54 protein-coding genes are annotated in these 52,124 nt (G+C 62.4%); 25 read left to right on the forward strand and 29 right to left on the reverse strand.

The window, feature by feature from the left end; translation table 11 throughout:
* Window positions 1-928 (reverse strand): ExeA family protein (locus GCM43_RS24695; protein WP_152248529.1); only part of this gene is annotated, 928 nt, incomplete at its 3' end.
* Window positions 929-980: 52 nt separating this feature from the next.
* Window positions 981-1,460 (reverse strand): hypothetical protein, encoded by a 480-nt coding sequence (locus GCM43_RS24700; RefSeq protein WP_152248530.1) that lies wholly within the window; start codon window positions 1,458-1,460, stop codon window positions 981-983.
* A 261-nt stretch (window positions 1,461-1,721) separates the two neighbouring features.
* Between GCM43_RS24700 and GCM43_RS24705 the strand changes: the two genes are divergently transcribed.
* Entirely contained in the window at window positions 1,722-1,949 is a 228-nt protein-coding gene (locus GCM43_RS24705; protein ID WP_152248531.1) for a hypothetical protein, read from the forward strand.
* A gap of 22 nt (window positions 1,950-1,971) precedes the next feature.
* Here the strand turns inward: GCM43_RS24705 and GCM43_RS24710 are convergent, their stop codons facing one another.
* Window positions 1,972-2,256 (reverse strand): hypothetical protein, encoded by a 285-nt coding sequence (locus GCM43_RS24710; protein ID WP_152248532.1) that lies wholly within the window; start codon window positions 2,254-2,256, stop codon window positions 1,972-1,974.
* Window positions 2,257-2,464: 208 nt separating this feature from the next.
* On the opposite strand from GCM43_RS24710, the gene GCM43_RS24715 reads away from it, so the two are divergent.
* The 4 genes from GCM43_RS24715 (at window position 2,465) to GCM43_RS24730 (ending at window position 6,972) form a co-directional block, all read left to right on the forward strand.
* Window positions 2,465-3,349 carry a glucosamine kinase nucleotide-binding domain-containing protein gene (locus tag GCM43_RS24715; RefSeq protein ID WP_152248533.1) on the forward strand — a complete coding sequence of 295 codons (885 nt, stop codon included), beginning with the start codon at window positions 2,465-2,467 and terminating at the stop codon, window positions 3,347-3,349.
* Entirely contained in the window at window positions 3,346-4,452 is a 1,107-nt protein-coding gene (nagA, locus tag GCM43_RS24720; protein WP_152248534.1) for an N-acetylglucosamine-6-phosphate deacetylase, read from the forward strand. The genes GCM43_RS24715 and nagA overlap by 4 nt, the downstream gene beginning before the upstream one ends.
* The gene (locus GCM43_RS24725; protein WP_193315741.1) at window positions 4,445-5,455 is read left to right on the forward strand and encodes an SIS domain-containing protein; all 1,011 of its coding nucleotides are present in this window, start codon (window positions 4,445-4,447) and stop codon (window positions 5,453-5,455) included. The genes nagA and GCM43_RS24725 overlap by 8 nt, the downstream gene beginning before the upstream one ends.
* A 203-nt stretch (window positions 5,456-5,658) precedes the next feature.
* Window positions 5,659-6,972 carry a tetratricopeptide repeat protein gene (locus GCM43_RS24730; protein WP_152248535.1) on the forward strand — a complete coding sequence of 438 codons (1,314 nt, stop codon included), beginning with the start codon at window positions 5,659-5,661 and terminating at the stop codon, window positions 6,970-6,972.
* Between the two features lie 71 nt (window positions 6,973-7,043).
* Here the strand turns inward: GCM43_RS24730 and GCM43_RS24735 are convergent, their stop codons facing one another.
* From GCM43_RS24735 to rpsP, 9 genes are all read right to left on the reverse strand, one after another.
* Window positions 7,044-8,510, reverse strand: coding sequence for a nitrilase-related carbon-nitrogen hydrolase (locus tag GCM43_RS24735; RefSeq protein ID WP_152248536.1), 1,467 nt, complete (start codon window positions 8,508-8,510; stop codon window positions 7,044-7,046).
* Between the two features lie 2 nt (window positions 8,511-8,512).
* On the reverse strand, window positions 8,513-9,331 hold the full coding sequence (locus tag GCM43_RS24740) for an AraC family transcriptional regulator (RefSeq protein WP_152248537.1): 819 nt from the start codon (window positions 9,329-9,331) through the stop codon (window positions 8,513-8,515).
* A gap of 118 nt (window positions 9,332-9,449) precedes the next feature.
* A complete protein-coding gene (locus GCM43_RS24745; RefSeq protein WP_152248538.1) occupies window positions 9,450-9,785 on the reverse strand; it encodes a DUF3579 domain-containing protein in 336 nt (111 codons plus the stop codon).
* Between the two features lie 188 nt (window positions 9,786-9,973).
* Complete coding sequence (locus tag GCM43_RS24750) at window positions 9,974-10,933, reverse strand: CobD/CbiB family protein (protein ID WP_152248539.1); 960 nt, start codon at window positions 10,931-10,933, stop codon at window positions 9,974-9,976.
* Window positions 10,934-11,082: 149 nt separating this feature from the next.
* Window positions 11,083-11,742 carry a CoA pyrophosphatase gene (locus GCM43_RS24755; RefSeq protein ID WP_152248540.1) on the reverse strand — a complete coding sequence of 220 codons (660 nt, stop codon included), beginning with the start codon at window positions 11,740-11,742 and terminating at the stop codon, window positions 11,083-11,085.
* A gap of 81 nt (window positions 11,743-11,823) precedes the next feature.
* Window positions 11,824-12,207: a 50S ribosomal protein L19 gene (rplS, locus tag GCM43_RS24760; RefSeq protein WP_152248541.1), complete on the reverse strand. Its 384-nt coding sequence runs from the start codon at window positions 12,205-12,207 to the stop codon at window positions 11,824-11,826.
* Between the two features lie 130 nt (window positions 12,208-12,337).
* On the reverse strand, window positions 12,338-13,084 hold the full coding sequence (gene trmD / locus GCM43_RS24765) for a tRNA (guanosine(37)-N1)-methyltransferase TrmD (protein ID WP_152248542.1): 747 nt from the start codon (window positions 13,082-13,084) through the stop codon (window positions 12,338-12,340).
* Window positions 13,085-13,134: 50 nt separating this feature from the next.
* The gene (rimM, locus tag GCM43_RS24770) at window positions 13,135-13,668 is read right to left on the reverse strand and encodes a ribosome maturation factor RimM (protein WP_193315742.1); all 534 of its coding nucleotides are present in this window, start codon (window positions 13,666-13,668) and stop codon (window positions 13,135-13,137) included.
* Window positions 13,669-13,707: 39 nt separating this feature from the next.
* On the reverse strand, window positions 13,708-13,959 hold the full coding sequence (gene rpsP / locus GCM43_RS24775; protein WP_076567307.1) for a 30S ribosomal protein S16: 252 nt from the start codon (window positions 13,957-13,959) through the stop codon (window positions 13,708-13,710).
* Window positions 13,960-14,220: 261 nt separating this feature from the next.
* On the opposite strand from rpsP, the gene GCM43_RS24780 reads away from it, so the two are divergent.
* Both GCM43_RS24780 and GCM43_RS24785 read left to right on the forward strand, forming a co-directional pair.
* On the forward strand, window positions 14,221-14,655 hold the full coding sequence (locus GCM43_RS24780) for an NINE protein (RefSeq protein ID WP_152248543.1): 435 nt from the start codon (window positions 14,221-14,223) through the stop codon (window positions 14,653-14,655).
* Between the two features lie 92 nt (window positions 14,656-14,747).
* On the forward strand, window positions 14,748-15,371 hold the full coding sequence (locus GCM43_RS24785; protein WP_152248544.1) for a glycine zipper 2TM domain-containing protein: 624 nt from the start codon (window positions 14,748-14,750) through the stop codon (window positions 15,369-15,371).
* A 171-nt stretch (window positions 15,372-15,542) separates the two neighbouring features.
* Here the strand turns inward: GCM43_RS24785 and GCM43_RS24790 are convergent, their stop codons facing one another.
* The 6 genes from GCM43_RS24790 to GCM43_RS24815 all read right to left on the reverse strand — a co-directional run bounded on the left by GCM43_RS24790 (window position 15,543) and on the right by GCM43_RS24815 (window position 23,262).
* Entirely contained in the window at window positions 15,543-17,333 is a 1,791-nt protein-coding gene (locus GCM43_RS24790) for an acyl-CoA dehydrogenase (protein ID WP_152248545.1), read from the reverse strand.
* A 91-nt stretch (window positions 17,334-17,424) separates the two neighbouring features.
* Entirely contained in the window at window positions 17,425-18,357 is a 933-nt protein-coding gene (locus tag GCM43_RS24795; RefSeq protein WP_152248546.1) for an electron transfer flavoprotein subunit alpha/FixB family protein, read from the reverse strand.
* 40 nt (window positions 18,358-18,397) lie between these two features.
* Window positions 18,398-19,147 (reverse strand): electron transfer flavoprotein subunit beta/FixA family protein, encoded by a 750-nt coding sequence (locus GCM43_RS24800; RefSeq protein WP_152248547.1) that lies wholly within the window; start codon window positions 19,145-19,147, stop codon window positions 18,398-18,400.
* Window positions 19,148-19,412: 265 nt separating this feature from the next.
* On the reverse strand, window positions 19,413-19,640 hold the full coding sequence (locus GCM43_RS24805; RefSeq protein ID WP_152248575.1) for a sulfurtransferase TusA family protein: 228 nt from the start codon (window positions 19,638-19,640) through the stop codon (window positions 19,413-19,415).
* 233 nt (window positions 19,641-19,873) lie between these two features.
* Window positions 19,874-22,486, reverse strand: a complete 2,613-nt coding sequence (alaS, locus tag GCM43_RS24810; protein ID WP_152248548.1) for an alanine--tRNA ligase — start codon at window positions 22,484-22,486, stop codon at window positions 19,874-19,876.
* Window positions 22,487-22,836: 350 nt separating this feature from the next.
* On the reverse strand, window positions 22,837-23,262 hold the full coding sequence (locus GCM43_RS24815) for a Fur family transcriptional regulator (protein WP_152248549.1): 426 nt from the start codon (window positions 23,260-23,262) through the stop codon (window positions 22,837-22,839).
* Between the two features lie 148 nt (window positions 23,263-23,410).
* Here GCM43_RS24815 and GCM43_RS24820 point away from each other — a divergent pair, with 148 nt between their 5' ends.
* On the forward strand, window positions 23,411-25,498 hold the full coding sequence (locus GCM43_RS24820) for a TonB-dependent receptor domain-containing protein (RefSeq protein WP_226929656.1): 2,088 nt from the start codon (window positions 23,411-23,413) through the stop codon (window positions 25,496-25,498).
* A 157-nt stretch (window positions 25,499-25,655) separates the two neighbouring features.
* Here GCM43_RS24820 and ugpQ read toward each other — a convergent pair whose 3' ends face one another.
* Complete coding sequence (gene ugpQ / locus GCM43_RS24825; RefSeq protein ID WP_152248550.1) at window positions 25,656-26,396, reverse strand: glycerophosphodiester phosphodiesterase; 741 nt, start codon at window positions 26,394-26,396, stop codon at window positions 25,656-25,658.
* 189 nt (window positions 26,397-26,585) lie between these two features.
* Here ugpQ and GCM43_RS24830 point away from each other — a divergent pair, with 189 nt between their 5' ends.
* Window positions 26,586-27,731, forward strand: coding sequence for a sensor histidine kinase (locus tag GCM43_RS24830; protein ID WP_152248551.1), 1,146 nt, complete (start codon window positions 26,586-26,588; stop codon window positions 27,729-27,731).
* 8 nt (window positions 27,732-27,739) lie between these two features.
* On the forward strand, window positions 27,740-28,585 hold the full coding sequence (locus tag GCM43_RS24835; protein ID WP_152248552.1) for a LytR/AlgR family response regulator transcription factor: 846 nt from the start codon (window positions 27,740-27,742) through the stop codon (window positions 28,583-28,585).
* 17 nt (window positions 28,586-28,602) lie between these two features.
* Here GCM43_RS24835 and GCM43_RS24840 read toward each other — a convergent pair whose 3' ends face one another.
* The gene (locus GCM43_RS24840; protein WP_152248553.1) at window positions 28,603-29,841 is read right to left on the reverse strand and encodes an MFS transporter; all 1,239 of its coding nucleotides are present in this window, start codon (window positions 29,839-29,841) and stop codon (window positions 28,603-28,605) included.
* 110 nt (window positions 29,842-29,951) lie between these two features.
* On the opposite strand from GCM43_RS24840, the gene GCM43_RS24845 reads away from it, so the two are divergent.
* Window positions 29,952-30,854: a LysR family transcriptional regulator gene (locus GCM43_RS24845; protein WP_152248554.1), complete on the forward strand. Its 903-nt coding sequence runs from the start codon at window positions 29,952-29,954 to the stop codon at window positions 30,852-30,854.
* A 15-nt stretch (window positions 30,855-30,869) separates the two neighbouring features.
* Here the strand turns inward: GCM43_RS24845 and GCM43_RS24850 are convergent, their stop codons facing one another.
* Window positions 30,870-31,772 carry a LysR family transcriptional regulator gene (locus GCM43_RS24850; RefSeq protein WP_152248555.1) on the reverse strand — a complete coding sequence of 301 codons (903 nt, stop codon included), beginning with the start codon at window positions 31,770-31,772 and terminating at the stop codon, window positions 30,870-30,872.
* A 121-nt stretch (window positions 31,773-31,893) separates the two neighbouring features.
* Between GCM43_RS24850 and GCM43_RS24855 the strand changes: the two genes are divergently transcribed.
* The 4 genes from GCM43_RS24855 (at window position 31,894) to GCM43_RS24870 (ending at window position 35,270) form a co-directional block, all read left to right on the forward strand.
* On the forward strand, window positions 31,894-33,192 hold the full coding sequence (locus GCM43_RS24855; RefSeq protein ID WP_152248556.1) for a CitMHS family transporter: 1,299 nt from the start codon (window positions 31,894-31,896) through the stop codon (window positions 33,190-33,192).
* A gap of 28 nt (window positions 33,193-33,220) precedes the next feature.
* Window positions 33,221-34,558: an acyclic terpene utilization AtuA family protein gene (locus GCM43_RS24860; RefSeq protein WP_152248557.1), complete on the forward strand. Its 1,338-nt coding sequence runs from the start codon at window positions 33,221-33,223 to the stop codon at window positions 34,556-34,558.
* 1 nt (window position 34,559) lies between these two features.
* Window positions 34,560-34,895: an AtuA-related protein gene (locus GCM43_RS24865; protein ID WP_152248558.1), complete on the forward strand. Its 336-nt coding sequence runs from the start codon at window positions 34,560-34,562 to the stop codon at window positions 34,893-34,895.
* Window positions 34,896-34,970: 75 nt separating this feature from the next.
* Window positions 34,971-35,270 carry a YciI family protein gene (locus GCM43_RS24870; RefSeq protein WP_152248559.1) on the forward strand — a complete coding sequence of 100 codons (300 nt, stop codon included), beginning with the start codon at window positions 34,971-34,973 and terminating at the stop codon, window positions 35,268-35,270.
* 14 nt (window positions 35,271-35,284) lie between these two features.
* Here the strand turns inward: GCM43_RS24870 and GCM43_RS24875 are convergent, their stop codons facing one another.
* From GCM43_RS24875 to GCM43_RS24890, 4 genes are all read right to left on the reverse strand, one after another.
* The gene (locus GCM43_RS24875; RefSeq protein ID WP_152248560.1) at window positions 35,285-36,157 is read right to left on the reverse strand and encodes a DUF6178 family protein; all 873 of its coding nucleotides are present in this window, start codon (window positions 36,155-36,157) and stop codon (window positions 35,285-35,287) included.
* A gap of 20 nt (window positions 36,158-36,177) precedes the next feature.
* Window positions 36,178-36,975 carry a hypothetical protein gene (locus GCM43_RS24880; protein ID WP_152248561.1) on the reverse strand — a complete coding sequence of 266 codons (798 nt, stop codon included), beginning with the start codon at window positions 36,973-36,975 and terminating at the stop codon, window positions 36,178-36,180.
* A complete protein-coding gene (locus GCM43_RS24885; RefSeq protein ID WP_152248562.1) occupies window positions 36,965-37,477 on the reverse strand; it encodes a hypothetical protein in 513 nt (170 codons plus the stop codon). Before GCM43_RS24885 ends, GCM43_RS24880 begins: the two co-directional genes overlap by 11 nt.
* A 70-nt stretch (window positions 37,478-37,547) precedes the next feature.
* Entirely contained in the window at window positions 37,548-37,841 is a 294-nt protein-coding gene (locus tag GCM43_RS24890; protein ID WP_094445626.1) for a DnaJ domain-containing protein, read from the reverse strand.
* Between the two features lie 162 nt (window positions 37,842-38,003).
* On the opposite strand from GCM43_RS24890, the gene GCM43_RS24895 reads away from it, so the two are divergent.
* The 3 genes from GCM43_RS24895 to GCM43_RS26335 all read left to right on the forward strand — a co-directional run bounded on the left by GCM43_RS24895 (window position 38,004) and on the right by GCM43_RS26335 (window position 42,827).
* The gene (locus GCM43_RS24895) at window positions 38,004-39,776 is read left to right on the forward strand and encodes a glutamine--tRNA ligase/YqeY domain fusion protein (RefSeq protein WP_152248563.1); all 1,773 of its coding nucleotides are present in this window, start codon (window positions 38,004-38,006) and stop codon (window positions 39,774-39,776) included.
* A gap of 218 nt (window positions 39,777-39,994) precedes the next feature.
* The gene (locus GCM43_RS24900; RefSeq protein WP_152248564.1) at window positions 39,995-41,824 is read left to right on the forward strand and encodes a sensor histidine kinase; all 1,830 of its coding nucleotides are present in this window, start codon (window positions 39,995-39,997) and stop codon (window positions 41,822-41,824) included.
* A gap of 190 nt (window positions 41,825-42,014) precedes the next feature.
* Window positions 42,015-42,827, forward strand: a complete 813-nt coding sequence (locus tag GCM43_RS26335; protein WP_226929657.1) for a glycine-rich domain-containing protein — start codon at window positions 42,015-42,017, stop codon at window positions 42,825-42,827.
* Between the two features lie 100 nt (window positions 42,828-42,927).
* On the opposite strand, the gene GCM43_RS24910 is transcribed toward GCM43_RS26335, so the two are convergent.
* The 3 genes from GCM43_RS24910 to GCM43_RS24920 form a co-directional block, all read right to left on the reverse strand.
* Entirely contained in the window at window positions 42,928-43,167 is a 240-nt protein-coding gene (locus GCM43_RS24910; RefSeq protein ID WP_152248565.1) for a hypothetical protein, read from the reverse strand.
* Between the two features lie 422 nt (window positions 43,168-43,589).
* Window positions 43,590-43,859, reverse strand: a complete 270-nt coding sequence (locus tag GCM43_RS24915) for a hypothetical protein (RefSeq protein WP_193315739.1) — start codon at window positions 43,857-43,859, stop codon at window positions 43,590-43,592.
* A gap of 61 nt (window positions 43,860-43,920) precedes the next feature.
* Window positions 43,921-44,823 carry an NAD-binding protein gene (locus GCM43_RS24920; RefSeq protein WP_152248566.1) on the reverse strand — a complete coding sequence of 301 codons (903 nt, stop codon included), beginning with the start codon at window positions 44,821-44,823 and terminating at the stop codon, window positions 43,921-43,923.
* A 12-nt stretch (window positions 44,824-44,835) separates the two neighbouring features.
* On the opposite strand from GCM43_RS24920, the gene GCM43_RS24925 reads away from it, so the two are divergent.
* The 5 genes from GCM43_RS24925 to GCM43_RS24945 all read left to right on the forward strand — a co-directional run bounded on the left by GCM43_RS24925 (window position 44,836) and on the right by GCM43_RS24945 (window position 49,628).
* The gene (locus GCM43_RS24925; protein ID WP_152248567.1) at window positions 44,836-45,861 is read left to right on the forward strand and encodes a CDP-6-deoxy-delta-3,4-glucoseen reductase; all 1,026 of its coding nucleotides are present in this window, start codon (window positions 44,836-44,838) and stop codon (window positions 45,859-45,861) included.
* 64 nt (window positions 45,862-45,925) lie between these two features.
* Window positions 45,926-47,191: an MFS transporter gene (locus tag GCM43_RS24930; protein ID WP_152248568.1), complete on the forward strand. Its 1,266-nt coding sequence runs from the start codon at window positions 45,926-45,928 to the stop codon at window positions 47,189-47,191.
* Between the two features lie 32 nt (window positions 47,192-47,223).
* Window positions 47,224-47,889 carry a DUF1345 domain-containing protein gene (locus GCM43_RS24935; RefSeq protein WP_152248569.1) on the forward strand — a complete coding sequence of 222 codons (666 nt, stop codon included), beginning with the start codon at window positions 47,224-47,226 and terminating at the stop codon, window positions 47,887-47,889.
* Window positions 47,890-48,060: 171 nt separating this feature from the next.
* Window positions 48,061-48,438 carry an HPF/RaiA family ribosome-associated protein gene (locus GCM43_RS24940; RefSeq protein ID WP_152248570.1) on the forward strand — a complete coding sequence of 126 codons (378 nt, stop codon included), beginning with the start codon at window positions 48,061-48,063 and terminating at the stop codon, window positions 48,436-48,438.
* A 215-nt stretch (window positions 48,439-48,653) separates the two neighbouring features.
* Complete coding sequence (locus GCM43_RS24945) at window positions 48,654-49,628, forward strand: GGDEF domain-containing protein (protein WP_152248571.1); 975 nt, start codon at window positions 48,654-48,656, stop codon at window positions 49,626-49,628.
* Window positions 49,629-49,642: 14 nt separating this feature from the next.
* On the opposite strand, the gene GCM43_RS24950 is transcribed toward GCM43_RS24945, so the two are convergent.
* On the reverse strand, window positions 49,643-50,209 hold the full coding sequence (locus GCM43_RS24950; protein WP_226929658.1) for a DUF5610 domain-containing protein: 567 nt from the start codon (window positions 50,207-50,209) through the stop codon (window positions 49,643-49,645).
* Here GCM43_RS24950 and GCM43_RS26440 point away from each other — a divergent pair.
* Together GCM43_RS26440 and sbcB are read left to right on the forward strand one after the other, a co-directional pair.
* The gene (locus tag GCM43_RS26440) at window positions 50,199-50,321 is read left to right on the forward strand and encodes a hypothetical protein (protein WP_264372680.1); all 123 of its coding nucleotides are present in this window, start codon (window positions 50,199-50,201) and stop codon (window positions 50,319-50,321) included. The genes GCM43_RS24950 and GCM43_RS26440 overlap by 11 nt on opposite strands.
* 73 nt (window positions 50,322-50,394) lie before the next feature.
* Entirely contained in the window at window positions 50,395-51,843 is a 1,449-nt protein-coding gene (gene sbcB / locus GCM43_RS24955) for an exodeoxyribonuclease I (protein ID WP_152248572.1), read from the forward strand.
* Window positions 51,844-52,124 lie beyond the last annotated feature (281 nt).

A 52,124-nucleotide genomic window follows, 5' to 3' on the forward strand; every position in this document is an offset into this window, starting at 1 on the left:
CCGGTGCCAGCGCCGGCAGGAAATGCCAGGCCAGCGCCCCGGTCACGGCCGCGCCGGCCAGCACGCCGCCGGTCACCTGCAGCCAGCGCAGGCGCCCTGGCGTGGCCGCCGGCCCTTCTTCGGCAAAGACTTCGGCGGCAGCCTTGTGCAAAATCTTGCGCGTGACCTGCGGCTGGTTTTCCACATACGCGCCCAGCAGGGCGCGGTCGCACAGCAGGTTGATGCGACGCGGCACGCCATGGCTGAGCTTGTGGATCTGCGCCATCAGGCGCGGCGCAAACGGCGCGCGGGCGGTGCTGCCGGCCACGGCCAGCCGGTGTGCAACATAACTGGCTGTCTCGTCGGCCGAAAGCGAGCCCAGGTGATAGCGGGCAATCACGCGCTGCGCCAGTTGCTCCAGTTCCGGCCTGGCCAGCATGGCGCGCAGTTCCGGCTGGCCGATCAGGATAATCTGCAGCAGCTTGCGTTCGCTCGTTTCCAAGTTGGTCAACAGGCGCAGCTGCTCGAGCACCGCTGCCGACAGGTTTTGCGCCTCGTCGATAATAAGCACATTGTTGCGGCCCTGCGCATGGCTGGCCAGCAAATGGCGGTTGATGGCGTCCACATAGCCCTTGACGCTGGCCACGCCCTGTTCGGGCGCGATATGAAACTCTTCGCAGATCGACTGCAGCAACTCCTCCACCGACAGCTTGGGATTGAAGATATAGCCGAGCTGGCAGTTTTCCGGAATCTGTTCCATGAAGCAGCGGCAGACGGTGGTCTTGCCGGCACCGATCTCGCCTGTCAGCAACACAAAGCCGCCGCCGCTGCCTATCCCATAAAGCAAATGGGCCAGCGCCTCGCGATGGCGTTCGCTCATGAACAGATAGCGGGGATCGGGGGCGATGGAAAAAGGCGACTGCTTGAGCTGGAAGTAATGCGTGTACATGGAGACCCTGCAGATGGGACGATCAAAATGGCCTGCTGCCAGCAAGCAAGCTTCAGCGCGTCTGCGCCGGCGGCAAAGGCTTGAAGCGGGCGCAATAGACTTTCGCCTTGTCGCGGAAGTAGACGATTTTACTGCCAGGCACGGAATTGCGGACAGGAAATGCTGAATTATCGGCTTTGGTATAGCGCAAACCGGCTGCAGCGCGGATGGCCGGCTCCAGTTTTTCCGGCGTGGAGTCGGCCACCACGCCCATGAAGACCAGGTCGGTAGTGTCGTCACTGACGATCACATCGGTAATGGGCGCGCCCCACAGCACGGCATCGGTGCGGAACCAGTAAGCGCCACCCTCATGCTTATAGGCCGGGCCGAACGAAGAGAGCAGATAGGCATAGAAGGACTTGTTTTCTATCTGGTCCAGGCACAGCACGGCGTTGCCCACCACCTGGCCGAAGGTCGACGGCGGCGGCTTTTGCTGCGCCAACGCAAGTGCCGGCGCCAGCGCCAGCCAAGCGACCATCGTGATCTTCTTCATGGACTACTCCTTCAGGAACGCTGCCACGGCCATTATGACACTGCCCTGTAAAAAATCCATGCCAGCCCTCTGCGCCGATATTAGTAGAAAATAATTGATTATAAAAATGCAAATAATTAATATCAAAAATATATTTCTATCCAGCACAACCTATGGTCTAATGCCTGCAGTTTGCAAAATTATATTCCAGTAGCCTCGGGAGCAACTATTCTTTCCCTGCACTCACGGCTAGAGTTTCCATAGAAAATGAAAAACCTGCTTTTGACGAGCGCACTTCTGTCGGTATTGATCACCAGTGATGTCGTTACCGCCCGCACGCAAGCCGCGCCGTCCATCGCTGTGGTGCCGGCGGCACCGGCAGGCGCGTCGGCGCGCGAACCTGAGCCTGGCCTGAATGAGCCAGCGCCGCATGTGCTGCTGGCGGTGGCTGTCGGCCTGCTGTTGCTGCGCGTGGGCAGCGGCCAGCGCAGCGAGAAATTCAACCACTGAAACGCTCGCGCCAGCCGTCAACTCAATGCAGGCACAGACGCCGGCGGGTTTTTTCCAGCAACACCGTATCATACGGATGCAGGTTTTCCATAAACAGCATTTCGGCTTCGGCCTCGTCTTCCAGGCAAATCTCGAGCATGACCGGGCCATCGCTTTCGCGGCCCAAGAAATCTTTCGGCCAGCGATTCTTGCGATTGGTGCGCATCAGTTCCGCGCCCAGCGCCGCCAGCGGCGCCGATACGCCGGCCTCGAGCGCTTCGCGCTGCCACTCGTCCCAATAGGCGCTGTTACCTGTCTTGTCGTTCATCTTGCATGTCCCATCGTGTAAAAGGCGGACTGTACTCCGCTTGACGGCGCTTGCCAAGCTTACTATTAAGCAACACCAACCACCAACTGGTGCTGAAGTTGTTAATACCAATCAAATACCTGTTGACAAGCGTTTCGGCAGCACCCTATAGTCGCTTCACCTTTTCTGCGGCGTTTTCCTTATTTATTTTCCTTATTTATCCTCCCCTATGATCGCATACCATATCGGCGTCGACGGCGGCGGCAGCGGCACGCGCGTGCGCCTGGAACAGGCCGGCGGGCAATTGCTGGCACAGGCACAAGGCGGCCCGTCGGGCCTGGCGCACGGCGTCGGGCCCGCCTGGGACACCATCAACAGCCTGGTGGCGCAAGCCTTCGGCGAGGCCGGCCTGGCGCAGCCGCCACTGGCGCAACTGGCGCTGGGACTGGGACTGGCCGGCGTGCACAATCAGCAGTGGGCCGACAGTTTTGTCAGCCATGATCCCGGTTACGGCGCACTGGCGCTGGCGTCCGACGCCCTGACCACCATGCTGGGCGCGCATGGCGGCAGGCCTGGCGCCATTATTGCCATCGGCACCGGCAGCGTGGGCGAGGTGCTGCAGGCCGACGGGACGCGGCGCGAAGTGGGCGGCTGGGGTTTTCCGTCCGGCGACGAGGCGGGCGGCGCCTGGATGGGCCTGCGCGCCATCGCCCACGCGCAGCAGGTGATGGACGGCCGCCTGGCCGGTGGCGCCTTTGCCACCGCCGTGATCAAAGCCTGCGGCGGCCAGCGCCACGCGGTGCAGGACTGGCTGGCGGCAGCCACCCAGACCACCTACGCCACGCTGGCGCCGCTGGTACTGCAGCATGCCGGCAGCGATGCGGCGGCCCGCGCCATCGCGCAGGAGGCAGGCCGGCAGATTGCACTGATGGCCAGCGCCCTGGACCCGGCCGGCACCCTGTCGCTGGCCCTGTGCGGCGGCCTGGCCGCGCCGCTGTCGCCCTATTTGCCGGCCGAACTGCTGCAGCGCGTGCTGCCGGCGCAAGGCGATTCGGCCAGCGGCGCGCTGCACCTGCTGCGCCAGCAACTGTCCTTACAGAAGGAGAACACATGACACTCCGTGGCAATATCCTCACGCCTGGCGGCTGGCTGCACGGCGCGCTGGCCTGCAATGAGCGCATCACCGCCATCGACGGCGCACCGGTCGATCCGGCCAGCAATGGCGACGACTATATCCTGCCCGGTTTTATCGACCTGCATGTGCACGGCGGCGGCGGCCAGGATGTGATGCAGGGCGGCGACGCGGTGCAAGCAATTGCCGCCATTCACGCGCGCCACGGCACCACCAGCCTGCTGGCCACCACCATGACGGCGCCGCCAGCCGATATCGACACGGCCCTCCTCGCCATCGGCAAGGCAGTGCGCGAACGGCGCCCGCACGCAGCGCGCGTGCTGGGCGCGCACCTGGAAGGTCCGTACATCAACGCCAGCAAGCTTGGCGCCCAGCCCGACTTTGCGCGCGCGGCCAGCCTGGCCGAGATCGAGCGGCTGCAGGCGATCGCGCCGCTGCGCGTGATCACGGTGGCGCCGGAGCTTCCCGGCCACCTGGAACTGGTGCGCGCGCTGGCCGAACGCGGCGTGCGCGTGCAGATCGGCCATACCTCGGGCAGCTACGACGACGGCGTGGCCGCGCTCGAGCACGGCGCGGCCGGCTTCACCCATCTGTTCAACGCCATGAGCGGCCTGCACCATCGCGAACCGGGCATGGCCGGAGCTGCGCTGGCGCACGCGCAGTACGCCGAGCTGATTCCGGACCTGCTGCACGTGCATCCGGGCGCCATCAAGGTGGCGCTGCGCGCCATTCCCCACCTGTACTGCGTGACCGACTCGACCGCCGCCACCGGCATGCCGGACGGCCAGTACATGCTGGGACGCCAGGTGGTGCACAAATGCCTGGGCGGCGTACGCCTGCCCGACGGCACCCTGGCCGGCAGCACCCTGACGCTCGACCAGGCGCTGCGCAACCTGGTCGGCCTGGGACTGGACCTGGCTGACGCCTCGCGGCGCGTCTCGACCAACGCTGCCGACTACCTGGGCCTGCCCGAGCGCGGCCGCCTGGCCGTCGGCGCTTGGGCCGACCTGGTGGTGCTGGACCGCAATCTGCAACTGAAAACCGTTTACATCGAAGGAGAGCGCCTTGACCTCGCTGATGCTTGAAGAAGCCCTGTCTGCCGCCGACTGCGTGGCGCAGCAACTGGCCAACGACGGCGACCGTTACGCCGAACTGGGCCGCAAACTGCGCAGTACAGCGTTTTCCAGCGCACTGACGATCGCGCGCGGCAGCTCCGATCACGCCTGCAACTATGTCGCCTACCTGATCATGGCGCGCCTGGGCCGGGTGGTGGCGTCGCTGCCGATGTCGCTGGTCACGCTCAACAAGTCGCCACTGGCCACGCGCAACACGCTGGCCATCGCCATCTCGCAATCTGGCCAGAGCCCTGATGTGGTCGAGCCGATCCGCTATTTCCGCGACGGCGGCGCCACCACCGTGGCGCTGGTCAATGATATCGATTCACCGCTGGCCCATGCCGCAGAATGGGCCATGCCGCTGCGCGCCGGCCCGGAGCACAGCGTGGCGGCCACCAAGAGCTTTATCGCCAGCCTGGTGGCCGGCGCCCGCATGGTGGCGCAGTGGCAGAACGATCCCGAACTGCAAGGCGCGCTGCAAGATCTGCCGGGGGCACTGTACCAGGCCGGCGCCATCGACTGGTCGCCGGCCATCGAGGTGCTGGCGCCAGCCCGCAATATCATGGTGGTCGGGCGCGGCATCGGCTTTCCGGTGGCGCTGGAGGCGGCCTTGAAGTTCAAGGAGACCTCGGCGCTGCAGGCCGAGGCGTTCAGCGGCGCGGAAATCCGCCATGGCCCGATGGCGCTGATCGAAGAAGGCTATCCGCTGCTGATCTTTGCCACCCGCGGCCCGTCCCAGGCCGGCCTGCTGCAACTGGCCGACGACATGCGCGGGCGCGGCGCGCGCGTGCTGCTGGCCGCCCCGCACGACGTTGCCTCGCGCGACCTGACGCTGCCGGTGGCCGGCACGCCGGATCTGGACCCGATCGTGGCGATCCAGTCCTTTTATGTGATGGCGGCGCAGCTGGCGGCGGCGCGCGGCATGAATCCCGATGCACCGCGCCATTTAAGCAAGGTCACCCGCACCAGTTGAAGCGGCCGGCGCCGCGCACGCCAGACGCCCGCCTGCGCCGGTTTATGTGACAATAGCCGCTTAGCCATTCGGCCCGGCTGTGACTTGCGGGGCTGGAAATGGCAAAATACGCCTTTTGCATGCTCCCGCCCCAGCGACGCCGCGCACGACGCGGCCTGCGCCGATGCGGGAGCGTCCCTTTGTTATTAATTGAAGGATCGACCATGTCCCAATTCCGCCTTGCCCGTCTCAGCGTGCTGATCGCCGCCATCGGCTTCAATATGCTGCCTGCGCTGTCGCACGCCCAGGAAGCTCAGCCAGCCGCCGCCGGCGCGCCAGCCGCTGCACCGGCCGACACCGTGCGCCCGGAGATCTTCAAGCTGCTCGAGCCGGCTGCCGTCAAAGCGTCGATGGACGCCAAGAACTACGCCGACGTGCAAAGCCGCATCGACCAAGCCGCCGCCATCCCTGCCCTGACGCCGTATGAGACCTTCGTTCTCAACCGCCTGCGCGTGGCGCTGGCCTCGACCACCAACAATGCGCCGATGGCCATGACGGCGCTCGAAGCGGTAATCGAGTCGGGCAAGCTGGACAAGAAATCGCAGGGCGACTTTATCCAGGCGCTGGCCAACTACCACTACAACGCCAAGGACTACGCCAACGCCATCAAATGGTTTACCCGCTACCAGACCGAAACCGGCGATATTGCCACTGTGCGTCCTTACATTATCCGCGCCTACTACTTCAATAACGATTTCGCGCGCGCCAAGCAGGAACTGCTGGCCGATCTGGCGGCCAAGCAGCAAGCCGGCCAGACGCCGACCCTTGAAGAACTGCAGTTGCTGGCCAATACCGGCTCGAAGAGCAAGGACCCGACCACCTACCTGACGGCGATGGAAAACCTGGTGCGCTACTACCCGTCAGACGACTACTGGACCGACCTGCTGGGCCGCGTGCAAGGCAAGGCCGGCTATTCGGACCGCTTTGCGCTCGATGTGTTGCGCCTGCAATTCAAGGCCGTCTCGACCATGCCGCCGCAGGACTACAGCGACATGGCGGAAATCGCACTGCAGAACGCCTTCCCGACCGAAGCGAAAAAAGTGCTGGACGCCGGCTTTGCCAAGGGCGTGCTCGGTACCGGCGGCAACGCCGCCAAACACAAGAAGCTGCGTGACCAGGCCAACAAGGCAGCGGCCGACGACGCCAAAAACATCGCCAGCGGCGAAGCGGCCGCCAACAAGAGCAAGGATGGTACCGGCCTGGTCAACCTGGGCTACGCCTTCGTGACGATGGACCAGTTCGACAAAGGTATCGACCTGATCCAGAAAGGCATCGCCAAAGGCGGCCTGAAGCGCCCTGAAGACGCCAAGCTGCGCCTCGGCTACTCGCTGGCCATGGCCGGCAAGAAAGACGAAGCCATCAAGGTGCTGGAATCGGTCAAGGGCGGCGAAGGTGTGAGCGACCTGGCGCGCTACTGGATCTTCTGGCTGAACCGCCCTGCTACTGCAGCGGCAGCGCCGGCAGCAGCTGCACAGTAAGCTGCCCCCGGCAGCCTGAATGAAATGGCCCCGTACAACCGGGGCCATTTTTTTGGCGCGAGGATAAGGCGCTATGGCTGCCGGCGCAACCTGGCATGCAGCAATAGCGCCAGCAGCAACGCGCTGGCTGCCACGCACAGCCAGCCGAACAGCGGCCCTAGCCACCGTGCCCAGGGCGCCGCCGCCGTCCTGCCGGGCATCGGCGCCAGCAGCGTGCTGCCAGGCAGGCTGCTGCTGGCGCGCTCGGCCAGCACGCGGCCATAGGCGTCGCTAACCGTCAGCAGCCCCTTGCGCGAGGCGCGCACCACGCCGTAGCCATTTTCCACGCCGCGTACCAGCGTCATGCGCGCCCCCATCCAGGCGTCGAGACCGAAATCCCAGGCCGGCACCAGCATTGCCTGCGCGCCAGCGGCGCCGTAGGCATGGCCGAAGGCGGCAAAATGCATATCCTTGCAGACGGCCAGGCCCATGGACTGGCCTGCCACCGACTGCAGCTGATAGGCGCTGCCGGCAAGAAAGTCGCGCTCGGGCGGCGCCAGGTGGTGTTTCTGGTAGCTCACGGACGGCGCGCCATCGGGACTGAACAGTAAAGCCAGATTACGCCTGCCCTGCTGGTCCTGCACGGCAATGCCCAGCGCGATCCAGATTCCCAGACGCTGCGCCAGCGCGCCAAACCGCTGTTGCAGCGCTACGGCGGCGTCGGGCGATAGCGTGGCAATCTTTTCCGGCAGCAGCACGACCGTGGCGCCCTGCCCGGCAAGTTGCGCCACCTGCTGTGCATAGCGATCCCATACCGCCTGCGCCAGTGCCGGCGGCATCTGCGGCGCCAAAAAATCATCGATTACAGCCAGGCCGACCAGCGCACCGGGCGCTGCTGCCGGCGTCGCCTGCAGGCGATACGCACCGCCAGCCCACGCCAGGGCCAGCAGCGCCGCCGTGGCGATGGCAGCGGGCGCATGTTGGCGGCCGCCCGCCAGCAGCAGAGCCAGGGCCGATGGCACCAGGCAGACCAGAAACAGCAGGCCGGGCACGCCAGCGAACGCCACAACCTGCAGCAGCGGCAGCTGATCGGCCTGCGAATAAGCAAGACTACCCCAGTTGCCATCTGGCAGCAGGCTGGCCATCAGGGTATCGATGGCCACCCACAGCAGCGGATAGGTCAGCACGCACCAGTTGCTGCGGTAGCGCAACACCACGCGGCGCGTCAACAGCAGCACCAATACCCACAGCAGCGCCTTGAACGCCAGTGCGGCCAGCACAGCCGTCAACGGCATCAGCAGACTCATGTAGGCCAGATTCGACGACAGGCCCACGGCCGCCGCCAGTGCACCGGTCCCGGCTGCATCGCGGCGCGAGGAACGCAGTACCAGCCACAGCACGGGAACCGGTGCGCACCAGACCAGCCAAGGCACCGGTTGCGGCCCAAGCATCAAGTACAGCGGCACGCCAGCGGCAATCGCGGCGACCAGCTGCAGCAGGCGCCGGGAATGCGTGGCAGCGTTGGCAAACAGCGGCGTAACAGGCAGGGTAGCGGACATCGTCAGGCTTTCACGGGCAGCCAGATCTGCACCCCGCCGGCGCCGCTGGCAGGGTCGAAATGCTGGTCATAGCGTTCAAAATCGGGGGCATCGACCACCTGCAGGCCGGACTGCGGCAGCCAGTCATTCCAGATAGTGTGCCAGGTCGCGCGGATGGTGGAAATATGACCGCGGTGCAGGAACACCGCATAGCGCTGCGGCGCCAGTGCCAGCCGTACCCAGCCGGCGGGCAAGGACCGGGCATCGGTCAGTTCCACCGCGCACAGATAATCGAAATGGCCGGCGCCATCATAATGACTGCACACGCCATAGCGCACCGGCCAGTCGATGGCGTCTGGCAAAAAGCGCTGCCACAGGGCCGGGATGCCGGCGCAGCTGCGGCGATGGTAGCGCTGGCGCAAACCTGCCAGCTGCAAGGCGGGCGCCTGCATGAAGCGCGTCGTCTCCAGCGCGATGTCCAGGGTCTTGTCAAAGCGGATGGCGGTGGTCAGCGCCAGCTCGCTGGTGTCGCCCTGCGCGCGCACGGTTTCGGGGGTGATGCTGAACTGGGCGCAGAAGGCGCGCGTAAAAGCCTCGTGCGAACCGTAGCCGGCTTCCAGGGCCACGGCAAGGATGTCGTGTGCCCCATGCGCCAGCGCCTGGGCGGCAATCGACAGGCGGCGTGCGCGCACATAGCGCATCACGGACTGGCCGGTACAGCGGGAAAAAGCGCGCGTAAGGTGATAGGGCGAGGCGCCGCCGGCATGGGCAATCTCGGCAAGCGACAGATTGCGCGCATGGTGCGCTTCAATAAACCACAATGTTTTGGCCAGGTAGCTCATGCGATTTCCAGGACAGGGAATCGCGACTGTAGCATTGACCAGCCAGGCTGGCTTGATCGTTTTTGCGCAATATCAAACTTGCGGTGCGGCCAGCTTGCACAAACAAGACAAACGGGAACTAGCTGCCGTCCTTGGGTGGAACAAAGCAAGCTTCGACGATCTGCAGGTCGTTGTCCTTGGCAAATTCGCGCACGAAGTGATAGGCCATCGGTTCGATTTCACGCAGCTTGACGTTGACCACCACCGATTTGACGCCATTGACGATGGTCGGACGCACGTATGGGGAATACTGCAGGTGCGCATTGCGCCCGCCGCCTTCGGGATTGAAACAGGACATCACTCCGCACAGGCGTTCGGCCCAATCACTGGGGCGAAATTGCTTGCCATTGCTGGTGAGACCAAGAATAAAGAACTCGCTTGAGAGTTCTCCGTTGTTTTGAGATAACTCGGCCATGTGGCTTGTCGGGACTGGATTGCGTGAATGGCCCCGGCGGGTAGGCCGGGCTGGTAGCTCAACTGCGAACTGGTACGACGGTGTACAGGTATTATATCTTATAGAAGAGTTGGCTTCTAGCCTGATGTGTTCTCCGCCCAAGCAAAGGGCCGGAACGTTGCCGTGCCAGCCCTCGCTATCAATCTGTTCTAGCCAAGAAACATGGCGCCCGACATCAGCAACAACAGCAGCATCCACAGCAGCAGGGCGCGCCAGACCAGGCCGACCGTGCTCTGCAGGGCGCGCGTGCCAGGCTCGTCGCCAGGCAGGACATCCCCTTCGCTGTCACTCTCATCGACGGCCATGTCGGGTGTGACGAGCACGCGCGCGGCCGTCTCGGCCGGCGTACCCAGGCGCACACCCATGGCGCCGCCTCCAGCGGTCAGGATAATGCCGATCGCCTCGTCCTGCCAGCGATGGGCAAAGTTGCGCCAGGCATAGATCGCGTCTTCAAAGTTGCCGACCACGGCAAACGCCACTGCCGTCAGGCGCACGGGAATCCAGTCGATCCAGTAAAACGCGCGCGCGGCAAACTGGCCAAAGGCCTCGTTGCGCATATGTTCGGGTTCGTTCCAGGCACGCGCCAGGTATTCGGCCACCCGGTACATCACGGCGCAGGCAGGGCCGAGCGGCATCAGAAACCAGAAAAACACGCCGAAGACATTGCGATGGGTGGTGATCAAGGCCTTTTCAACGGCGATGCGCGAGATTTCCGTCGTCTCCATGCCGACCGTATCGAGCCGGGTCCATTCGGCCAGCAGCACACGCGCCTGCGCCTCGTCGCCGGCGCTCAGGGCCAGCTGGATCGAGGTGAAGTAATGGCTGTAGTGGCGAAAGCCCAGCGTCAGGTAGACGATCAGCACGTTCCAGACAAACACGCCCAGTGTCAGGTTGTAATACCTGAGCACCCAATGCACGCCCGCCGCCGGCACCATCAGCATGCCCATCATCAGGAACCACCCCATGCGGCCGTGGTTGGCGTGGCCGGCGTTGAACCAGGTCTCCATGCGCAGCGCCAGGCTCTTGATCTCGGCGTAGATGGGATTATCCGCGCGCAAGGGTTTGAGCTGCTCGATCAGGAGTGCGCAGAGTATGGAGAGAAATGTCATCGAACGTCCTTTTTGTTTTTTACAGCAATGCCACAATGCCCGCTACGATAACGCAGTGCCGTGCCGGAATCAAACTTATTAGAGCCGAAACCGATATTCGGACGCTGGCCGGCATCGCAGAACGCCCGACAAAACCGTCGCCAGCGGCACTATGCGCGCAGCAAATGGAACAGGTTCCTCAGCATGCCGGCAGTAGCGCCCCAAATGTAAAATCGCTCGTAAGGCATGGCATAAAACGAGCGCCGGCCGCCAGGCAGCTCCACCGACAGGCGCTGATGGTTCAGGCCATCCATCAGAAAAGCCAGCGGCACCTCGAATACTTCGGCCACCTCGCCAGGGTCGGCGCGCAAGGTGAATGGCGGCGTGACCAGCCCGACCACGGGCGTGACGCGGTAACCGGTACCGGTCAGGTAATCAGGCAGGCTGCCCAGCACTTCGATATGACTGCGCGGCAAGCCGACTTCTTCTTCGGTCTCGCGCAGGGCCGTATCGACCGACGACACGTCAAACGCTTCGCTGCGCCCGCCGGGAAAGCTGACCTGCCCGGCATGGCTGCTCAGGTGCGCGGTGCGCAGGGTCAGCAGTATCGTCAGGCCCTCGGGGCGCTGTACCAGCGGGATCAATACCGCGGCTGGTACCGGTTCAAGCCGGTCAGACAGGAAGTCGCGCGTGATTTCAGGCTGCCATTGCGGCGGGTTGGCCAGGCGCTGGCGCAGCCAGGCTGGCGTCAGGCGTTCGGCGTCGAGCGCCGCTTCGCCGGCAATCGCATCGACTGCCAGTTTGGTTGGATCAAAAGCCAGTGTCGCCATGCAAAAAACTCCAGTTTTTTGGCTGCACAAATAGAAAAGGGGCACCGCAAGGCACCCCTTTTTCCAAGGCAGACGCTGGTATTACGCGCTTGCTTTCGCCGCAACGCGACGATTTGGCAGTTTTTCTTTGATACGCGCCGATTTGCCCGAACGCTCACGCAGATAGTACAGTTTGGCACGACGAACGTCACCGCGGCGTTTCACTTCGATCGAAGCGATCAGCGGCGAGTACAGTTGGAACGTACGCTCAACGCCTTCGCCCGACGAGATTTTACGAACGATGAAGTTCGAGTTCAGGCCACGGTTACGACGCGAGATAACGACGCCTTCGTATGCCTGGGCGCGCTTGCGCGTACCTTCGACGACGTTGACGTTGACGATAACGGTATCGCCAGGTGCGAATTCAGGAATCGATTTACCCAGACGGGCGATCTCTTCTTGCTCTAATTGTTGAATCAGGTCCATTTTATCACTCCGAAAACCATCATGCCGGCGCACTTGTGGATAGCGTACTATCCGCCCGGTAGAGGATGGGTACTACATATGGGCAACACGCCCGGTACTACAACCTGCCTGCATGGCGTCTTGCGACGTCTTACAGGCTGGCCAAAAATTGTTCGTCGGCCTTGCTGAGCAAGCCGGCGCTGCGCGCGCTGAGCAACAGCTCGGGGCGCTTTCTGGCAGTGGCCTCCAGCATGCGCTGGCGGCGCCATTTGCCGATCTCGGCGTGGTTGCCACCCATCAACACTGGTGGCACCGGCACGCCTTCATATGTTTCAGGGCGCGTGTAGTGCGGCGAATCGAGCAGGCCGTTGACAAAGCTGTCTTCGATGGCCGACGCCTCGGTATTCAAGGCGCCAGGCAACAGCCGGATCACCGCATCCATCAGCGCCATGGCCGGCAATTCGCCGCCGGACAACACAAAGTCGCCCACGCTGATTTCCTCGTCGACACAACGGTCGAGCAAGCGCTGGTCGACTGCTTCATAGCGGCCGCACAGAATCACCAGGCCGGGTTCGGCCTTCAACTGCGTGACACGCTCATGGGTCAGCGGACGGCCCTGCGGCGACATGAACACCACCCGCGGCGCGGCAAGACCAAGATCCTGCTGGCGCTGCCTGGCAGCATTGATGGTCGCTTCAAGCGGCTTGGCCAGCATCACCATGCCGGGGCCACCGCCATACGGGCGGTCATCCACGGTACGGTGATTGTCGGTGGTGAAATCACGCGGATTCCACAGCGACAAGCCCCATTTTTTCTGTTCGTAGGCACGCCGTGTCACGCCCGACTGGGTCAGCGCGGCAAACATTTCCGGGAACAGGGTTACGACATCAAACTGCATCGCCACTCCCGTTCCAGAACATTGCGCGGCGCCGGTTGCGCGTGCACAGCTTAATAATCAAGGCCCCAATCCACCGTGATCTTGCCGCCAGCCTTGTCCACATTGATGACAAACTGGCCGACAAACGGGATCAGGCGCTCAGGCGCCTTGTCAGCGGATTCATCAGGATTGGCGACAGGAGCGATACGCAATATCGATTGCGGACCATTGCTCATCATGTCGGTCACTTGCCCGAGATTCTCGCCTTGCAAATTCTCTACATTGAGTCCGATCAGGTCGGACCAATAAAATTCATCGGCCGGCAGTGCCGGGAAATGGCTACGCGGAATTTGTACGGACACGCCCTTGAGCGCCTCTGCAGCATCCCGCCCTACCACACCCACCAGCTGGGCCACGACGTCGCCGCCGTGCAGCTTTGCCTGCCTGACGTCAACGTCATGCAGGGTCGGCTTGTCGAACCACCAGGTTTTAACTTTCAACAATGCATCCGCGTCGTCGGAGAAAGGAGTAATCCTGACCCCGCCCGCAATGCCATAGGCGCCGGAGACATAGCCTACCTGAACCAGGTCATCGGGGACTTTCACCCCGGATGCAGTCTTGACCGTCAAACCAGTGTTCAAGAATTAAGCTGCTGCTTTGCCGTTGCTGGCAACCAGACGAGCAACGGTTGGCGACAGTTGTGCGCCAACGCCTTGCCAGTAGGCCAGACGGTCTGCGGTAATACGCAGTGGAACTTCGCCACCTTGCGCCATCGGATTGTAGAAACCGATACGCTCAATGAAGCGACCATCGCGGCGATTGCGCGAATCGGTTGCAACGATGTTGAAGAACGGGCGCTTCTTGGCGCCTCCACGAGCTAAACGAATAACGACCATAATAATTCCAAAAAGTGTGCTGAGGCGGAAAAAGCCGCAAATTATAGCGCGCTTTACCGCCATGCAGCAAGCGTTATGATGACGGGCGTGTAAATTGGGCTAATCAAACATTATGACCAGACATCGCCAAAGACGCAATAGTTACGTGCTTTTCAGCTGGTTTTTCAGGCCATCCTGGCGTGGCAAAACGACAGGAAACGCTTTTATTACAAGCGACAATGGCCGATACTGGCTTCTTTATGATCGAGCAAGGTTGTCGCCATGAATACTGTCGCCCTGAACCCGCCTGCCCACCGCAACAAGGCGTTTGCCACCCTGCTGGCGTTTGTACTGGGCATGCTTGGCGTCCACCGCTTTTATCTGCACGGCGCACGCGACCGCTGGGGCTGGCTGCATCTGGCCGCCCTGCCCGCCAGCGCGCTGCTGCGCCTGGCATGGCCGCAGGCGGACTGGTTTTACCAGCTGCTGCCCTTGATCGTGTCTGCACTGGCAGGTTTTCTGGAAGCGCTGGTGCTGGGCCTGGCGCCGGACGAGAAATGGGACGCACGCCATAACGCTGCATCTGGCCGCCAGTCCGACACCGGCTGGCCGCTGGCGGTGATACTGGTCGCTACCGTCATGATTGGCGCAGGCGTGCTGATCGCCACCATGGCGCGCCTGTTCGACCTGCTCTATACGGGCGGCGCCTACGGCTGAGCACACCTGCGCACGGCTGTGTTGGCAGGCAATCATGCTTTTCACTATACTGGCTTTAACACCAGCGTCGCTGGGAGCTCAAGGAGAAGATCATGATTCGTCGCCCGCTTATTATTGCCGCTGCCATGGCCAGCCTGTTCAGCGCACCGGCTTTTGCCCAGAACCTGTCGCCCAAGGCGCAATACGCCTACGACACCAAACAAGCCAATACGCGCTATGCCGATGACAAACGTCTGTGCGCAGAAGAAACCTCGTCCAAGGCCCGCATGCAGTGCCTGCGCGACGCCAAGAGCGAATTCGATCAAGCCATCATCAACGCCAAGGCCGCGCAAAAGGCCGGCAACTCTTACGCCAGCCAGCCATCGAAACCCCAGGCGCAGATCTGCGCCGACTGCGGCAAGGTAGTCGCTGTCAATGTGACGGAAAAAGCCGGTGAAGGCGGCGCGCTGGGCATGATCGGCGGCGGCGTGGCCGGCGCCCTGCTGGGCCGTCAGGTCGGCAGCGGCCGCGGCAAAGACTTGGCCACGCTGGCCGGCGCCGCCGGCGGCGCGTATGCCGGCAAGCAGGTTGAAGGCCACGTAAAGAACTCGAAAGTGTGGACCGTCACGGTGCAATACGAAACCGGCGCCCGCGCCGACTTCGCGTTCGACCAGGATCCTGGCCTGCAGTCCGGTGATCTGGTGCGCAATTCGGGCAACGGCATCGCACGCCGATAAAGCAAGGGGCGTAGGTCGGATTAGGCCCCGAAGGGGCCGTAATCCGACAATACCGCAGACGTCAACAATGTTGTCGGATTACGGCCTGCGGCCTAATCCGACCTACCCTCGCATCAGGTCAGACGGGGTCGCCGAGACGGGGTCGCCGAGACCCGGTGGGTTCGGGCCGGCTTAAAACTGCTCTTCAGACAGCGCCATCACCCCTGCTGCGCCATCGATAATGGTGGCGCGCAGGCCTGGCGCCTGCGACAGGATATGGTCGGCAAAGAAACGTGCCGTGCTGATCTTGGCTTTGTAGAAGCTGTCATCGCCAGCGCCCTCGCCCAGTTTTTGCTGCGCCACGATGGCCGCGCGCGCCATCTGCCAGCCGCCCAGCACGATGCCGGCCAGCTTCAGGTACGGCACGCTGCCGGCAAACACCGCCTTGATGTCGCTTTTCACATTGGCCAGCACATACTCGACCACCGCTTCGAGCGCTGCACTGCCTTCGGCCAGATGGCGCTGCATGGCCTGGAAATCGGCGCCGGTCAGTTCACCGAGCTGCGCTTCGGTAGCGCGCACCTGGGCGATAATCGATTTTGCCACCGCGCCACCGTCACGCACCGTTTTGCGGCCCACCAGGTCGTTGGCCTGGATGGCGGTGGTGCCTTCATAGATGGTGAGGATCTTGGCGTCGCGGTAGTGCTGGGCGGCGCCGGTTTCTTCGATAAAGCCCATGCCGCCATGCACCTGTACGCCATCGCGCGCCACGTCCTGCGACATTTCGGTGGCCCAGCCCTTGATGATGGGCACCAGGTATTCATAGGTGGCCAGGCTGTCGGCGCGCACCTCGGCGTCGACATGGTGGTGCGCCACGTCGCTGATGGCCGCCCCCACGTAAGCGAGCGCGCGCGCCGCCTCCGTCTGCGAGCGCATCGACATCAGCATGCGGCGCACGTCCGGGTGGTGGATGATCGATACCGGGCCAGCCGAGCCGGCCAGGTCGCGCGACTGCACGCGGTCCTTGGCAAACGCCACGGCCTGCTGATAGGCGCGCTCGGCCAGGCCTATGCCCTGCAGCCCCACGCCAAAGCGCGCCGCATTCATCATGATGAACATGTATTCGAGGCCACGGTTTTCCTCGCCCACCAGCGTACCGATGGCGCCGCCATGGTCGCCGAACTGCAGCACCGCCGTCGGGCTGGCCTTGATACCCAGCTTGTGCTCGATCGACACGCAATGCGCATCGTTGCGCTCGCCCAGGCTGCCATCGGCATTGACCAGGAACTTCGGTACGATAAACAGCGAAATGCCTTTCACGCCGGCCGGTGCATCGGGCGTACGCGCCAGCACCAGGTGCACGATGTTCTCGCTCAGGTCATGTTCGCCATAGGTAATGAAAATCTTGGTGCCGAACACTTTGTAGGTGCCATCGCCCTGCGGCACGGCGCGCGTGCGCACGGCGGCCAGGTCGGAGCCGGCCTGCGGCTCGGTCAGGTTCATGGTGCCGGTCCACTTGCCCGACACCAGGTTTTCCAGATAAGTGGCTTTCTGCGCGTCGCTGCCGGCCGTCAGCAGCGCTTCGATGGCGCCGTCCGACAGCAGTGCGACCAGCGCAAACGAGATACTGGCCGAATTGAGCATTTCAATGCAGGGCGTCGCCAGCAGTTTGGGCAAACCCTGGCCGCCAAATTCGCTCGGGTGCTGCACGCCCTGCCAGCCCGCTTCGCCATAGGCCTTGAAGGCTTCCTTGAAGCCTTTCGAGGTGGTGACCTGGCCGTCATGCCAGTAGCTGGGCTCCTTGTCGCTGGGGCCGTTCAGGGGCGCTACCACCGCGCTGCAGAACTTGGCGTTTTCCTCCAGTACCGCCTCGGCCGTATCGGGCGTGGCGTCCTCGCAGCCGGGCAAGGTATGGATTTCGGCCAGGCCGGCCAGTTCGTTCATGACGAACAACATGTCTTTCAGCGGGGCTTGATAGCTCATCTTATCTCCAAGAAAAAAGCCACGCGCGGCTCGCCGTGGAGGGCGGGCCGGCGTGGCTTTGCAATATACAAAACCGTTTTACGGGATGGACTTAACCGAGTTCTTTGACCAGTGCAGGCACCACTTCGAACAGGTCGCCCACGATGCCGTAGTCAGCCACGGCAAAGATCGGCGCTTCCGGATCCTTGTTGATGGCCACGATGGTCTTCGAGTCCTTCATGCCGGCCAGATGCTGGATCGCGCCCGAAATACCGACGGCAATATACAGCGATGGCGCAACGATCTTGCCGGTCTGGCCCACTTGCCAGTCGTTCGGCACGAAGCCGGCGTCGACCGCTGCGCGCGAAGCCCCCATGGCAGCGCCCAGCTTGTCGGCCAGCGGCTCGAGAATCTGGAAGTTTTCTGCCGAACCGAGGCCACGGCCGCCGGAAACGATGATTTTGGCAGCGGTCAGCTCAGGACGGTCCGACTTGGCCAGCTCACGGCCGACAAAAGCCGACTTGCCCACGTCGCCCACGGCGGTGATGGTGTCGGTGGCAGCCGAACCACCGGTAGCGGCGGCAGCGTCAAAACCGGTGGTGCGCACGGTGATGACCTTGACTTTGTCGCTTGATTGCACGGTGGCAATCGCGTTACCGGCGTAGATCGGGCGCTCGAAGGTATCCGGGGAGTCGACCTTGGTGATTTCCGAGATCTGCGCCACGTCCAGCTTGGCAGCCACGCGTGGCAGGATGTTCTTGCCGTAGGCGGTGGCTGGCGCCAGGATATGACTGTAGTCGCCGGCAATGGCCAGCACCTGCTCGGCCACGTTTTCGGCCAGGCCGTCGGCAAAGTAAGCGGCGTCGGCCACGATGACCTTGGCTACGCCGGCGATCTGCGCAGCCGCTGCTGCGGCGGCCGAGGCGTTCGAGCCGGCAACCAGTACGTGCACGTCGCCACCGCACTGGGCAGCAGCGGTCACGGTATGGTGGGTGCTGCCCTTCAGGCTAGCGTTGTCGTGTTCAGCAATAACTAATGCGACCATGATGTTTCCTGTAAATGTTCTGGATAGACGGCAACGCCGCTTAAATGACTTTGGCTTCGGTGCGCAGCTTGGCGACCAGCGTGGCCACGTCCGGCACCTTGATGCCGGCCGAGCGCTTGGCAGGTTCAGCCACTTTCAGCGTTTTCAGGCGCGGCGTCACGTCCACGCCCAGGTCTTCCGGCTTGACGGTTTCCAGCGGCTTTTTCTTGGCTTTCATGATGTTCGGCAGCGTGACGTAGCGCGGCTCGTTCAGGCGCAGGTCGGTAGTGACGATGGCAGGCAGCGTCAGGGCCAGCGTTTCCAGGCCGCCATCGACTTCGCGCGTGACGGTCACTTTGCCGTCTTCCAGCACCACTTTCGAGGCAAACGTGGCTTGCGGCCAACCGAGCAGCGCCGCCAGCATCTGGCCGGTCTGGTTGCTGTCGTCGTCGATGGCCTGCTTGCCCAGGATAATCAGTTGTGGCTGTTCTTTTTCAGCCAGCGACTTGACCAGCTTGGCCACGGCCAGCGGTTCGAGTTCGGTGGTCGTTTCAACCAGGATGCCGCGGTCGGCGCCGATGGCCATGGCGGTGCGCAGGGTTTCCTGGCATTGGGTCACGCCGCAGGAGATGGCCACCACTTCAGTCACCTTGCCAGCCTCTTTCAGGCGCATGGCTTCTTCCAGTGCGATCTCGTCAAAAGGGTTCATGGACATTTTGACGTTGGCGGTATCGACGCCAGTGCCGTCGCTCTTGACGCGTACTTTGACGTTATAGTCGACCACGCGTTTGACGGGTACCAAGACTTTCATAGCTATGCCTTTGGGAAATTATAAAAATGACGGTTCTAGTGCGTTCGATTATAAGAGAAATTCGCGCCACGAACCGAATTTAAGCACGATCGTGCGATTTTTAGTTAGAGCAAATCGTCTAAATAACATCGAGCCGCAATCAAGGGAGAAAATACAGCGGGAGAAAATACCGGGAATAGCGCTACGCTGCATGGCAGCAAATGGACGCCGGAAGAGACCATTTGCCAGCTGGCCAGCCCCCTGGCGGGGCGCCGGCCGGCCGCGATTATTTGCGTTGCATCAGGAAAACGAATTCGGTGCCGGTCTGCACATGCGCCAGCAGCGCATTGCCCGTCTGTTTGGCAAAAGCCTGGAAGTCGCGCACGGAACCGGGGTCGGTTGCCATAATGCGCAGCACCTCACCGCTTTGCAACTCGGCCAGCGCTTTCTTTGCCTTCAGGATCGGCAAAGGGCAATTCAAGCCGCGCGCATCGAGTTCCTTGTTAAATTCCATGATCTCGGTATCAAGTAGTGTGTCGCTCATCAATATCCTGCCAATGTTTTGTTTACTGATTTTCGACATACTACTCCAATTCACGCCCATTGACGCGCTGCACCAAAATAGTTCGCAGGCTGTTGTCAGACCACAACGAGCTGCCAGACGGTAAAACGGCCCGCCAGACGAGCCGGCGAGCCGTTCAATACGCGCTGCGGGGCGCGGGTGCCGCATGGATGCTGGCGCCGGTCTTACTTGACGCGCTCGCCCACCCAGGCCGGCACGCCAGCCAGTGCTGCCGGCAGGCCGGTCGCGTCGGTACCGCCGGCCTGCGCCATATCGGGGCGTCCGCCGCCTTTGCCGCCCACTTGTTGTGCAACGAAGTTGACCAGCTCGCCCGCTTTCACGCGCGAGGTGGCGTCAGCGGTCACGCCGGCAATCAGGCTGACCTTGCCGTCGGTAACGCTGGCCAGCACGATGGCGGCCGTTTTCAGCTTGTCTTTCAGCTTGTCCATGGTCTCGCGCAGGCGCGCCACGTCAGCGCCTTCGAGCGTTGCCGCCAGCACCTTGACGCCGTTGACGTCGACCGCCTGCGTGACCAGCTCATCGCCCTGGCCCGAGGCCAGTTTCGATTTCAGCGCCGCCAGTTCTTTTTCCAGCGCCTTGACGTGATCCTGTACCTGGCCGATACGCGCCGTCAGCTCTTCCGGCTGCGCTTTCAGGGCGGCAGCAGCGTCGAGCAGGCGACGGTTGATCGTCTGCACCAGTTGCAGTGCGCCTTCGCCGGTCACCGCTTCGACGCGGCGGATGCCTGCTGCCACGCCGCTTTCAGCGGTGATCTTGAACAGGCCGATATCGCCGGTGCGCTGCACGTGCACGCCGCCGCACAGCTCTTTCGAGCTGCCGATATCGAGCACGCGCACTTCGTCGCCATATTTCTCGCCGAACAGCGCCATCGCGCCATGCTTGACGGCGTCGTCAAACGACATGTGATGCGACTGCGTCGGATGGTTTTCCAGGATCTCTTTGTTGACGATGGTTTCCACCGCAGCGATCTGCTCGACCGTCATCGGCGCGTGATGGCTGAAGTCGAAACGCGTCTTGTCCGGATCGACCAGCGAACCTTTTTGCGCCACGTGGCTGCCCAGCACTTCGCGCAGCGCCTTGTGCATCAAATGGGTGGCCGAGTGGTTGCGGATGGTGCGGCCGCGCTTGGCCTGGTCCACGTCAGCGGTCACGGTGTCGCCCACTTTGAGCACACCGCTGGCGATCACGCCATGGTGGCCAAACACATCGGCCTGGATTTTCAGCGTGTCGCTGACGGTAAAGGTGCCGGCTGGCGTGGCGATCACGCCCTGGTCGCCGACCTGGCCGCCCGATTCGGCGTAGAACGGCGTGGTGTCGAGCACCACGATGCCGCTCTGGCCGGCGCTCAGTTCCTGCACAGCGGTGCCGGCAGCGTACAGCGCGATGATCTTGCTGCCAAAGCTCAGCTGCTCGTAGCCGACGAACTTGTTCTTCTCGCCCGCGTATTCAACCTTGCTGTCCTTGTGGGTCTTGCCGCCCTTGCGCGACAGTTCCTGGCTTTCTTTCAGCGCTGCGTCGTAGCCGGCCTGGTCGAATGCAATATCGCGCTCGCGGCAGATATCGGCCGTCAGGTCTGGCGGGAAGCCATAGGTTTCATACAGCGTAAAGGCGGTGGCGCCGTCGATGCCCGAACCATCCCGAGCCAGCTGCGCTTCAAGCACTTTCATGCCCGTTTCCAGCGTTTCGCCAAAGCGCTCTTCTTCGGCCTTGAGCATATTGGCGACGTTGCCCTTGGCTTCTTCCAGTTCCGGGTAAGCGGCGCCCATCTCGATGGCCAGGTCGGCCACCAGCTTGTAGAAGAACGGCTTGGTCTGGCCCAGTTTGTGGCCATGGCGCAGCGCGCGGCGAATAATGCGACGCAGCACATAAGCGCGCCCTTCGCTGCCGGGAATCACGCCGTCGACGATCATGAAGGCCGCCGAGCGGATATGGTCGGCGATCACGCGCAGCGACTTGTTTTCCAGGTCGGTGGCGCCGGTTTCGCGCGCTGCCGCGCGGATCAGGTTCTGGAACAGGTCGATCTCGTAGTTCGAATGCACGTGCTGCAGCACGGCGGCCAGGCGCTCCATGCCCATGCCGGTATCGACGCATGGTTTTGGCAGCTTGTGCATCACGCCCGCTTCATCGCGGTTGAACTGCATGAATACCAGGTTCCAGATTTCAATAAAGCGGTCGCCGTCTTCGTCAGGCGAGCCAGGAGGGCCGCCAGGAATGTCAGCGCCGTGGTCGTAGAAGATTTCAGTGCACGGGCCGCATGGGCCGGTGTCGGCCATCTGCCAGAAATTGTCGGACGCGTAGCGCGAACCCTTGTTGTCACCGATGCGGATAATGCGCTCGACCGGCACGCCGATTTCCTTGGCCCAGATATCGTAGGCTTCGTCATCTTCGATATACACGGTGACGGTCAGCTTGTCGGCTGGCAGGCCGTACACGCGCGTCAGCAGTTCCCAGGCGTAATGAATCGCATCGCGCTTGAAGTAGTCGCCAAAGCTGAAGTTGCCCAGCATTTCAAAGAAGGTGTGGTGACGCGCGGTATAACCGACGTTTTCCAGGTCATTGTGCTTGCCGCCGGCGCGCACGCAGCGCTGCACGGACGTGGCACGCGAGTACGGGCGGCTGTCGGTGCCGGTAAACACGTCCTTGAACTGCACCATGCCGCTGTTCGTCAACAGCAAGGTCGGATCGTTGCCTGGCACCAGCGAACTGGAGCGGACGATGGAATGGCCCTTGGACTCGAAAAATTTGAGGAACTTGTCGCGGATTTCAGATGATTTCATGTTTTTTAGAAAAAGGTGGCGGCAGCTTTAAAGGATCGATTATACGTGATATGTCAAGCCGCAATTAGAGACGGCAAGGGGCGAGGCGCCGAAATAGTGCGTCAACCACAACGGCAAAACCACCAAGTGAGCGTCACAACGCCGCCAGCACACCAGTAAAAGGTGACAACACCGCAGGCGCCGGCACAGGAGCTCCGGGCCAAGCAAGGCTGAAAAATGTCGAGGGCAAGGCGCAGCGACGAAGACAGTACGCCAGTACGGCAAGGAGCTGCAACGCAGCCATCGGCATTTTCTCAGCCTCGCGTCTCCGGCCCGCCATTTTTCGCCTTGCGACTTTGAAAAAGCTTAATTTAGTTGTGATCGTGACCTGAACCACAGCCATGTGCGGCAGCAGGCGCAGCGCCTATGCATTCAGGGCAGCGCCCATACAGCGTCAGCTCATGCCGCTCCACCACAAACCCCTGCGGCGCCATACGCTTCAAGTCGCCCGGGCAATCATGGACATCAAATACGCGCTGACAGACAGTGCACTGGAAATGATGATGATGGTGATTGGCCACCGTATTGGACTCATAGCGCGGGTTTTCACCCGGCAGCGTAACCACATGCACTTTTTCCTCGCTGACCAGCGACTTGAGGTTGCGATAGACAGTGGCAATACCGAGCTGGGCCACCTGCAAGCTGGCCTGTTCGAGGATTTCCTGGGCCGACAGCGGGCGCTGCGCCGTTTCAATGGCAGCCTGGATGGCGGTTTTTTGACGTGTTGTGCGTTCCATGCCGACAGAATACACCATCGCTCTGGCAATCATCTCAACAATGCAACACCGAATAATGATAATGCGTTATCATTATCAACGAACCGTGCCAAATCAGCATGGTGATGCCCAGCCCCAGCATACCGATACACGATAAAGGAATTGCCGCATGTCCGTACCACGCCCCCTGCACCGCCCTACTCCACTCGCGCTGGCCCTGATGCTGGCCTTTGCCGCGCCAGCGTCCGTACTGGCGCAGCAGGCGCCCACCATGCCGGCCGTCACCGTCTCGGCCAGCGCCCTGTCGCTGGGCAGCGATGACATGAGCACGCCCGTGACCGTATTGGAAGGCGATGAACTGGTGCGCACCCGCGAAGCAACACTGGGCGAAACGCTGGCCAACCAGCCCGGCATTACGTCGAGCCATTTTGGCGCCGGCGCCAGCCGCCCGATTATCCGCGGCATGGATGGTCCGCGCGTGAAGGTCTTGTCCGATGGCGCCGAAGTGCAGGATGCGTCGACCATCAGTCCCGACCATGCGGTCGCTGCCGAGCCGATGCTGTCGCAGCAAATCGAAGTGCTGCGCGGCCCGTCGGCGCTGGCCTATGGCGGCGGCGCCGTGGGCGGCGTGGTCAACGTGATCGACAACAAGGTGCCGACCCGCGTGCCGGCCAAAGGCATCGAAGGCAGCGCCGAATTGCGCGCCAATAGCGGCGCACGCGAAAAGGCCGGCGCCTTTGAAGTGACTGGCGGCTCGGGCAATATCGCCTTCCATGCCGAAGGCGTCAAGCGCGATGCCAAGGAGTACAAGGTCGGCAGCGGCTGGCAGGACGGATCAAAAGTGGCCGGCAGCTACAACCAGACCGATACGGCCAGCGCCGGCGTGTCGTGGGTCGGTGCACGCGGTTTCCTGGGCCTGGCCTTTACCAGCCAGCACGCCGAGTATGGCCTGCCCGGCCACAACCATGAATTTGAAAGCTGCCATCCGCACGGCGACCATCTGCACTGCGGCGGCCACGACGACCACGATCACGAAGGCGAGCATGAAGAAGGCGAAGACCACGATCATGAGCACGAGCACGGCGAGGTGCCTTACGTGAAAATGAAAAGCGAGCGCTGGGACGTGCGCGGCGAACTGCGCGACCCACTGCCCGGCTTTGCCCGCCTGCGCCTGCGCGCTGCCTTTACCGACTACAAGCACGATGAAATCGAAGGCACGGAAGTGGCCACCACCTTCAAAAACAAGGGCCACGACGCGCGCCTGGAAATGGAACATCTGCCGATCGTCGGCTGGCGCGGCGTGGTCGGCCTGCAGACGACCAGACGCGACTTTTCGGCGCTGGGCGAGGAAGCATACGTGCTGCCAACCGTGACCAAGAAGCACGCGGCCTTCCTGGTCGAGGAATACAACCTGGCGCAATGGCGTTTCGAAGCGGGGCTGCGCCACGAGTGGCAGGATATCGATGTCGACAGCGCCACCCTGCAAAACCACAGCGACAAAGGCACCTCCATCTCGCTGGGCGCGGTATGGAAATTTGCGCCGCAGTATTCGCTCGGCTCGACCCTGTCGCGCACGCACCGCCTGCCGACCGCCGAGGAGCTGTACGCCAACGGCGTGCACATGGCCACCGCCACCTACGAACTGGGCAACCAGAACCTGGGCAAGGAAACGTCGAACAATATCGACCTGACGCTGCGCAAATACGCGGGCACCACCACCTTTATGGCCAGCGCTTACCGCAACAAGATCGACAACTATATCTACGGCTCGACGCTGGACGCGCACGAAGGCTTCCAGCTGATCCAGTACGCCCAGCGCGACGCGACCTTTACCGGCGTGGAAGGCCAGATCCGCCAGCAACTGAACCCGATGTTCGGCGCCAGCGTGTTTGGCGACTACGTACGCGCCAGGCTGGCCGATGGCGGCGAGGCGGGCAATCGCAACCTGCCGCGCATCCCGGCCCAGCGCCTGGGCGTGCGCTTCTACGCCAACTGGCAATCCTGGAGCGGCGTGGCCGAGTTCTACCGCGTGAGCAAACAGGACAAGGTCGCCGCCTTCGAAACAGCCACGCCCGGCTACAATATGCTCAACCTGTCGGCCAGCTACGACACCCGCCTCGGCAACACGCCAGCGCAGTTCTACCTGAAGGCCAACAACCTGACCAATGAGCTGGCCTACAGCCACACCTCATTCATCAAGAACGCGGCGCCGCTGATGGGCCGCAATCTGACGGCGGGGGTGCGGGTGACGTTTTAATTTGAAGCGATAGCATTGTTGGCGGCGCCGTTGTCGGATTACGCGCCCCCTGCGGGCGCGCTAATCCGACCTACGCCCTGGCTCGGCGTGCGTCGGGTAGGTCGGGTTAGCGCGCAGCGCGTAACCCGACAACATCGGCAAAACCCGACAACATCGATCACCCAGCCGCAATCAAATCAATCCGGTCTGTACAAAACCCATCCACGCCCCACCCCAGCAACTCTTCTGCGCGCGCCAGCGTATTGACGGTATAGCAGAACACCCCGAACCCCTGCGCCTTGATTGCCTGCACCTGCTCGTGCGTCAGCTGCGTATGGTCGCAATGCATGGACACCACGCCCAGCGCGCGCGCCTGCGCCAGCCAGTCTGCCGGCAACGCTTCGACCAGCCAGCCGCGCGGCAGTTCCGGCGCTGCAGCGCGCGCCGCCTGCAGGGCCTCGGTGCTGAACGAGGCCAACAGCGGCAACAGCGTGCCGGCAGCAATCTCGCCGGCAAACGCCGCCTGCGTGGCCTGCGCCACCACCTGCCCGGTCTGAACCTCGAAGCCGGGCGCCGGCTTGATTTCGATATTCATCCAGATATGGTGCTCGCGGCAATAAGCCATAAACGCTGCAAACGACGGCACGCCCTCGCCGGCAAACTGCGGGCCAAACCAGCTGCCGGCGTCCATGGCAGCCAGTTCGCTGGCCGTATGCTCGTTGATCTTGCCGCTGCCGGCCACGGTACGCCCCAGTTCGGGATCGTGCATGATGACCGGCACGCCGTCGCCGGCCAGCATCACGTCGAACTCCACCGCGCGGTAGCCGTAAGCGAGGCCGCAGCGCAGGGCCGCCACGGTATTTTCAGGCGCCAGGGTGCCGCCGCCGCGGTGCGCCAGTCTCTTTGGATAGGGCCACATGATGATCCTTGGTCGATAGAAGAATAAGCTGCATACTAGCGCGCATGGCACGCAAAAAGCAAAGCATGTCCGGTTTGGCGCCGTGGCGATCTGTCTGGCGCCGCACCAGCGCTGTTTCGTCGCAGCGGCGTTGCGCTGGCGCCGCACTGGCAACACAATGCCCTATCGACCATCAAACCTCAGCCACCCATGTCCAGCCCAACAAAGCCTTCCAGCGCCAGCACCCAGCGAACAGGATGGCGCCGCTCACGCTACTACCGCATGCTGCCCGATGCGCGCTACGCCATTGCCTTCAATGTGGTCTGCGCACTGGTGATTACCTACCTGCTCAATCCCGGCAGCAGCCTGGGCCGCAATCTGGTGGCCTCGATGTGCATCGGCACCATCGCCTTTGTGCTGATCGACGGCGCGCGCCTGACCATCTGGGGCGAGAAGCAGCGCCCAAAAACGCTGCCGCTGCTGGCCATTATCCTGGTATCAGTGCCGGTGGCGCAGTGGCTGGGCCTGCATTTATTTACCTGGCTGACCGATGCCAAGGTCAAGGCCCTGACCACTTTTGATACGGCCGAAGTGGTGGCCAACCTGGTCTTTACGCTGGTGGTGACGGGCGTGGCCGTGGTGTTTTTTGCCAGCCGCGAAAAAATGTCGCGCCTGCAGGCCGTTGCCGCCAATGAAAAAGCGCGCGCCGAACAGGAAGCGCGCCAGGCCATGCAGGCGCAGCTGCAACTGCTGCAGGCACAGATCGAACCGCATATGCTGTTCAATACGCTGGCCAACCTGCAGGGATTGATCAGCTTTGATCCCGAGCGCGCCCAACTGCTGCTCGACAACCTGATCCAGTACCTGCGCGCCACGCTCAGCTCTTCGCGCGCACAATCGACCACGCTGGGCCAGGAGTTTGCGCTGATGGAAGCCTACCTGGGCCTGATGGCCATTCGCATGGGCGCGCGCCTGCGCTATACGCTGGAACTGCCTGCGACGCTGCAGCAGACCAGCGTGCCGCCGATGCTGCTGCAGCCGCTGGTGGAAAACGCCATCCAGCACGGGCTGGAGCCGAAGATCGAAGGCGGCCATATCCATGTTACGGCCGACAGCGATCAAGGACAACTGGTCATCACAGTACACGACAACGGCCTCGGCCTCGACCATCCGGGCCAGAGCAAGGGCACGCATCTGGGCGTAAGCAATATCCGCGAACGCCTGCAGGCCATGTTCGGCGCCCAAGCGAGTCTGGCGCTGGACGCCAATCCGGACGCTGGCGTGACAGCACGCCTGAGCCTGCCTGCGCAACCCTGTCCAACCACCACCTCAACCATCTTGTGCCAACAACCATGAGCCTATCCATGACACCTCCACCGGCGCTGCGCGCGCTGATCGCCGAAGACGAACCGATACTGGCTGCCGCCCTCAAGCACGCGCTGCACCGCCTGTGGCCCGAACTTGAGGTGGTCGCTACCTGCGCCAATGGCGTCGAAGCGCTGCAGCAAGGCCTGGCGCTGCTGCCTGACATTTTGTTCATGGACATCAAAATGCCGGGCAAGACCGGACTGGAAGCGGCCGAAGAACTGGCCGAGCAGTGGCCGCAAGACCGCCCCTTCCCGCCCATCGTGTTCGTCACCGCCTATGACGAATATGCGCTGGCCGCCTTCGAGCAGGCCGCTGCCGATTACGTGCTCAAGCCCGTCAACGATGCGCGCCTGGGCAAGACCATTAGCCGCCTGCAGCAGCGCCTGGCGCAGGTCCCTGTTGCGCCTGCAGCAGCTGAAGAACTGGCGCCGATAGTACAGGCGGCACCGGCGGCGCCAGCCGACCCGAACCTGGCCAGCCTGCTGACGCAGTTGCAGGCGATGACGGCGTCCGCTCCGCGCCTGCAGATGATCCGCGCGGCAGTGGGCAACAGCGTGCGCATGATCCCGGTGGGCGAGGTGCTGTATTTTGAGGCGCTCGACAAATACATCAATGTGGTGTGCCGCGACAGCGAAGCGCTGATCCGCACCAGCCTGAAAGAGTTGCTGCCACAGCTCGATCCGCAGCAGTTCTGGCAGATACATCGCGGCACCATCGTCAACGCCAGCGCGATTGCCACTGCGGTGCGCGACGAAGCGGGCAAGCTGTCGCTGACGCTGCGCCAGCATGCGGCGCAACTGCGCGTCAGCCCTTTGTATGCGCATCTGTTCCGGCAGATGTAAGCAAAGATGTACGCAACTCAGGCCACAGCCACCCGCGGCCCCAGCGGCTGAAGGTGGCGCAGGCGCAGGGTAATCAACAGACCGCTGCCGAGACAGACACCGAGCATGGCCACCACCCCGCTCCAGCCATGCCAGCCCCACATGGTGCCGGTGGCCGAGCCGATCAGGCTCGAACCGAGGTAGTAGAACAGCAGGTAAAAAGCGGAAGCCAGCGCCTGCGGTGCGCGGGCGCGACGGCTGACCCAGCTGCTGGCGATCGAGTGCGAGGCAAAAAAGCCGAAGGTGGCCAGGGCCATGCCGGCCACGATCAGCACCAGCGAATCGAACAGCGTCAGCAAAATACCGGACAGCATCACCGACAGCATAATCCACAGCACGCCGCGCCGGCCCAGCCGGTCGACCAGGCGGCCAGCCCAGACCGAGCTGAAGATACCGATCAGGTACAAAAACGCCAGCAGGCCAACCGTACTCTGGCGCAGGCCGAACGGCGCGGCCAGCAGGCGGTAGCCGATATAGTTGTACAGGCTGACAAAGCAGCCCATCAGCACAAAGGCCAGGCAGAACAGCCACGGCAGGCCGGCGTCGGAGAAATGCTGGCGCATCGCATGCGGCAGCGCGTCCCAGCCGCGCGTGCTGCGCGTGAAGTGGCGCGAGGCAGGCAGGCTGCGCCAGAATTCGGCCGCCGCCACGATACCGGCCACGCCCAGTACGCCCAGCGCCCAGCGCCACGACAGATAGTCGCTGAGCAAGGAAGCCACCAGCCGCCCCGACATGCCGCCAAAGGCGCTGCCGGCAATATACAAGCCCATCGACAGGCCCAGCGACGGCGGATCGATTTCCTCACCCAGATAGGCCATGGCCACGGCCGGCATGCCGCCCAGCGCAATGCCGAGCGCCGCGCGCACGGCCAGCAGCTGCGCAAAGTCCTGTGCAAACGCCGACAGCACCGTCAGCACCGCCGCGCTGGCCATCGAGGCCACCATCAGCGGCTTGCGGCCGATGCGATCCGACACTGCGCTCAGCAGCACCAGCGAAATGGCCAGCAGGCCGCTCGAGACCGACAGCGACCAGCTGCTTTGCGCAGCCGTCAGGTGAAACTGATGCGACAGCAGCGGAAACAGCGGCTGGATGCAGTACAGCAGGCTGAAGGTGGAAAAGCCGCCAAAGAACAGCGCGCGGTTGGTGCGCGTAAATGCCAGCGTGCCCTTGACGATACGGGTGGTGGCAGGCTGGGCGGCTTGATGGGCGTCGGACATGATGTGATCGAAAGAAAGCGATCATTCATCATAGGATTGCACCTTTATATAGTCCAATATATATTTAAGGCCCAACTCATACTTTAAACAGATAACAGAAAGTCTGCCCTATGGAACTGCGCCATCTGCGTTACTTCGTTGCCGTGGCAGAGGAATTGCACTTTACGCGCGCGGCCGAGCGGCTGCATATTGGCCAGCCGCCGCTGAGCCAGCAGATCCAGGCGCTGGAAGCCGAACTGGGCGCGCAGCTGTTCGAGCGCAGCAAGCGCTCGGTGCGCCTGACCGAGGCGGGCCGGCTGTTCCTGCTTGATGCGCGCCAGATTCTGGCGCTGTCCGAGCGCGCCGCCGTCACGGCCCAGCGCGCCCAGCGCGGCGAAGCCGGCGAACTGCGCATCGGCTTTACCTTTTCCACCCCATTCACGCCCTACTTTGCCACCGTGATCAACCGCTACCGGCAGCAGTTCCCGCATGTGACCTTGACCCTGCACGAAATGGCAACCCTGCATCAGCTCACGGCGATTTCAGCGCGGCAGATGGACCTGGGGCTGGTGCGCCCACCCGAGACGGACTGCCCGGCCGACATTACGCTGACCGAGCTGCGGCGCGATCCGCTCATGCTGGTGCTGCCCACGGCGCACCGGCTGGCCGCGCAGGAGACCATTGCGATTGCCGACATGGCCGGCGAAGACTTCGTGATGTATCCGAAAGACGCCGGCACCGGCATCTACCTGCAGATATTGCGTCTGTGCCGCGCTGCCGGCTTTACGCCGCACGTGGCGCAGGAGGCCAACGAGGCCTCGACCATTATCGGCCTGGTGGCAGCCGGCTGCGGCATCTCAGTGTTGCCGTCGTCGTTCGACCGTATCCGCATGGACGGCATCTGCTACCGGCCGATTGCGGATGCCGAAGCGACCACCAGCCTGCTGCTGGCGCAACGACAGGACGATAGCTCGCCCCTGGTGGCCGCCTTTGTGCAGCTGGCGCAGGAAGCGGCCAGGCATGGCGGTGTTTGAAAACACGCGCCTCGTTTACCCGCCAACCACGCTACTGCCCAACCGCAACTCGATCAGCTCCAGCATGCCCTGCGCCGCCACCGACAGGCTGCGCTGGGTGGCCAGCAGGATCGGCCGTTCGGGCTGGCCGGCGGCCAGTGGCACGGCTATCAGGTCGAGTTTTTTGAACTGGAACAGCGTCAGCGCCGGCACCAGCGCCACGCCCAGGCCCTGCTCGACCAGGCCAGCCACGGTGGCCAGGTGCTCGACTTCCAGCCCGCTGTCGCGCACGGCGATGCCCTGCGTAAGCAGCTCGACATGCTGGCGCACGCTGGTCGACTTGGCCAGGTGGATCAGCTCGCAGCCGGCCAGGTCGGGCAACAGCACGCGGCGCTTGCGCGCCAGCCGATGGTCGCGCCGGCAGACCAGATAGAACGGATCGCTGCACAGGCTGCGCGTTTCAAACTCGGCCAGGCGCGCACTGGGCGCGGTAATGGCCAGGTCGACCTTGCCCTGTCGCAGCAGGTTCAGGCACTGGTCCGACAGCGCGTCATGCAGCTGCACGCTCACGCCCGGATAGCTGGCGCGGTATTCGGCAATCACGGCCGGCAGGCCATGGGCAGCGAGCGACGGCAGCGCGGCAATCGCCACTCTGCCCTTGCGGCGCGCCACGTAGTCGCTCATATTGCCGAAGGCTGCTTCCATATCGGCCAGCAGGCCGCGCGCCACCTCGACAAACATCTCGCCTTCCACCGTCAGCGTGACATTGCGCGTATCGCGCTCGACCAGCCTGGCGCCGAGCGCTATTTCAAGTTTTCTGATCACGGCGCTGAAGGCCGATTGCGACAGATGGCAGCGCTCGGCCGCGCGCGTGAAATGGCGGCAGTCGGCCAGCGCCACAAAGGCCTGCAGCAGTTTGCTGGAAATATTGGGCAGCATGGTTTAACTCGAAAAACAGCATAATCATGCTGAAAAATCGATTTTACAATATAAAGCACCGGCAGCAGAATGGCCTCAAACCCCGCACAGACGGGCGCACAACATCAACGGAGACATCACCATGCTGGCCCTGCTCGGACTTTGCACCATCGCTATTTTATTGGCGGCCATCCTTACCAAGAAAATGTCGCCGCTGGTGGCATTGATTACCATCCCCATCGTCGCGGCCCTGATCGGCGGCTTCGGCATGGAGACCTCGAAATTCATCGTGGCCGGCATTACCAATATCGCGCCGGTGGCCGGCATGTTCGTGTTTGCCATCCTGTTCTTCGGCATCGTGACCGACGCCGGCATGCTCGACCCGGTCATCAGCGGCATCCTGCGCGTGGTTGGCAGCCGGCCCAGCCGCATCGTGCCGGGCACCGCGCTGCTGGCGCTGCTGATCCACCTTGATGGTTCGGGCGCCGTCACCTTTTTGGTGACGATCCCTGCCATGCTGCCGCTGTACACGCGCCTCGGCATCGACCGGCGCATCCTGGCCTGCGTGGCCTCCCTGGCAGCCGGCGTCAACTTCCTGCCATGGACCGGCCCCATGATCCGCGCCTCGGCTGCGCTGCATATTCCCGTGTCCGATATTTTCATGCCGCTCATTCCGGTGCAGCTGATCGGCCTGGTATTCGTATTTGGCGTCGCCTACTACCTGGGCCGCAAGGAGGAAATCCGCCTGGGCTTGACCGCCGGCGCACCGGCCGGCTTTGTGCAGATGCATGAGCTGACCGAGGCCGAAGCGGCGATCCGCCGGCCCAAAAACTTCTGGATCAATATCGCCCTGACGGTGGTAGTGCTGGGCGTGATGATCAGCGGCAAAGTCGATCCGGTGGTGATGTTCATGATCGGCGTGGTGCTGGCCCTGATGATCAATTACCCGAACGCCGACATGCAGCGCGCCCGCATCGACGCCCATGCCAGGGCCGCGCTGCTGATGGCCAGCATCCTGTTTGCCGCCGGTGTATTTACCGGCATCATGAACAAGTCCGGCATGCTGACAGCCATGGCCAAGACGGCGGTCGGCTTCGTGCCGCCGGAAATGGCCTCGCATATCCCGGCCGTGCTGGGCGTGCTGTCGATGCCGCTGTCGATGCTGTTCGATCCCGACTCGTTCTACTTTGGCGTGCTGCCGGTGGTGGCCGAAGTGAGCAAGATGCTGGGCGTGGAACCGATCCAGGTGGCGCAGGCGGCATTACTGGGCCAGATGACCACCGGCTTTCCCGTCAGCCCTTTGACACCGGCTACTTTTCTGGTGGCCGGCCTGGCCGGCGTCGACCTGGCAGACCATCAGAAGTACACCTTCAAATACCTGTTTGCCGCCTCGATCGTGATGACCATCAGCTGCATTTTGCTAGGCATCTTTCCGCTGTAAGCACCTTTTCGCAAAGCAGGAGCATCGCATGAACACTATTCGCATCGGCGCCGGCGCCGGCTATTCCGGCGACCGTATCGAGCCCGCCGTCGAGCTGGCCGAATATGGCCAGCTCGACTACCTGATCTTCGAATGCCTGGCCGAACGCACCATTGCGCTGGCCCAGCAGGCGCGCCGGAAGGACCCCGAGCAAGGCTACGATCCGCTGCTCGAAGAGCGCATGCGCGCCGTGCTGCGCCCGTGCCACGCCAACGGCGTGCGCATCCTGACCAATATGGGCGCGGCCAACCCGCTCACGGCCGCGCGCAAGATCCGCCAGATCGCGCGCGAACTGGGCCTGCCCGACCTGCGCGTGGCAGCAGTGACCGGCGACGATGTGCTGGCGCTGGTCACCGGCGGCGACTACCTGGACGACAGCGGCGCGCCGGTAGCGCAACTGGGTGACCGGCTGCTGTCGGCCAACGCCTATCTGGGGGCGCAGCCGCTGGTCGACGCGCTGGCGCAAGGGGCCGACGTAATCGTCACCGGCCGCATTGCCGACCCGGCGCTGGTGCTGGCGCCGCTGATCCATGCGTTCGGCTGGGCCATGGACGACTGGCACAAGCTGGGCCAGGGCACGCTGGCCGGCCATCTGCTCGAATGCGCGGGCCAGGTCAGCGGCGGCTATTTTGCCGACCCGGGCTACAAGGATGTCGCCAATCTCGCACGCCTCGGTTTTCCGATTGCCGAAATCGATGCGGACGGCAGCCTGGTAATCACCAAGGTTGCCGGCTCGGGCGGTGCCGTGACGGTGGCGACCTGCACCGAACAGCTGCTGTATGAAATCCACGACCCGGCCGCCTATTTGACGCCCGACGTGGTGGCCGATTTTTCACACGTATCGATGACGCAGCTTGAACCTGACCGGGTGGCCGTTGCCGGCGCTACCGGCCACCCGAAAAGCGGGCTGCTAAAAGTCACGCTCGGCTACCTCGACAGCCATATCGGCGAGGGCCAGATATCGTACGCCGGCCCCGGCGCCCTGGCGCGCGCGCAGCTGGCGCAGGCCATCGTGGCCGAGCGCTTGCAGCTGTGCGGCGTGCAGACGGAAGAGCTGCGCTTTGACATGATCGGCGTGAACGCCATCTATGGCGCCCAGCTCTCGAACTCGCATGGCGAACCGTATGAAGTGCGCCTGCGCGTGACCGGCCGCACCGCCAGCCTGAAGGAAGCGGCGCGTATCGGAAACGAGGTTGAAACGCTGTACACCTGTGGCCCGTCAGGCGGCGGCGGCGCGACCAAATCGGCGCGCGAAGTGGTGGCCGTGCGCGCCACGCTGGTCGATGGCGCGCTGGTTCATCCAACCATCCACTTCGGGGAGCAATAACATGACAGCCGAAACATTACAACGGCGTGTACAACTGCGCGAGCTGGCGCATGCACGCGCCGGCGACAAGGGCAATATCTCCAACCTGTCGCTGATCGCCTACAAGGCCGAAGACTATGCCCTGCTGCTGCGCGAAGTCACACCGGAACGCGTGCGCGCGCATTTTGCCGGCGTGGTGCATGGCGCGGTGACACGCCACGAGCTGCCGCAACTGGGCGCGCTCAACTTCGTGATGCAGCAGGCGCTGGGCGGCGGCGTCACGCGCTCGCTGGCGCTCGACGCGCACGGCAAATGCCTGGGCGCGGCGCTCCTGGCTATGGAAATTGCGGCCGAATGACGACTTTCTGCAAGGCTGGTGCACCTCGCTTAGAATAAGCCGGTTCCTCATCCCAACCCGAACCGGAGTGACCGCATGATCTTTGTTTTCCACCTGACCGACAAACCGGACAGCGCCCATATCCGCAACAGCGTGCGCCCCGAGCACAAGGCCTACCTGGGCCAGCAGGCCGAGCGCATGGCCTTTGCCGGCCCCCTGACCAGCGACGACGGCACCGCCATGATCGGCAGCCTGCTGGCGATCGACTTCCCTGACCGCGCAGCAGCGCAGAGTTGGCTGGCCAACGAGCCGTTTACCAAAGCCGGGTTATATGCCGAGGTGAAGATCCACGCTTTCAATAACCTGTGGCCGCAAAAGGTGGGGTTTCCCGCATAATCCGACATGCTGTTTCAAGCATAATCGGCATCAAGCTCCGAGCCCGCATAATTTTCCAGCTCTTCAAACAGCTTTTTCATGCTGGTGCGGGTGAGGATTTTATGCACGATGGTGCCGCCGCGGCGGTAGATGGCCAGGCGTTCTTCCAGCACCGGGTGGTGCTGCACCGGCACCTTGGCCAGCAGCGCGGCCCAGCCTTCTTCAAAGTCGGGCTTGTTCTTGCGCACCGAGCGCACGAAACGCTCGAACTCCTTCTGCCCCGTGCGCGCCATGATGCGCCCGCCGCCTTCGATGGCAAAGATAATGGCCAGCGCAATCACGCCTTCGGCGTTCAGGTCGGCGTCGCTGACCGGGCCGTTGTCGTGATGGCGGCGTAGCCAGCTGGCCAGGCGCACCACGGCCTGCACCTGCTTGCGCTGCTGCAGCTGAAGTGCATACTTTTCAAAGCCAGCCCAGTTCTGGTTCGGATCGGCCTGGCAGATATCGACAAACAGCTCGCGCAGGCGGCGCGCCAGATAGACCGGGTCCTGGTCGTACTCGCCCACCAGCGCGTCTTCGGGCAGCTGCGACAGCTCCTTGATCAGGCGAAAACCGACTTGGAACGCATGTTCGGCGCCATGCTCGACCAGGAAGTCCAGCGCCGCATCGTCGCCATCGTGATGCAGCGCATGCTCGAGGCCCAGCGAGACGCAGCCGACCGTCAGGTACAGCGCTTTCTGGATACCGTCGGCGGTGCGCTCGTTGGTGAACTTCTCGGCCACCATGGCGGTAATGCCGGTCAGCTCGTCAGCCAGGCTCAAGGCGGCGTCCGGGCGCGGGTCGCCCGGCAGCAGCTTGATGGCGCGCACCAGGCGCGGCAGGTTTTCTACTACGATTGCTGGCAACATCAGTGTGCTTTTCCTTTCAATCAGGAGAAGATGCCGGTGCCCATGCTGCGGCGGGCGCCGGCGCGTGGCGTGCTGCGCGTGCTTGGCACCTGCTTGCGCAGGCGGTACAGCAGTTCCTTGGTGCTACGCTGGAGCATGGTCGGCTCTTCATCCGGGTCGTCCGAATATTCGGCGTCGGCCAGGTCGGCGCTGTGGCGGAAGTCCGGGAACAGCTCGAACAGCGAACGGTCCCAGCCGTCTTCATTGGCCTGCGCCAGTTCCAGCGCCAGCGGTATCACGTCGTTGTCGGAGGTGGTGATACCGGTGACATACGGGCCCTTGATCACGATCTCGCCGGCCAGCTCCAGGATTTCCTTGGGCGCCATCGAGAACAGAATCGCAAACGCGGTCGCGCCCCAGTCGGTAGCCGAGGCTTCCTGCAGCAGTGCCTGGCGGCGCTCGGCGTCGTCGGTGGAAAACACCACGCCGTGGATATGCGCAAACAGCGCTTCGGCCACGCGTTCCGGATCGTCCTCGATCTGGTCGTCGCTCCAGGTGGCGGCGATATAGGCCAGGCTGTCGGCCCAGGCCTTGGGCGGCACCAGCAGGGTGGCCAGCGACATCTTGCCGCCGTCAAAGCCGGCCAGGTGCAAGGCGGTCACTTGTGGCGGAATCGCGTTGAGCACTTCCACCACGGCCAGATCACCGTACTGGTCAGCCGCTTCGGCAAACGCTTCTTCGGCGTGGCCCAACGAGCCTGACAGCACCAGTTCGGTCACCTGTTTGGTCAGTGCTGGCAGATTGCTTTTTGCCGCGCTGTTTTCGTTGTTATCGGCCATGGTCATCTCCATCCTGGTCAAACATCTGGGCAAAATCGTCGGTGGCCTGCTCGTCGTCCATGTCATCGTCGCCGTCGTCATTGGCAGCGAGCTGGTCGAGCGACTGGTCGTCGTCGTCCCACAGGCGCGGGTGCTTGTGCAGGAAGGCGGTAATGATGGCCTGGCGCGCCAGCTCGGGAAAACTCTCTTCGATGGCGGCGTACATTTTGGCCGCTTCGCCGTCAGCACAGGAGGCCATGGCAAATACGCGCGCCGGGTCGCCGAATTCATAGTCTTCGGCTTCGGCCAGCAGGCCTTTCGGGTCATTAAAGCTGATCTGGTCGACCAGCGCAAAAGCCAGCATATTGACGTCCTCGATGCCGCCGCCGCTCGCGTATTCGCCGACCAGTGCATCGACCATCTGCTTGTAGTTCTTGCGGTTGGGCGGATCGCCCAGGATGCCTTCGATCTGGCCTTCGAGCTCGCGCGACTGGTACGCGAATTCCGGGTGTACTCTTCTCATGGTGTGCTTTCCAATATCATGCGCGGCGCCGCTCGTGACGGCGCCGTTGTTGTTGTTTTTCAGTGCGGTGTCAGTCGGCCGGCAGCACCGTGCCGTGCAGGCGGAACACGCCGCTCCACAGGGCGTAGGCTTCCGCTTCCGGATCGATGATGATGCGGTGGTTGACGCTCTGGTCGTACTCGGCGCGCTTGGCCGGGTCGGCCAGGATTTCATAGGCCTTGGTCACGCTCTTGAAGCGCGCCTCGGCGCCGGGCGCCTGGTTGCGGTCGGGATGAAAGCGCATCGCCAGCGAGCGGTAAACCTTCTTGATCTCGTCGTCACTGGCATTGGGCGCGACACCGAGGACGTTATATAAATTTTCCATACGAAGCTCCGGGGTCACGGTTTCTTTTTAAACAAAGGCGAATTATCCTATAGAACGGCCGCCAAGTCGCTTGCAGGCTTCAATATAGGGGCGAATCGCCACCAACCAAGTGCGTGCGGTACGGTAAAATGCCTTTTACTGTCACTCTTCCAGCATTGATCAATGAGCAACGATAAACATCCTGCCACAGCCGCGCCGGCGCTGGCGCCCAATTTCTTGCGTAACATCATCGAAGCCGACCTGGCATCCGGCGCCCATGTGCGCCCGGGCCTGCCACAGGTGATTACCCGTTTTCCGCCCGAGCCGAACGGCTACCTGCACGTTGGCCACGCCAAGTCGATCTGCGTCAACTTCGGCCTGGCGCGCGACTACCAGGGCCAGTGCAACCTGCGCTTTGACGATACCAATCCGGCCAAGGAAGAGCAGGAATACGTCGACACCATCATGGACAGCGTGAAATGGCTGGGCTTTGACTGGGAAAGCAAAACCGCCAACGGCGAACAGAATAATCTGCACTACGCCAGTGATTACTTCGACCAGCTCTACGAGATGGCCGAATACCTGATCACGGCCGGCTACGCCTATGTCGACAGCCAGAGCGCCGAGGAAATGGCCGCCAACCGCGGCAACTTCGGCCAGGCCGGCAAGAATTCGCCTTACCGCGACCGTCCGCGCGAAGAATCGCTGGCGCTGTTCCGCGCCATGAAGGCCGGCCAGTTCAAGGACGGCGAGCATATTCTGCGCGCGAAAATCAGCGAAGACGCCATGAGTTCGCCGAACATGAACCTGCGCGATCCGGCCATCTACCGTATCCGCCATGCGCACCATCACCGCACGGGCGACGCCTGGTGCATCTATCCGATGTACGACTACACGCATCCGATTTCGGACGCGCTGGAAAACATCACCCATTCGATCTGCACGCTGGAATTCCAGGATCACCGCCCGTTCTACGACTGGCTGCTTGACACCTTGTCCGCCGGTGGCTTCTTTGCCCGTCCGGTGCCGCATCAGTACGAATTCTCGCGCCTGAACCTGACCTATATCGTCACCAGCAAGCGCAAGCTTCGCCAGATGGTCGAAGAAGGCATCGTTGACGGCTGGGACGATCCACGCATGCCAACTTTGGTGGGCATGCGCCGCCGCGGCTATACGCCGGAAGCGATCCAGCTGATGGCCGAGCGTACCGGCGTGACCAAGTCCGACGGCTGGATCGACTACAGCGTGCTTGAAGGCTGTCTGCGCGAAGACCTGGACCCAAAAGCACCACGCTCGGTAGCCGTGCTGCGTCCGTTGAAACTGATTATCGACAACTTCCCCGAAGGCGAAAGCGTCGAGTGCACGGCGCCCGTGCATCCGCACTTCCCCGAGCGCGGCCTGCGCACCTTCCCGATCTCGCGCGAGCTGTGGATCGAGGAAGACGACTTCATGGAAGTGCCAAACAAGGGCTACTTCCGCCTGTATCCGCCGGCCGGCGACAAGCCGGGCAGCCGCGTGCGCCTGCGCTACGGTTATGTAGTCGAGTGCACCGGTTTCGACAAGGATGAAAACGGCAAGGTCATCGCCGTCCATTGCACCTACTTCCCGGACAGCAAATCGGGCACCGAAGGCAGCGCCAACTACAAGGTCAAGGGCAATATGCACTGGGTCAGCGCGCCGACCGCGATTGCCGCCGAAGTGCGTCTGTACGACCGCCTGTTTACCGATCCGCAGCCGGATGCCGGCGGCAAGGACTTCAAGCTGGCGCTCAATCCGCTGGCCAAGGAAGTGGTACAGGCCTGGCTGGAGCCGGGCGCCGAGAACGCCGTGGCCGAGCAGCGCTTCCAGTTCGAGCGCCACGGCTATTTCGTTGCCGACCGCGTCGACAGCACCCCAGGCAAGCCGGTGTTCAACCGTATCGTCACGCTGAAAGACAGCTGGCAGCCAGCCAAGTAATTGGCGCCAGTTTGATGCATCACAAAAAAACCGCTGCGGCGGTTTTTTTTCGTTGTTTCAACGAAAGTTATTTGCAGCTAGGAAATATTGCTGGTTGACTATAATGACGCCTATTTGTATAGTAGCTTGATACTAATCATTGCATTTTCGATAGCTTTAGCATTTTACCGGGCTGCCCGTACCGGGTAGCGTCCGATTCCTTTTTGATGCGGATAGCCATGGCTGCTTTGCCCGGCGAGACCCAGCGCTTGCATCAGAAGCGCCCGTTGTGGCTGCTCAGCAGCGTTCTGTCGCTGTGTATCGGGCTGCTGTGCTATATGGTCGCCTCGCGTTCGGTCGAAGCCGAGGCCGACGCGCTGTTCAGCAACCTGGCCGACAGCACGCGCCAGAATATCGCCAACCATATCAAGTCCTACACCGATCTGCTGCGCGGCGCGGCCAGCCTGTTTCGCGCCAGCGACGAAGTAAGCCGCAAGCAATTCCAGCGCTATGTGCAGCACCTGAATTTGCAACAAAACTTTCCGGGCGTGATGAATCTCAACTACGCCCAGGCTGTCAGCGAAACACAGCGCCCGGCATTCGAAGCGGCCATGCGACAACGTTATCCGGCCGGCAGCGATGGCTACCCGGCCTTTGCCATCGATCCACCGCTCTCGCCAGGCGCGCGCTCCGAGTACGCGGTATTGGTGTATATCGAGCCGATTGCCAGCGCGCCGGAAAAGTTCGGCCACGATATCGCCATCCGTCCTGCCGTCGCCGCCGCCCTCGCCCATGCGCGCGACAGCAACACCATCTGCAATTCCGGCCTGGCCGTGCCCATGCCGGGCCGGCCGCAACTGACGGGCATGTCCGTGCGCCTGCCGGTCTACCGCAACGACCTGCCGACAGGCACCGTGCAGCAGCGGCGCGACGCCTTTCTGGGTACGGTGGGCATCGGCTTCGACCTGGCGCTGATGGCGCGCAGCGTGCTGGCAGAAATGCCGATAAACAATGTCCGCCTGACCTTGTTTGATATTGGCACCCTCTCCCGCCAGCCACTGCAGCTACCCAGGGACGCCAGCCCCTTGTTTGACAGCGTCCCCGGTGGCGCCAAAGCGCCGTGGTGGCAGCCTGCACAATCGAACCGCCACCTGTCGAGCACCATGCTGATCGATTACAACGGGCGCGTCTGGCAAGCGCTGTTCAGCGTGCGCAAAAGCGACCTGTACACGCGACTCGATCTGTTCCTGCCCTGGCTGGCGCTGCTGGTCGGCTTTGGCGTGAGCATGCTGCTCTACACCCTGTTTCACACGCTGTCGTCATCGCGCTGGCGGGCGGTGGACATGGCCAACGCCATGACCGAGGAATTGCGCGCCAGCCAGTTGCGCCTGCAGTCGTCGCACCAGAAGCTGCGCCGCCTGGCCGCCCATGCCGATCACATCAAGGAAGAGGAGCGCAAACGCATCGCGCGCGAGATCCACGACGACCTGGGCCAGAACCTGCTGGCGCTGCGCATCGATACCGACATGCTGGCCTCGCGCACCGAACACAGCCATCCGCGCCTGCACGCGCGCGCACGCGCCACGCTGGCGCAGATCGACACCACCATCAGAAGCGTGCGCCAGATTATCAACGACCTGCGCCCCACCGTGCTCGACCTGGGCCTCAATGCCGCCGTCGAATGGCAGGCCGCGCAGTTCCGCCAGCGTACCAGCATCGCCTGCGTGGTGTCGGAAAACCATGACGACATCGAACTGAGCGACCAGTGCGCCACGGCGCTGTTTCGCATCCTGCAGGAGTCGCTCAGCAATATTTCACAGCATGCCAACGCCACCGGCGTCCATATTGAGCTGGAAAAGTCGCGCGACAGCATCGCGCTTACCGTCAGCGACAACGGCGTGGGCGCCGCCATCGAAGGGCGCAACCAGCCGGGCTCGTTCGGCCTGGTCGGCATCGAAGAGCGCATCAAGCTGCTGGGCGGCACTTTCCATATCGACAGCAGCCCTGGCGCCGGCATGCGCGTGCATGTCAGCGTGCCGCTGGCGGCCGACGCCAGCCGTTACGCCTGAAGCCTGCTCAAGTGAACTGAACTGACAAAGTCGGTTACAGCCGGACACAGCTTGTCTATTGACGAATAAGATGCAATATTGATGCACATCAATTCCAGTTCACAGGAGCTTGTCACCAGCCAGCAGCCAGCCTTCTTCCCAGCCTCTACCAGCGTAGTTTTTTCCAGTCACATTTTCTCTAAGGATAGTCATGGATACGAACGTGCGTTTCAAAGCAATCGATGAATTGGACCTCGACGCCATCAAGGTCAAGCTGATGCACCAGGAGTCGGGCGAAGGATGGAGCCTGGAAAAGGCCAATGCGGTGGAATTCGAATATCGGCGCTTCCTGATCCTGATGAAGCAGTTTCCCCAGGAGGAAACGGCACCGCTGATGGATGTCGATACCTTCTGGCACTATCACATTCTCGACACCATGAAGTACGCGCAGGATTGCCAGCAGATTTTCGGCTACTTCCTGCACCATTTCCCCTATCTGGGCCTGCGCGGCGAGGACGACGAGGCGGCGCACCAGCGCGTGGGCGAGCGCATGAAGCAGCTGTATGAACAGACGTTTGGCGAAGATTATCTGCGTCCGGGCCGCGGCGAGGCCGCCGCCTTTTCGGGACAGGTGGCGCAGGCAGGCCAGACGGCGTTTTCCGGCATGGTTGCCCAGACAGCGTTTTCGGGACAAGTGGCCAAGACAGCCTTCTCGGGCCAGGTAGCGACAGCGTTCTCGGGCCAGGTCGCCAAAACGGCGTTTTCGGGCCAGGTGGCCAAGGTCGCGTTTTCCGGCCAGGTCGCCAAACAGGTCGCCTTCTCGGGCCAGGTGCCGCAGGTCGCGTTTTCGGGAATGGTCGCGCAGAAAGCGCAGGGGGCTGACACAGCGTTTTCGGGCCAGGTGCCGCAGGTGGCGTTTTCAGGCATGGTATCGCAGCCGGTGCCGATGGCCTCTTCCTTGCCGGAAGGCAGCATCAAGCAGCTGTATGCTTCGCGTCCGTCCTTGCCTGGCCAGACCAGCTGAACGTGGCGGAAAGGCAGCTCAAGGCGATGCAGGCTACCGCACGCGGCAAGCCGGGTAAAACCAGAATGGCAGCTCTCAGTTTGCCATCTGTCGCTGACTCTTAGGCAGCCATCATTTCGCGCAGTTCGCGGATGCTGAAATCGCTGATTTCATGCATGCGGATCAGGATCGTGGCGCCGATCGGCAAGGTGTTGTGACGAATCTTGCTGATGACAGGCGGCGCCACTTCCAGCGCGCGCGACAGGGCTGCATCGTTTTTCAGTTGCAGCTTGTCGATAATGGCGTCCAGGACGCGGTTCGGGTTGTAAGTTGGCAGCGAGGTAATCTGTTTGAGAGACATAATCAAAAATCCGTACTAAAGGCAATATTACAAATAAGGTCAAAGCTGACGTGTTTGCAATAAAGCAGGGTAGACACACTAAAAAGCGCCATTGCTTATGCGGCCTTTTAGCCTAAAAGCAATATAATACACTTTATTGTTAGCTTTTGCTTAACTTGAAGCAAATTTGTGACAATTGAAGAGAATTTTCGCACTTGGAATGTGCTAAAGGATAACTCAAAATGCCAAAGTTTGCTGCATGCCATACGATTTGCTGCAGTGGCGGGGTATGGGAGAAAGATCACGGCGAGTGCGTGACAAAGCGAAGCATGCAGCCGAAGCATGCAGGAAGTTTGATTGTTGCTTAATCACAACAACATATCAGCAGGAATGGCGATGCCGGCGCGTTGCCAGCATCGTCGGATCGACAAATCAGCGAGCAGTTACTTCTTCTGCTTGGCGCGCTGCTGCTGGCGCTGCTGCTGTTTTTCCTGGGTCTGGACGCGGTTCTGCTTTTGCTGATACAGCGTCACCGCATCTTTCTTCGCCTGCTCGAGGTTGCGCATCGCTTCGTTGGCGTCGTGCGGTACGAAAAATTCCGCATCCTGCGCCGCCACCACCAGCTTGATCGCGCCCGCGTCGTCGAGGTCGTACAGTTCGGTCAGCAAGGTCGTGACCTCGTCCAGATATGCTTCGTAGCTCAGGCTGCTCATAGTAAATCCTTGAATAAATGCAAAAACCAAAGGCGTATTTTAACTGATGCGCACGGTTTCTTTATTTGTTTGCAAGGCGCGGCAAGGCATCCGTCACACGCGCATAACGCAGGCGCACGCCCAGTTCGCGCTTGAGGCGCGTGTTATCCATGCGCCGCGATTCGGACATAAATGACAGCAGCATCGGCGTGACCACCTGCGCCAGTTCGCTGCGCGGCAGGCGCGGCGCGCGCGGCAGGCCGAACGCATCGGCCACGGCGTCGAAATAATCGGCCATTTTCATGTCGCTGTCGTCAACCGCGTGATAGATGCGTCCGGGCCGCGCACGCCACAGGGCGCGCTCGACAATACGCGCCAGGTCGTCGGCATGGATATGGTTGGTATGCACATCGTCTTCGCGCACCAGCGCCGGCGTGCCTTCGCGCAGGCGCTTCAAGGGCAGGCGGTCGTCGGCATAGATGCCGGGCACGCGCAGGATCGCCAGGCGCGAGGGACGGCGCACGCCCCAGTCGCGCAGCACGGCTTCGGCATCGAGACGGCGCCAGGCGCGCGCATTGGACGGCGCTGCGGTGCGCGTTTCGAGCACGTGCGCGCCGCCGCAATCGCCATACACGCCGCTGGTACTGACATACACCAGGCGCGCCTGCTCGGGTAAAATGGCGGCCAGACGCCGCGTGCGCAAATCGCGCTGCCCTGACGGCTGCGGCGGCGCCAGATGCACGATCCACGGCGCCAGGCCGGCCAGCCGGCGCAGGCTGGCACGGTCGTCGAGGTCGGCCACGATGGGCACGGCGCCGGCGGCGCGCAATTCGGCGCAGCGCCCCGGCTGGCTGGTGACGGCAAACACGCGAAAGCGCGCACCCAGCAGCGGCAGCAGCCGCATGCCGACATCGCCACAGCCGATAATTAACAGGCGCGGCCGGCCGGCCCGCTTGCGCAATGATTGATTTAAACTGTTTTTCATCTCAAGGATTGTATGACTTTTCAAGTGACTGTCCAGCCCAGCGGCCATCAATTCAGCTGCGAGGCGGACGAAACCATTCTGTCGGCGGCGATCCGCGCCGGCGTCGGCCTGCCTTACGGCTGCAAGAACGGCGCCTGCGGCTCCTGCAAGGGCAAGGTTGTTTCCGGTAGCGTACAGCACAAGGCGCACCAGCAGCGCGCCCTGCCGCCAGAGGAAGAAGCGGCCGGCTATTCGCTGTTCTGCTGCGCCACCGCCAGCACCGACCTGGTGATCGAGGCGCGCGAGGTGGCCGGCAGCAGCGACTATCCGATCAAGAAAATGCCGTCGCGCGTGACGACGCTGGAAAAAGTCGCACCCGATGTCATGGTGCTGACGCTGCAATTGCCGGCCAGCGAGCGCCTGCGCTACCGCGCCGGCCAGTATATCGAGTTTCTGCTGCGCGACGGCAAGCGCCGCTCCTACAGCATGGCCAGTGCGCCCGAAGACGGCGGCCCGGTCACGCTGCATATCCGCCACCTGCCCGGCGGCCTGTTTACCGACCAGGTATTTACCACCATGAAAGAGCGCGACATCCTGCGCTTCGAAGGTCCGCTGGGCACCTTTTTCCTGCGCGACGATTCCGACAAGCCGGTGGTGCTGCTCGCCTCGGGCACCGGCTTTGCGCCGCTCAAGGCTATCGTCGAACACATGATCAGCGAAAAATCCACGCGCCCGATCACCCTGTACTGGGGCGGGCGCCGTCCGCACGACCTGTATATGGATGGGCTGTGCCGCCAGTGGGCAGCCGACCTGCCGCAGTTCAGCTATGTGCCGGTGATTTCGAATGCGCTGCCGGAAGACCAGTGGCAGGGCCGCAGCGGCTTCGTGCATCAGGCAGTAATGGCCGACCTGCCCGACCTGTCGCAGCACCAGGTCTATGCCTGCGGCGCGCCGGTGATGGTCGACTCGGCCAAACGCGATTTCGTCGCCCAATGCGGCCTGCCGGACGAAGAATTCTACGCCGACGCCTTTACCACCGAGGCCGACCTGGCAAAATAATGCCGCCCGGGCGCAGGGCGGCGCGGCCGCCCGGCCCGCTCCCCTGCTCCTCTAAAAGGTATTCATGTCACTCGCATCATCGGGCAATGGCTTCGCTGTCCTGCGCCACCGCAATTTCGCCTTTTACCTGTCGGCGCGCGTGCTCGGCACGCTGGCCGTGCAGATGCAAAGCGTAGCCATCGGCTGGCAGGTCTACCAGATTACCGGCAGCCTGTTCGACCTGGGCCTGATCGGGCTGGCGCAGTTTGCGCCGTTCCTGGTGCTGATCCTGCCGGCCGGCCATATCGCCGACCGCTATAACCGCCGCAATATCATCGCCTGGTGCCTGACGGCGCAGCTGGCGTGCGCGCTGGCGCTACTGGCCTTTACCCTGTCCGGCCTGTCTGTGGTGTGGCCGGTGTTTGCCGTGCTGGTGCTGTTTGGCAGCGCACGCGCCTTCATGATGCCGGCCACCCAGGCGGTGCTGGTCAATATGGTGCCCAAGGAAAGCTTCAGCCGCGCGCTGGCCCTGAGTTCATCGAGTTCGCACGTGGCCATTATCCTGGGCCCGACGTTGGGCGGCCTGCTGTATATTTTCGGCCCGAAAGCGGTCTACCTGATTTCTTCGTCGCTGCTGGTGCTGTCGGTGATCCTGATGCGCGCCACCACGCCGGCACCGCAGATCGTCAACCGCGAACCGGCCAGCTGGCATACGCTGCTCGAAGGACTGCGCTTCGTGTGGTCGCGCCCGATCATGCTGGGCGCCATTTCGCTCGACCTGTTTGCCGTGCTGTTCGGCGGCGCCACCGCGCTGCTGCCGGCGCTGGCGCACGACGTGCTCCATGTCGGTCCGACCGGCCTGGGCCTGCTGCGCACTGCGCCCGGCATGGGTGCGGCGCTGTGTTCGATCCTGCTGGCCTTTCATCCGATTACGCGGCGCGTCGGCGCCTGGATGTTCGGCGGCGTAGCCGTGTTTGGCCTGGGCACCATCGTGCTCGGTTCGACCTCGACCTTTGCCGTGGCGCTGGTGGCGCTGGTGCTGATGGGCGCTGGCGATATGGTCAGCGTGTATATCCGCCACCTGCTGGTGCAGTATGAAACGCCGGATGAAATCCGCGGGCGCGTCAGCGCCGTCAATTCGGTCTTTATCGGCGCCTCGAACGAACTGGGCGAATTTGAATCGGGCGTGACGGCCGGCTGGTTCGGACTGGTGCGCGCGGTGCTGTTTGGCGGCGCCGCCACGCTGGCCGTGACCGGTATCTGGGCGGTGCTGTTCCCGGTGCTGTCGCGCATGGACCGCTTTCCGCACCATGATGCGGAACTGGCCGCCGCCAGCAGCAAAAAAGCATAAGATAGCCGGACCAACAGCCTCGACTGCACGCCATGCCTATCTCGTTTCCGTTTCACCGCTTTATTCGCAGCCGCCCCCACCTGAGCATGTCGATCGCGATCGGCGTGGCGGCCGGCTTTGTGCTGCCCTCGTCGTGGGCCAGCATGACACGCATCCTGACGGCGTGGGATATTGCCGTGTGGCTGTACCTGATCACCATGGCGGCAATGATGCTGCGCGCCAGCCCGCACAAGGTCAAGACCATGGCGGCGCGCCAGGACGAGCGCGCCGCCATGGTGCTGCTGGGCCTGTCGATTGCCTCGGTGATGAGCCTGGCGGCCATCGTCTCGCAGCTTTCCTTTATCAAGGACATGAGCGCCGACCAGCGCAGCTTGCATTACTGCCTGACCATCCTGACCCTGCTCGGCTCATGGTTCCTGGTCGGCACCCTGTTCTGCTACCACTATGCACACCTGTACTACCGCGCTCCGGCCGACTGCCGGCCGCTGAAGTTCCCGGACGACCAGCAGCAGCCCGACTACTGGGATTTCCTGTATTTCTCGTTCACCATCAGCGTGGCGGCGCAAACCTCGGACGTGACGGTACAGACGCGCAAGATGCGCCGCCTGGTGCTGGGGCAGTCGGTGCTGTGCTTCCTGTTCAACCTGGTGGTGCTGGGCCTGTCGATCAATATCGCTGCCGGCCTGATCAACAATTAGGAAAATTGACCTGGCGGCGGTATTAAGCTTCGCTTAATCGTGTTGGCCTCTTGAAAATGCCGGAACTGGAGTAAGATAGTTTCCATGCATGAAGCACTTCATGCAGTGAGGCAGGAACCAGGCCGTCACACGCCTGTGTGGGTTTTTTACGAAATTGACAGGAGATAGCATATGCAAATCAATATCCAAACCGACAGCACCATCGCCAACAACGCTGGACTGACCGACCATGTGCAATCCGTACTTGAAAACGCGCTGAGCCGCTTCCGCGACAATCTGACGCGCATCGAAGTCCATCTGAGCGACACCAACGGCCCGAAAGGCGGCGCAGACGATATCCGTTGCGTGATGGAAGCGCGTGTTGCAGGCTACCAACCTATCGCCGTCACTGAACAGAACGCTACCGTGCACCAGTCGATCAGCGGTGCCACCGACAAGCTCAAGCGTGCGCTCGACAGCGCCCTGGGCAAACTGCATGACAACAAGCGCCACGCCAGCGTCAAGAATGCCGTGATCGCCGATGCCGACGCGGAAACCGCCGCCGAATAATTCCCGGCCATATTACTAGTGAGATAGGCAGCCGTTCAAGGCTGCCTTTTGCGTTTACAGCCTGTCAATCATGCTCAGATAACAAGGAAATAATTATCGTATTTCTCACATAAAATGACTACCGGCAAGCCACCGGCATGACGGTACAGCCTGCTTTACGCTATCATGAAGGCAACAGCACCCATGGCGCGGGGCTGGCCTTATGAAAGTGAATTGTGGAAAAGATCGGCAATTTCAACGCTTCAGGTTGCAGTATCGGCGATCTCCAGTTATTTCGCGACGGCGCCAGCGAACGTACCACCGCCCTGCTTGCGCATTGCCCGGTGATACGGCTGGAAGCGGGCGAGGCGCTGGTTGAGGCTGGCGGCGCCAGCGCGTCGAGCCTGTATATCGTACTGCGTGGCGCGCTGGCGGTGGCGGCCGATATCCATACCGGCATGGATGACGGCACGGTCAGCAAGGTGTTGCCCGGCGAAAGCGTGGGCGAACAATCGGTGCTCGATGAAGCGAGCAACCTGGCGGCCATGTCGGCACTGGAAGAAACCGACCTGCTGGTGATCGATTCAAAGCTGGTGTGGGAGCTGATCGAACAATCGAACGGCCTGGCGCGCAACCTGCTGCGGCTGCTGTCGTTTCGCATACGCGCCGCCAACGCCATGCTGCGCCGGCGCCAGAAACTGGGCGAATTCTATCGCCAGCTGTCGATGGTCGACAGCCTGACCGGTCTGTACAACCGCGCCTGGCTCAATGACCTGTTGCCCAATATGATTACCACGGCGCATGAAAGCGCCGCGCCGCTGTCGCTGGTGATGATCGATCTCGACCACTTCAAGCGCTTCAACGACACGCATGGCCACCAGGCCGGCGACCAGGCGCTGCGCGTTGCCGCCCAGGTGCTGGGCGCAGCCTTGCGGCCGACCGATTTTGCCGCGCGTTACGGCGGCGAAGAACTGATGGTGATCCTGCCCGACACGCCGCACAACATGGCGCTGATGGTGGCCGAACGCCTGTGCGAACGCCTGCAGCAGGCCATCGTGTTCAACGACATGCGCAGCGCGCTGCCACATGTGACCGGCTCGTTCGGCGTGGCCAGCCTGGCCGGTGGCCAGGACGATCAGGCCCTGATCGCTGCCGCCGACGCCGCCCTGTACCGCGCCAAGCAAGGCGGACGCAACCGCGTATCGCTCTGATACCTCTAGCGCTCTTACGCTTCGGCTTTCTTGCTGCTGTGCGCCGCTACGAAATCGGCGTAGCCTTTTTGCACCAGCTCATAGGTCTTGTCGATATTGCCGGCGATATCGCCCTGTAGCACATTCAAGCCCTTGAGAATGTCACGCGCCTCGCCAAAGCCCTTTTCCATGCCGCCGGTAATGGTGCCCATGAATTTTTCCAGCGCGGCATCGTTGTCCATGCCGGGATTTTGCTTCTTGAAGGCCTCGAAAAAGCCGGTCGACAACGACACGATGCGCTGCGCCGTCGCTTCGGCGCTGTTGTCCTGCGAGGCCGCATTCTGCACGGCGTCATCGCCAAAGTCGGCCTGCAGCGCTTCGTTGATGCCGGTAATGGCCGACTTGTAGACCAGCGCCAGCGGATCGTTCTGCGAGCTCAGCGAGACATTCAGCGACGACTGCAAAATAGCGGCGTTCAGCTGCAGGCGCGACTTGTCGCGCGCGCTCATCGACGCGCCAGCGCCCTCGGCCTGTTTGGCCTTGCCGTCATTAGCAGCTGCCTCGGCGCCGGTATTTTTTGACGGATTACTGATGGAACTCACGGAACTGGCAGAATTGCTGCCTGACGTGATGGGAATTGCCATGAAATACCCCCTTGAACGGACAATGTATGACACCATGCGCCAGAATGCCGCGCAGTTGAGTACAGCCTGATCCTGATATTATCGGCAGCTTTTTTAAAAACTGAAGCGGCAACCTTGTTTGCTGCGCAACAAATATTTAATTCATGACAAACCAGACATTTCTTTGGCACGACTATGAAACTTTTGGCGTGGTGCCGCGTCGCGACCGCCCCAGCCAGTTTGCGGCCATCCGCACCGACGCCGAGCTGAACGAAATTGGCGAGCCCATCATGCTGTTTTGCCAGCCCGCCAATGATTTCCTGCCCGACCCGCAGTCCTGTCTGATTACCGGCATTACGCCACAGCAATGCCTGGCGCAAGGCGTGCCGGAGCACCAGTTTGCCGCCACCATCGAAGCCGCCTTCTCGGAGCCGGGCACCATCGGCGTGGGCTACAACACCATCCGCTTCGACGATGAAGTCACGCGCTTTCTGTTCTGGCGCAACCTGATCGACCCATATGCACGCGAGTGGAAAAACCACTGCGGCCGCTGGGACCTGCTCGATGTGGTGCGCATGACGCATGCGCTGCGCCCGGAAGGCATCGAATGGCCGAAACGCGAGGACGGCCAGACCAGCTTCAAGCTTGAGCATTTAAGCCGTGCCAACGGCTTGCTGCACGAAGCGGCGCACGATGCGCTGTCGGACGTGCGCGCCACCATTGCGCTGGCACGCCTGATCCGCGAGAAGCAACCCAAGCTGTTTGAGTTCTGCCTGGCGCTGCACCGCAAGGACCGCGTGGCCAGCGAGATCGGCCTGCAGCTGGCGCCGGCCGAGCGCCAGCCCTTCCTGCATGTCTCGGGCATGTTCCCGGCCGAGCGCGGCTGCCTGGGCGTGGTGTTTCCGCTGGCCACGCATCCGACCAATAAGAACGAGATCCTGGTCTGGGACTGCCAGCATGATCCGCGTGAACTGTTTGCGCTGGACGCCGACACCATCCGCACGCGCCTGTTTACACGCGCCGACGCCATGCCCGAAGGCATGACGCGCCTGCCGGTGAAAAGCATCCACTTGAACAAGTCACCCATGCTGGTCGGCAACCTGAAAACGCTGTCGCCGGAGATGGCCGCCAAATGGGGCATCGACCTGGACGCGGCGCGCGCCAACGCGCAATTTGCCGCCACCGCGCCCAATATGGACGCCACCTGGGCCGAGGTGTTCCACCGCCCGCCGGCCGGCACGGCAGTCGACGTCGATGAAGACCTGTACGGCGGCTTTGTCAGCAACGACGACCGGCGCCTGCTCGACAAGCTGCGCAGCGAAGCGCCGGCCAGGCTGGCCACGGCGCGCCCGTCATTTGCCGACGAACGGCTGCAGGAACTGCTGTTCCGCTACCGCGCCCGTAACTTCCCGGACACGTTAAGCGAAGCGGAAAGCCAGCGCTGGGAAGAACACCGCGCCGAACGCCTGTTCGACGGCGCCGGCGGCGCGCGCACCATCGAGAGCCTGTTTACCGACATCGATGCGCTGTCGGAATCGGTTGATGAGCGTGGTGAGGAGATATTGGGTGAGCTGTATGACTACGCCGAAATGGTCGCGCCAATGCGGGAATAAATCCGAGGCAAACCGCACAGAATCGTAGGTTGGATTAGCCGCGCAGCGGCGTAATCCGACAACATTGTTGGCGTCAGCGGTGTTGTCGGATTACGGCCTGCGGCCATGTCCGCTTTGCGCCTTGTCGTGGTGTTGTCGGATTACGGCCCCGCAGGGGCCTAATCCGACCTTGTATTATTCCTCTCATGCGGTTGATGGTGTTGCGAACAACATTAACCGCTGTCAAAATTCTTGGTAGGCATATCAAGACCGGGTAACTGGATGCTGTATCCGCCCTTAGG

Origin of the sequence: Janthinobacterium aquaticum (genome assembly GCF_009208565.1) — a bacterium.
Taxonomy (GTDB): domain Bacteria; phylum Pseudomonadota; class Gammaproteobacteria; order Burkholderiales; family Burkholderiaceae_D; genus Janthinobacterium.

What these genes read in the sequence shown, in the direction of transcription:
- GCM43_RS24790 (WP_152248545.1), bottom strand. Translation starts at nt 17,333, where the DNA reads ATGAGCTATCAAGCCCCGCTGAAAGACATGTTGTTCGTCATGAACGAA.
- GCM43_RS24845 (WP_152248554.1), top strand. Translation starts at nt 29,952, where the DNA reads ATGGAACTGCGCCATCTGCGTTACTTCGTTGCCGTGGCAGAGGAATTG.
- GCM43_RS24835 (WP_152248552.1), top strand. Translation starts at nt 27,740, where the DNA reads ATGACACCTCCACCGGCGCTGCGCGCGCTGATCGCCGAAGACGAACCG.
- GCM43_RS24930 (WP_152248568.1), top strand. Translation starts at nt 45,926, where the DNA reads ATGTCACTCGCATCATCGGGCAATGGCTTCGCTGTCCTGCGCCACCGC.
- GCM43_RS24830 (WP_152248551.1), top strand. Translation starts at nt 26,586, where the DNA reads ATGTCCAGCCCAACAAAGCCTTCCAGCGCCAGCACCCAGCGAACAGGA.
- GCM43_RS24870 (WP_152248559.1), top strand. Translation starts at nt 34,971, where the DNA reads ATGATCTTTGTTTTCCACCTGACCGACAAACCGGACAGCGCCCATATC.
- GCM43_RS24805 (WP_152248575.1), bottom strand. Translation starts at nt 19,640, where the DNA reads ATGGAATTTAACAAGGAACTCGATGCGCGCGGCTTGAATTGCCCTTTG.
- GCM43_RS24700 (WP_152248530.1), bottom strand. Translation starts at nt 1,460, where the DNA reads ATGAAGAAGATCACGATGGTCGCTTGGCTGGCGCTGGCGCCGGCACTT.
- GCM43_RS24725 (WP_193315741.1), top strand. Translation starts at nt 4,445, where the DNA reads ATGCTTGAAGAAGCCCTGTCTGCCGCCGACTGCGTGGCGCAGCAACTG.
- GCM43_RS24745 (WP_152248538.1), bottom strand. Translation starts at nt 9,785, where the DNA reads ATGGCCGAGTTATCTCAAAACAACGGAGAACTCTCAAGCGAGTTCTTT.
- GCM43_RS24750 (WP_152248539.1), bottom strand. Translation starts at nt 10,933, where the DNA reads ATGACATTTCTCTCCATACTCTGCGCACTCCTGATCGAGCAGCTCAAA.
- GCM43_RS24795 (WP_152248546.1), bottom strand. Translation starts at nt 18,357, where the DNA reads ATGGTCGCATTAGTTATTGCTGAACACGACAACGCTAGCCTGAAGGGC.
- GCM43_RS24915 (WP_193315739.1), bottom strand. Translation starts at nt 43,859, where the DNA reads ATGAGCAGCCTGAGCTACGAAGCATATCTGGACGAGGTCACGACCTTG.
- GCM43_RS24895 (WP_152248563.1), top strand. Translation starts at nt 38,004, where the DNA reads ATGAGCAACGATAAACATCCTGCCACAGCCGCGCCGGCGCTGGCGCCC.
- ugpQ (WP_152248550.1), bottom strand. Translation starts at nt 26,396, where the DNA reads ATGTGGCCCTATCCAAAGAGACTGGCGCACCGCGGCGGCGGCACCCTG.
- rpsP (WP_076567307.1), bottom strand. Translation starts at nt 13,959, where the DNA reads ATGGTCGTTATTCGTTTAGCTCGTGGAGGCGCCAAGAAGCGCCCGTTC.
- GCM43_RS24715 (WP_152248533.1), top strand. Translation starts at nt 2,465, where the DNA reads ATGATCGCATACCATATCGGCGTCGACGGCGGCGGCAGCGGCACGCGC.
- GCM43_RS24840 (WP_152248553.1), bottom strand. Translation starts at nt 29,841, where the DNA reads ATGTCCGACGCCCATCAAGCCGCCCAGCCTGCCACCACCCGTATCGTC.
- GCM43_RS24735 (WP_152248536.1), bottom strand. Translation starts at nt 8,510, where the DNA reads ATGTCCGCTACCCTGCCTGTTACGCCGCTGTTTGCCAACGCTGCCACG.
- GCM43_RS24865 (WP_152248558.1), top strand. Translation starts at nt 34,560, where the DNA reads ATGACAGCCGAAACATTACAACGGCGTGTACAACTGCGCGAGCTGGCG.
- GCM43_RS24710 (WP_152248532.1), bottom strand. Translation starts at nt 2,256, where the DNA reads ATGAACGACAAGACAGGTAACAGCGCCTATTGGGACGAGTGGCAGCGC.
- GCM43_RS24875 (WP_152248560.1), bottom strand. Translation starts at nt 36,157, where the DNA reads ATGTTGCCAGCAATCGTAGTAGAAAACCTGCCGCGCCTGGTGCGCGCC.
- GCM43_RS24940 (WP_152248570.1), top strand. Translation starts at nt 48,061, where the DNA reads ATGCAAATCAATATCCAAACCGACAGCACCATCGCCAACAACGCTGGA.
- GCM43_RS24855 (WP_152248556.1), top strand. Translation starts at nt 31,894, where the DNA reads ATGCTGGCCCTGCTCGGACTTTGCACCATCGCTATTTTATTGGCGGCC.
- GCM43_RS24850 (WP_152248555.1), bottom strand. Translation starts at nt 31,772, where the DNA reads ATGCTGCCCAATATTTCCAGCAAACTGCTGCAGGCCTTTGTGGCGCTG.
- GCM43_RS24880 (WP_152248561.1), bottom strand. Translation starts at nt 36,975, where the DNA reads ATGGCCGATAACAACGAAAACAGCGCGGCAAAAAGCAATCTGCCAGCA.
- GCM43_RS24785 (WP_152248544.1), top strand. Translation starts at nt 14,748, where the DNA reads ATGATTCGTCGCCCGCTTATTATTGCCGCTGCCATGGCCAGCCTGTTC.
- GCM43_RS24800 (WP_152248547.1), bottom strand. Translation starts at nt 19,147, where the DNA reads ATGAAAGTCTTGGTACCCGTCAAACGCGTGGTCGACTATAACGTCAAA.
- GCM43_RS24755 (WP_152248540.1), bottom strand. Translation starts at nt 11,742, where the DNA reads ATGGCGACACTGGCTTTTGATCCAACCAAACTGGCAGTCGATGCGATT.
- GCM43_RS24900 (WP_152248564.1), top strand. Translation starts at nt 39,995, where the DNA reads ATGGCTGCTTTGCCCGGCGAGACCCAGCGCTTGCATCAGAAGCGCCCG.
- alaS (WP_152248548.1), bottom strand. Translation starts at nt 22,486, where the DNA reads ATGAAATCATCTGAAATCCGCGACAAGTTCCTCAAATTTTTCGAGTCC.
- GCM43_RS24730 (WP_152248535.1), top strand. Translation starts at nt 5,659, where the DNA reads ATGTCCCAATTCCGCCTTGCCCGTCTCAGCGTGCTGATCGCCGCCATC.
- GCM43_RS24920 (WP_152248566.1), bottom strand. Translation starts at nt 44,823, where the DNA reads ATGAAAAACAGTTTAAATCAATCATTGCGCAAGCGGGCCGGCCGGCCG.
- rplS (WP_152248541.1), bottom strand. Translation starts at nt 12,207, where the DNA reads ATGGACCTGATTCAACAATTAGAGCAAGAAGAGATCGCCCGTCTGGGT.
- trmD (WP_152248542.1), bottom strand. Translation starts at nt 13,084, where the DNA reads ATGCAGTTTGATGTCGTAACCCTGTTCCCGGAAATGTTTGCCGCGCTG.
- GCM43_RS24815 (WP_152248549.1), bottom strand. Translation starts at nt 23,262, where the DNA reads ATGGAACGCACAACACGTCAAAAAACCGCCATCCAGGCTGCCATTGAA.
- GCM43_RS24890 (WP_094445626.1), bottom strand. Translation starts at nt 37,841, where the DNA reads ATGGAAAATTTATATAACGTCCTCGGTGTCGCGCCCAATGCCAGTGAC.
- GCM43_RS24910 (WP_152248565.1), bottom strand. Translation starts at nt 43,167, where the DNA reads ATGTCTCTCAAACAGATTACCTCGCTGCCAACTTACAACCCGAACCGC.
- GCM43_RS26440 (WP_264372680.1), top strand. Translation starts at nt 50,199, where the DNA reads ATGGAACTCACGGAACTGGCAGAATTGCTGCCTGACGTGATGGGAATT.
- sbcB (WP_152248572.1), top strand. Translation starts at nt 50,395, where the DNA reads ATGACAAACCAGACATTTCTTTGGCACGACTATGAAACTTTTGGCGTG.
- GCM43_RS24780 (WP_152248543.1), top strand. Translation starts at nt 14,221, where the DNA reads ATGAATACTGTCGCCCTGAACCCGCCTGCCCACCGCAACAAGGCGTTT.
- GCM43_RS24885 (WP_152248562.1), bottom strand. Translation starts at nt 37,477, where the DNA reads ATGAGAAGAGTACACCCGGAATTCGCGTACCAGTCGCGCGAGCTCGAA.
- GCM43_RS24740 (WP_152248537.1), bottom strand. Translation starts at nt 9,331, where the DNA reads ATGAGCTACCTGGCCAAAACATTGTGGTTTATTGAAGCGCACCATGCG.
- nagA (WP_152248534.1), top strand. Translation starts at nt 3,346, where the DNA reads ATGACACTCCGTGGCAATATCCTCACGCCTGGCGGCTGGCTGCACGGC.
- GCM43_RS24820 (WP_226929656.1), top strand. Translation starts at nt 23,411, where the DNA reads ATGTCCGTACCACGCCCCCTGCACCGCCCTACTCCACTCGCGCTGGCC.
- GCM43_RS24935 (WP_152248569.1), top strand. Translation starts at nt 47,224, where the DNA reads ATGCCTATCTCGTTTCCGTTTCACCGCTTTATTCGCAGCCGCCCCCAC.
- GCM43_RS24860 (WP_152248557.1), top strand. Translation starts at nt 33,221, where the DNA reads ATGAACACTATTCGCATCGGCGCCGGCGCCGGCTATTCCGGCGACCGT.
- GCM43_RS24925 (WP_152248567.1), top strand. Translation starts at nt 44,836, where the DNA reads ATGACTTTTCAAGTGACTGTCCAGCCCAGCGGCCATCAATTCAGCTGC.
- GCM43_RS26335 (WP_226929657.1), top strand. Translation starts at nt 42,015, where the DNA reads ATGGATACGAACGTGCGTTTCAAAGCAATCGATGAATTGGACCTCGAC.